The sequence below is a fragment of the Clavibacter sp. VKM Ac-2873 genome (assembly GCF_015351075.1).
GTDB lineage: Bacteria > Actinomycetota > Actinomycetes > Actinomycetales > Microbacteriaceae > Clavibacter.
The window spans coordinates 221,206-275,406 of record NZ_JADKRS010000002.1; the positions used below are offsets into that span (position 1 = coordinate 221,206).

Sequence of the window (54,201 nt, forward strand, 5' to 3'; positions counted from 1 at the left end):
ATGCAGGAGCTCGTCGAGGAGGGCCTCGTCCGCGCGTGGGGCGTCAGCAACCTCGACGCGGACGACCTCGACGAGCTGGCCGCGATCCCCGGCGGCGACGCCGCGCAGACCGACCAGGTGCTCTACAACCTCGCCCAGCGCGGGCCCGAGCACGACGTGATCCCGTGGGCGGCCTCCCGCCGCATGCCCGTCATGGCCTACTCGCCGCTCGACCAGGGCCGGCTCGCGACGGATCCGACGCTCGCCGCCCTCGCGCAGCCGCTCGGCGTGAGCGCGGGCCAGCTCGCGCTCGCGTGGGTCGTCCGCCAGGCGCCGCACGTCTTCGCGACCGCCAAGGCCGCGACGGCCGCGCACGTCGCCGAGAACCGCGCCGCGCTCGACCTCGCGATCCCGGACGAGACGCTCGCCGCGCTCGACCGCGCGTTCCCGGGGCCGCGCGGCGCGGGTCCGCTCGCGATGTACTGACGCGGGGCGCGATCTCCCTCCTCCCCAGGAAGTCCTGTTCCCGGCATCCCTCCTCCTCGACCTCGGACGTGACGACGCCGCTCCCGCGTGCAACAGTGCGCCGCCGGCGCGGGCTGAGGTGCGCCCGCTCGCGAGGAGACGAGGCGCCCGTGTTCCATCCCGAGGCGGTGACGGCTGCGGTCCAGGGCGCGGCCACGCTCTGGGCCGCGGTCATCGCCGGAGGGGCAGCGCTCCTCTCGGCCGCGCTGTCCGCGGTGGCCGCCCACCGCTCCGGTCGGTGGACGCAGCGCGAGCAGTGGTGGCAGCGCTTCACCTGGGCCTGCGAGAAGTGCATCAGTCGAGAACCGGGGGCATCGGAGGTGGGCGCTTCCGTGATGGACGCCCTCATCGCCGTGCCCTGGGCCTCGGCCGCCGATCACGAGATGGCACTGGCGATGAGCAACGTCATCGTCGATCATGTGCTGGAGCCCGCCGCTCGACCAGGAGCGGTGGGCAGGAGGAACCGGAGGAGATGGTGGCCCGCATGACGCCCTACAGCGCCGAGGCCCAGCGCAGGGCGCACCGGCTCGCAGCCCACGCCGCGGAGAACCTCCGCCGCTTCGGCAAGAGCGTCTACTTCGACCCGGGCGAAGGGCGGTATGTCGTCGTCGACGTCGACGGAGAGGTCGATGCTGGATGGATCCGTGTGGTCGACGCGCCCGGTGCGTGGGCCCTCCGTCGGGCCCGGCTGCGCCGTCGCCTCGGGCGCTGAGACGCCAGGCGAATCGGCCGACGGCCTCAGGCCCGCGCGATCCCCGTCACGATCCACCGGTCGCCGCGCGCCCGGAGCCCCAGCGTGAGCGCCCGCGCGCCGATGTAGACGAGGCCGAAGGCCGCCCACAGCGCGAGGAGGGCGGGGGTGCCGGCGACGCGGCCGGTCTCCGTGAGCCACGCCACGAGGATCAGCGCGGGGGCGTAGATCGCGAGGTTCACGAGGCCGGCGAGGGCGAGGTAGCGGGCGTCGCCCGCGCCGATGAGCACGCCGTCGAGCACGAACACGTAGCCCGCGACGGGCAGGCCGAGGGCGAGCACGAGCGTCACGGCGGTGAGCATGCGGTGGATGTCCGCGTCGCCCGTGAAGACCGGCCCGAGCAGCGGCGAGAGGGCCGCGAGCACGAGGCCGAGGATCGCGCCGAGGCCCACGCCCCACTGCACGAGGCGGCGGGAGACGGCGCGGACGCGCGGCACGTCGTCGGCGCCGAGGCCGTGCCCGACGAGGGCCTGGCCGGCGATCGCGAGCGCGTCGAGCACGAACGCCACGGTCGAGAAGAGGGTGAGCGCGATCTGCAGGGTCGCGAGTCCCGTGACCCCGAGGCCCGCGCCCACGGCGACCGTCGCGAGGATCGCCGCCCGGAGCGACGCCGTGCGCACCAGCAGCCAGCCGCCGGACGCCGCCGAGCGCGCGACCCCGCGGATCCCGGGGCGCAGCGTCGTGCCGGTCGCGCGGGCGGCGCGCACGGCGATCACGACGAACACCGCGGCCATGCCCCACTGCGCGGCGACGGTGCCCCATGCGGATCCCGCGATGCCGAGCCCGAGCCCGTAGATGAGGAACGCGTTGAGCGCCGCGTTCGCCGCGAAGCCGGAGACCGCGACGACGAGCGGGGTGCGCGTGTCCTGCAGGCCGCGGAGGAGGCCGGTCGCGGCGATGACGAGGAGCATCGCGGGGATCCCGGCGAGCGAGATGCCGAGGTAGGTGCGCGCGGCGTCGACCACGGCGGCGGTGGCCGCCGGATCCGCGTCGGCGCCGCCGGTGTCCGCGAGGGCGCGCACGAGCGGATCCGCGACCACGAGCCCCACGACCAGCACCACCGCGCCGAGCGCGAGCGCGAGCCACAGGCCGTCGATTCCCGCGCGGATCGCGCCCGGCCGGTCGCCCGCGCCGAGCCGCCGGGCGACCGTGGGCGTCGTCGCGTAGGCGAGGAAGACGAGGAGGCCGACGATCGTCTGCAGGATCACGCTCGCGATGCCGAGGCCCGCGAGCGGCGCGCTGCCGAGGTGGCCGACGAGCGCGGTGTCGGTGAGGAGGAACAGCGGCTCGGCCACGAGCGCGCCGAGCGCGGGCACGGCCAGCGCGAGGATCTCGCGGTCGAGCGGGCGGCGGATCCGCGGACCGCGGCCGGCAGACCCGCGCCCGGCAGACCCGCGACCGGCGGATCCGCGCCCGCCCGCGGCCGGCCCGGATCCGCCCTCGGACGCGCCCGTCAGCGGACCGCGTGCGCGAGCCGCTGCACGACCCCGGCCGTCGCGGCCGTGAACGCGCGCGCGACCACGGGGTCGAGCGAGGCGAGCGAGATCGGCCCGCGCTCCGCGATGTGCGCGTCGTACGGCACCGTGAAGATCTGCGCCGGGCGGGCGTCGCCGAGGATGCGGTCGATGCGCGCGACGACCGCGGGGTCCTCCGGGCGGCCGTCGTGCAGGCGGATGATGACGGCGTTGTCGGCGAGCATGGCCGCGTGGCCGCCGAGCTCGCGCAGGAAGTCGAGGAGCGCCACGGCCTCGAGCACCGCGTCGCCCGCGTTGAGCACGGGGACGACGAGCACGTCGGTGACCTCGATGGCGCCGCGGAACGCGGACGACGACGGCTGGTTGCCGGAGTCCATCACGCGCACCGCGTAGTACTCGTCGATGAGGCGCGCGACGCCGATCACGTCGTCGCCCGTGAGCTCGCGACGCGGCCCGACGGACGCGACGACCGACGCGAAGCTCGTCTGCGGCGCGGTGTAGCCGGCGAGCTGGCCGGCGCTGTGGATCTCGTCGCGGTCGCGCACGAGCTCGCCGAGCCCGCGCTGCGGCTGGCCCTCGGCGCGGTAGCCGAGCGCCCCGGGATCGTCGGTGACCTCGACCACCGCGACGGATCCGCCGCGGATGGAGCCGAGCACGCCGCCGAGGATGAGGGAGGTGGGCGTCTTGCCGACGCCGCCCTTGCGGTTGGCGACCAGCACGCTGACGGCACGCGACCAGGTGGCCTGGCGGATCACGCGCTCGTCGCCCTCGCGGCGGGCGACCTCCGCGTTCGCGGCGGCCTCCTCGGCGCCGGGGCCGATCTTGAAGACGCCGCCCGTGACGGTGTTCATGAAGCCGCGGAAGCCCGTGCGCGCGATCGCGGGGCCGCGCGGCGGGCGCTGGCCGGTCTGCTCGGGGAAGAGGGTGAGGGCGCTCGTGGCGGCGTCGGCGCGCGGGGTGCGCATGACGTAGCGCTGCGGATCCGCGTCGGGGAACGCCGTGAGGTCGGTGCCGGGGCGACGGTCGTCGGCGGGCTCCTCGATGTCGTCGGGGGCGGCGGGGAGCGAGGCGACCGGGGTCGGGGTCGGCTGGGGCTCGACCGGCGCAGCGGCGGTGCGGGCGGGCGGCGCGTCGTCGACGGGGGAGGACTCGACGGGGGCGGACCCGGCGGGCGCGGCCGGGGACCCGGACCAGGCGGGGACGGTGCTCGCGCCGTCGGCCGGCTCGGATGCCTCCGCGCTCGGGCGGAGCGGCATGCGGAAGGGGTGCGCGTTGACGACGTGCGGGGCGGGGACGGTCCACGCGGATCCGACCTCGGGGGAGACGACGGCGTCGAAGGGGGACGGCGCGGCGGCGGGGCGGGCGTCGTCCCCGGCGACGTCCTCGGCGGGAGCGGCGGTGTCGGGGACGCGGTCCTCGGGATCCACGTCGTCGTCGTCCGCGTCGTCGAAGAGCTCGTCGAAGGCGTGCGTGCCGACGACGACCTCCTCGTCGGGCTCCGTGCCCGACGCATCGTCGTCGTGCGCGTCGGCGTCCGCGTGGGGCGCGGCCTCGGCCTCGTCGCCGGGCGCCGCGGCCTCGACGGGAGCGGCACCGGGGCGCACGCGGTCCGGCCCGAACAGGCCGCCATCGGAGGTGCGGGGCACGGCGGGGAACGGATCCACCCAGCGGTGCGCGTCGCCCGACGGCTCGGCCGAGCTGCGCTCCATCTCCTGCTGGCGGCGACGCAGCTCCCGGCGGCTGAGGAGGGGAGGCTCGGTCGTTCCGCCGTCGCGGTGGCCGGTGTCGTGCGTGTCGTCGGTCATGTGGCTCGCCTTCGTCGTCCCCGCCTGCGCGGACGAGGCTACCAGGGGGCGGCCGGGCGCCCGGATCCACGGGCCCGCCGACCGCCCCGCGCCCCCGCCGCGCCCTCCGTCGTGCCCCCGCGTCTGGCCGCCGTCCGCGAGCGTGGCGGGCGCGCGGATCGCGGTCGGTTAGGGTCTCCTCCGTGATCCCCGGAACCGCCGACGTGCCCGCGCCCGCCGACGACCCCTCGGCCGCCGTCTCCTCCGGCGTCTCCGCCGTCGCGACCGAGCTCGGGGCCCTCCTCATGCAGATCCGCTCGCTGCGCGTCGAGGAGGCGGCCGCGTTCCACGCCGGCCTCCAGCCCGGCGCGTTCGCCGTGGCCCGGTGGATCCGCACCGAGGGGCCCGCATCCGCGGGCGCCGTCGCCGCCGGCCTCGTCATGGACAAGAGCTCGGTGAGCCGGCACCTCCGCGTGCTGCGCGAGGCCGGGTACGTGCAGGACGAGCCGGATCCCGCCGACCGCCGCTCCACGATCCTCACCCTCACGCCGCTCGCCGAGGAGCGTCTCGAGCAGGTGCGGAAGGGCACGCGCGAGCGCCTGCAGAACCGGCTGCACGCGTGGGACGCCGCCGACGTCGAGCAGTTCGCGGCGCTGCTGCACCGCTTCAACGTGTCGCCGCGCGACCGTCCCGCCGACGCCTGAGGGCAGCGGCGGCGGATCCGCCCGCTCAGCGGGGCCGGCTCCTCCGATCCTCCGTGCGGAGGTCCTTGGGGAGCCCGCGGGAGAGGCGGAGCTTCTGGGCCTTCCGCTCCACGCGGTAGAGGTGCCACCCGGCGAGCGGGGCGAGGAAGGACACGGCCACGAAGAACCACTCGACCGGAGTGAGCACCCTGTCCCCCGGGGTCTTCGCCAGGAGGCCCGCATCCTGCGCGATGAGGATCCCGATCATGACGAGCACGAAGACGGAGATCGCCGTCAACGCGAGGGAGAGCGCCAGGAGCCCGCTCGCCGAGGTGACCGTCAGCCTCCCCGGGTTCAGCACGAAGAGGTCGCCCTTGTAGACGCCGTACTCCTCGCGCGTCAGACCCCGACGCGCGGCGTCCGCGTCGGCGAGCCTCCCGAAGACGCCGGGGCGGCGCGGGTGCTTCCTCGCCCACAGCGCATTGACGATCGAGAGCACGATGGCGGCCACGGGACCGAGGAGGGCGATGCCGGTGGGGATCATCGCGAGCAGGTGCCAGACGCGCCCGTCCGCGTCCAGCATCGCGCCGCTGATGAGGATGGACACGACGAAGATCACCGGGGCGGCGAGCAGCGGCAGGATCCACGATCGATGCCAGCGCGGTCGGTCTGACGCGGATCCGGGAGCATCGGTCACCGGGGAAGTCTCTCAGCTCAGCGGGGATCGCGACGGTCCCGATCGGCCTCACCCCGCCTGGTGCACCGCGTAGCTCGCCACGAACCCGAGCACGGTCACGAGCCCGGTGAGCGCCTGCGCCTTGCGGAACGCCTCGGGGATCATCGTGTCGCAGATCATCGCGAGGATCGCGCCGGCCGCGAACGCCATCACGACCGACTGGCCGCTCTCCGGCAGGCCGCCGAGGAGCGCGTAGCCGCCGAGGGACGAGAGCGCGCAGATCACGGCGATGGAGGTCCAGAGCCCGAACACGTAGCGCGCGCTCCGGCCGGACTGCGTGAGGTCGGCCGTGCTCGACATGCCCTCGGGGAAGTTCGAGATCACCACGGCGACCAGCACGCCGATGCTCAGCGCCCCGCCGCCCGTGAGGCTGAGGCCCTGCACGGCCGTCTCGGGTACGCCGTCGAGGAGGGCGCCGAGCGCGATCCCCACCCCGGTGCCGCCCCGCCGCCCGACCTCCCGTGGTGCTTCCGGCGGAAGCCGCCGTGCTCGAGGATCTGGTCGAGCACCACGTACACGACCGCGCCCGCGACGAAGCCGCCGAGCGTGGGGATCACGCCGCCGCTCGCCGCCGCCTCGTCGACCAGGTCGAACGACAGCGCCGAGATGAGCACGCCCGCGCCGAACGCCATCACGAGCGCGACGACCTCGCGCGGCACCTTCACGAACCAGGCGACGAGGGATCCGACGACGAGCGACAGCCCGGAGAGCAGGCCGGCCAGACCGGCCAGGAGGAGAGGGGACATGGCTTCGAGGATGCTCCTCGACCGCGCCCCCGTCACGTCGACGCGGTTGCGGGAGGCGTCCGGAGCCGATCTGATGGGGTGGATGCGGAGTACCCGGGGGACCACGGCCATCCATCGACAGCGCGCGTTCGCGGTGGCGGCGCTCGCCGCGCTGCTGCTCGCCGGCTGCACCGCGGGGACGCCGCCCGAGCCGGGCGCCGCCCCCGCGCCGACGACGGCCTCTCCCTCAGCGGAAGCCGCGGATGGTGTGACCGACCCGCTCGCGATCGTGACCACGCCCGGCACGGGCGCGTTCATCGCCGAGGACGTGCAGGCGGCGCTGCACGAGGGCGGCACGGGACCGGCGACGTTCGAGGTGCCGCAACCGGAGTCCACGGTCGGATCCCTGCAGTTCTTCGTCACGTGCGCGACCGGCGAGTACCGGATCCTGGTGGGAGGCGTCTTCGTCTACGGCTCGGGCTGCTCGCCGACGACCGCGAACAGCGCCGCCATGCCGATCCCGCAGCGCGACACCCCGCTGACCGTCACCGTGGAGGTGCCGGAGGGCGTCGCGTTCCGGATCCTCGCGGTGCCGGTCTAGGGATGCGGAGCGGGGCGCCCGATCAGGTCGGGGACGCGTCAGCCGACGGCGAGGATCTCCAGGAACGTCTGCTCCGTCACTATCTCGATCGACTGGCCGGCAGCTGCCAGTTCCTTCGCCTTCATCACCTTCGAGCTGAGGGTGGCACCGGGGCGGAGGGTCGCCGGGTCGAAGCCGCCCATGACCACGAGGGTCGTCTTCTTCGTCACGTTGCTGGAGACGGTGGCGCCGAAGGACGAGACGACCTCCTGCCCGCGCGCTCTCGTGTACGAGTCCAGGTCCCCGGAGAAGCAGACGACCTCGCCGAAGAGCGGGTGGCTGGGATCTGCCGCCGCGCTGGGCTGGGGGAGGTCGGCCTTGCGCACGTAGTCACGAGGGGACCGCGTACGAGGCTTCGGTTCCTTTGCCCACAGCTCCTCGAGTGTGTCCAGACCCCTTTCCTCGGCGATGCGGAGGGCGACCAGCGCGCATGCACGGGAGTCCGCTCCCGCTTCGTGGTGATCGAAGGACGGCAGCCCGAGGTGCTCGACGACGAGCGGGAGACGATGGCTGGGCAGCTGGCAATGGCGTCGTGCGATGGCGAGTGCGTCCAGGAAGACGAATCCGGGATCCTCGACGCCGGAGGTCCGGTTGGCCGCGTTGTAGACGCCCTTGTCGAATGGGCTGTACGCCACCAGCGGCAGCCCGTCGGCGATCTCGGCTAGACGTCCGAGGGTCTCGAGCCACGTGGGGGCACCTACGACATGCTCCGGTCCGATCCCGTGCAGGTACGTGTTGGTGAACGAGGCATCTCCGGGCGGCTGGACGAACCAGGACCGTGTCGTGCCCACGCGGCCGTCGAGGACCTTTGTGACTCCGACTGCGCATGCGGAGTCGCGATTGAAGTTGGCTGTCTCGAAGTCGATGGAGACGAAGCTGAGCGGCATGATCGGAGTGTAAGTACGAGGCGGAGGCGAACCCACGCCATCCCGGCCATGCGCGGACCCCCAGTTCGCGGCGCTCTCTCCCCGGGATCACCGCCCCGCCGGCACCCCCGCGTCGCGCAGCGCCAGGTCGGCGAGCTGACGGACGACGCGCGGGTCGCCCGCGCGCCAGGCCGCGACCGGATCCGGGTGCGCCTTCAGGAGCGCCGCCGGCTTGCGCGACGACAGCGCCCGGAGCGCGAGCAGCTCGGTGCCGCCGGGAGTCGACGCGAGCACGCGGGCGGCCGCCGCGCGCCGCACGAACGAGATCCGGCGCAGCAGCCAGTGCCGCACGATGAAGGCGATCGGCACGAGCGCCACGAGGAGCCCCAGCAGGAGCGCGATGGTGCCGACGAGCGACTGCTGGTCGCGCCCCGCCTGCACGAGGCCGGATCCGATCCCGCTCGCGTCCTCGAACGGCCCGCGCGCGGCGTCGCCCACGAGGGGCAGGCGGCCGAGGGCGTCGGCGGCGTCGGTCATGGATCCGCTGAGCCGCGTGCCCGACTCCTCCATGCTGCGCCCGAGGTCGCCGAGCGGGCGGATGAGCGCGGCCACCGCGATCCCCACCAGCACCGACACGACGATGCCCGCGAGCGCCGCGGTGTCCGCCGCGATCTGCCGGGCGCGGACGAGGGGGAGCGCGGAGTAGAGCTGCATGCGTCCAGCCTGGCCCGCAGGCCGTCCCGGGTGCGCCGGGCGAGGGATCAGCCGGATGCGTCGAGCGCCTCCAGCGCCCGCAGCGCCTCCTGCGCCCGCTCGAGGCGCGCGTCCTCCGGCTCGTCCCACCAGCGCGGGCCGCGCTCGCCGAGGCCGTGCTTCGCGAGGCTCACCCGCTCCCGGGCCGTCGCGATCGCGGCGTCGTCGGCCGCGCGCTTCGCCGCGCGCACACCCGAGCGGCCGCGGCCGAGGTGCGACGTCAGCGCCTCGACCAGCTCGGCCGGCAGCGACGGATCCGTGCGGGGCCAGCGCCGCCCGTCCACGACCAGCCAGCGCTCCGCCTCGATCGCGGCGGCGGACGCCGCGTCGGCAGACGCGTCGGCGTCGGCGTCGGGATCCCGGGGACGCTCGGTCATGGTCCGACGCTAGCCCCGGCCGCGGCGGACGACCGACCGCGCTCGGCGATCGGCCACCCGCCGGCGCCCGCACGCGCACGAGGGCCGGGGCGCACGCACGCCCCGGCCCTCCGATCGGCCCCCCGATTAGCTCAGCGGGTCACCCCGCCGAGCAGCTCTCCGCGGATCAGCCGCGCCACACCTGGATCACCGACGGGCGCGGTCCGCGCCAGGCGCCCTTCGGCGGGGTGGCGCCGGCGGGCACGTAGTCGGGGAAGAACGAGTGCTGCTCGGCGAACGAGCCGTCCTCGCCCGGATGCTGCACCGCGACGAACACCATGCCCTCGGTGTCGTGCACGACCGGGCCGCAGGTCTCGGCCTCGGTGGGCACGGAGAGGAACTGCTGCACGTGGCCGCGCTCTTCGCCCTCCACCGGCACCTTGAACAGGCCGTCGTTGAGGCCGATGGTGCTCGGGGCGCCGTCGGTGGAGATCCAGAGGGCGCCCTCGGAGTCGAACGCGACGTTGTCCGGGCAGCTGATGGGCGAGACCTTGTCCTTCGGGAAGCCCGCGAAGTAGGTCGACTCGTTCTTCGCCGGGTCGCCCGCGACGAGCAGCAGGTTCCACGTGAAGGTGGTGGAGCGGGCGTCGCCGCCGTCCTCGGTGATCTCCACGATGTGGCCGTCGCGGTTGGTCGTCCGCGGGTTCATCTCCGTGGCGCCCTCCTTGCCGGCCTTGCCGCGGTCGGTGTTGTTGGTGCACGCGACGTAGATCTTGCCGGTGACGGGGCTGGGCTGGACGTCCTCGCAGCGGTCCATCTTCGTGGCGCCCGCGGCATCCGCGACGAGGCGCGTGTGCACGAGCGCCTCCTCGGTCGTGAAGCCGGGGATCTGGCAGACGCCGTCGACCACCAGCGGGATCCACTCGCCGATGCCGTCGAACGAGCCGTCGGACGGGAGCTGGCCGGTGCCGGTGATCTCCGCGACGGGCGAGTCGCCCGTGAAGCGCGCCACGTAGAGCGCGCCGCGGGTGAGCAGCTGCTTGTTCCGCTTGCGGTCCTGGCGGGTGGTGCCCGTGACCATCTGGTCGTGCGACACGAACTTGTAGAGGTAGTCGAAGCGCTCGTCGTCGCCCATGTACGCGGCGACGTGGCCGCTCGTCCCGAGGATGACGTTCGCGCCCTCGTGCTTGAACCGGCCGAGCGCGGTGTGCTTCACGGGCGCCTCGCCGGGCTCGAACGGGTCGACCTCGACGATCCAGCCGAAGCGGTTCGGCTCGTTCTCGTAGCCGGCGGTGCGGGCGTCGAAGCGGGGGTCGATGGCCTCCCAGCCGCGGGTCGTCGACTTGTCGGCGAGGCCGTAGCGCTTGTCGGCGGCGGAGGTGCCCGCGGTGCGGAAGTAGCCGTTGAAGTTCTCCTCGCCGGAGAGCACGGTGCCCCACGGGGTGGTGCCGCCGGAGCAGTTGCCGAGGGTGCCGAGGATCCGCGTGCCCTTCGGGTCGTCCTTGGTGCGCAGCGACGCCGATCCTGCGGCGGGGCCCGTGACGGTGAAGGGCGTGTCCGCGGTGATGCGGCGGTTGCGGTGGTGGCCGATCGTGTAGGTCCACGGCTGGCCGACCGTCTTCCGGCGGAGCGCGACGACGGACATGCCGTGGGACGCCTTCCCGATGCGGCGCTGCTCGGCGAGCTCGGCGTCGTCGGCCGCGGGCGGGAACATGATGTTCTCGTTCGTGTACTCGTGGTTGGCGACGAGGAGCGCCTCCTTGTTCCGCGAGTTGATCGGGATGATGTCGAGGTAGTCGTTGTTGTAGCCGAACTGGCGCGACGCGAGCTTGGCCGTCTGGTTGTCCGCGTCGAAGTCGTCGGCGTAGCTGAAGAGCGGGTCGCCCCAGCGGATGATCGGCTGCCAGCGGTACCCGGTCGGGACCGTGAACCGGTCGACGGCGGCGTCGACGGGCGTGATCGCCGTGAAGGGCAGGTTCGACGCGGCCTGCGCGGCGGCGGCCTCGGCGCCGGGGGCGGCCGCGTTCTGCGCCACGAGGATCGCGAGGGCACCGGCGCCCGCGCCGCCGAGCAGCGTGCGGCGCGAGAGGGCGCGGCCCGCGATGTCGCGGAAGTAGGAGTTGTCGGTGACGTTCGGCACGGGCTTGGTGCACGCGTCGTCGCACTTGAGGTGGCAGGTGACCGTGCTGCGCTTGCCGCGGGCGTGGGGGTCGCGGGACAGGATCGGCAGCAGCCGGTGGTGGGTCTCACGGGTGAGGGTCATGTGGGGTCTCCATCGATCTCGGGCGTCTCCACCCGGGGCGGCGGACGCATCACGCTCGAAAGGTATTGGCGCCCCCGGACGCGCCCCCGAAGCCAGGGTGGACGCCGGGTGAACCCCGGATGGACGGAACTCGCGGGCGTACCGTCGAGGGGCGGCGCGGATCCGCGCCGCCTCGACCCGAGGAGGATCCCCATGGCCAGGTTCGACACGAAGACCGCTCTCGTGACAGGCGGAGGCAGTGGCATCGGCGCCGCGATCTCCCGCGCGCTCGCCGCGGAGGGCGCGTCGGTCGTCGTCACCGACATCCAGCTGGAGGCGGCGGAGCGCGTCGTCGCCGAGATCGAGCAGGCGGGCGGCACCGCCACCGCGTTCCGCCAGGACACGGCGAAGGCGGAGGACTCGGAGGCCGCGGTCGCGCACGCCGTCGACGCCTACGGCGCGCTGCACCTCGCCGTGAACAACGCCGGCGTCAGTGCCCCGGCAGCCGACATCGGCGACTACGAGATCTCCGCCTGGGACCGCACGCGCGCCATCGACCTCGACGGCGTCTTCTACGGCCTCCGCTACCAGCTCCCCGCGATGGTGGCGGCGGGCGGCGGCGCGGTCGTCAACATGAGCTCGGTGCTCGGATCCGTCGGCTTCGCGCAGAACGCCGCCTACGTCGCGAGCAAGCACGCCCTCGTCGGCCTCACCAAGGTCGCCGCGCTCGAGTACACGGCCCGCGGCGTGCGCACCAACGCGGTCGGCCCCGGCTTCATCGACACCCCGCTCGTGCGCTCGTCCCTCTCGGCCGAGGCGCTCGCGTACCTCGAGAGCCAGCACGCGACCGGCCGGCTCGGCACGGATAAAGAGGTCGCGGCGCTCGTGCTGTTCCTCCTCAGCGACGACGCGTCCTTCATCTCGGGCAGCTACCACCTGGTGGACGGCGGCTACTCGGCGCGCTGACCCGCTGGCCGCGCGCGCACCCACGGCGCACGACCGCGCACGACCGCGGCCGCCCGGCGCGTCGAGACGCCGGGCGGCCGCGGGGCCGGTGCCGCGCCCGTCAGACGGGCGCGAGGAACGTGAGCTGGGATCCGTCCTCCACGATGAGCGGGCCGAGCGCCGCGTTGAACTCCGCCCCGTACGGCGCCCCGATGTGCGCCTGGAACGCGGCCTCGTCGCGGTACACCTCGTGCACCACGAAGCGCGCCGGATCCTCCACCCGCCGGTACGGCTCGAACACGACGTTGCCGGGCTCGGCCCGCACGAGCTCCGCGAGCCCGGCGATCATCCGCGCGACCTGCTCCTCCTGGCCCGGCAGCGCCGTGAACTCCGCGTACAGGACGGTGGCCGTCATGCCGTGGCCGCGCCCGTCATGATCGCGACCGCGTCGGTCATCGAGTGCGACTGCGGCGTGATGGTCGCGGCCTTCTTGCCCAGGCGCTGGATGTGGATCCGGTCGGCGACCTCGAACACCTGCGGCATGTTGTGGCTGATGAGGATCACCGGGATGCCCCGGTCGCGCAGGTTCCGCACGAGCTCCAGCACCTGGTTCGACTCGCGCACGCCGAGCGCCGCGGTCGGCTCGTCGAGCACCACGACCTTCGACCCGAACGCCGCGGCGCGCGCCACGGCGACCGCCTGCCGCTGCCCGCCGGACAGGTTCTCGACGGGCACGGTCACGTCCTGCAGCGTCGAGATCCCGAGCTCGGTCAGCTCCGCCTTGGCGTCGCGGCGCATGCCGGCCGTGTCGAGCATGCGGAACACGGATCCGAGGATCCCCTTCTTCCGCTTCTCCCGCCCGAGGTAGAGGTTCGACGCCACGTCGAGCGCGGGCGAGACGGCGAGGTTCTGGTACACCGTCTCGATCCCCGCGGCCCGGGCGTCCTGCGGACGCTTGAACGACACCGGCTTGCCGTCGAGGAACAGCTCGCCCTCGTCGGGCGTCTCCGCTCCCGTGAGGCACTTGATGAGCGTCGACTTGCCGGCGCCGTTGTCGCCGATGATCGCGAGCACCTCGCCGGGGAAGAGCTCGAGGCTCACGCCGTCGAGTCCGACGACCCGGCCGAAGGTCTTCACGAGCCGCTTCGCCTCGAGGACGGGCGTGCGGGTCGGGGCGGGGGCGCTCCCCGCGGGGTCGGTGAGGGTCACTTGCGCACCTTTCGGATCCACTGGTCGACGGAGACCGCCACGATGATCAGGACGCCCACGGCGAGGGTCTGGTACAGCACGTCCAGCCCGGCGAGCGAGAGCCCGTTGCGGAAGACGCCGACGATGAGCGCGCCGAGGAGCGTGCCCCACACCGTGCCGCGACCGCCGAAGAGGCTCGTGCCGCCGATGACCACCGCGGTGATGGAGTCGAGGTTGAGGTCGGCCCCGGCGTTGGGGCTGGCGGCGTTGCTGCGGCCGATCGCGATCCACGCGCCGACGGCGAGGATCGCCCCGGCCGCGAGGTACACGCTCATGAGCACCCGGTTGACGCTGATGCCGGCGAGGCGGGCGGCCTCCTTGTCGTCGCCGACCGCGTAGACGTGCCGGCCCCACGCGGTCTTCCCGAGGATGAAGGCGACCACGACGTAGAGCACGAGCATGAGGACCACGCCGAAGCTGATCTTCACCCCGGCCAGGTCGAACGTGCGCCCCGTCCAGGAGAGCGCGGCCGGCATGTCCACGCCGCGGATGGTCGCGCCGTTGGAGTAGAGGAGCGTGAGCGCCACGAAGATGTTCAGCGTCCCGAGCGTGACGATGAACGGGGGGAGCCGCAGCCGCGTCACGAGCAGGCCGTTGAACGCGCCGGCCGCGAGGCCCACGACGAGCCCGGCGACCAGGGCGGCGGGTGCCGGCAGTCCGTTCTGGCTGGCCGTCTGCGCGATCACCATCGACGTGAGCACCATGACCGCGCCCACCGACAGGTCGATGCCCGCGGTGAGGATGATCAGCGTCTGCGCCACCGCGAGCGTGCCGACCACGGCGACCTGCTGCGTGACGAGCGACAGGTTGGCGGGATCGAGGAAGCGGTCGTTGAGCAGGCCGAACACGACGATCGCGAGCACCAGCACGACGGCGGGGCTGACGGCGGGGTAGCGGTGGAGCACCCCGCGGATGCGGTCGACGGGGGAGCGGCGGTCGAGGAACTCGTTGGCGAGGTCGAGCGCCGAGGTGGGCGGGTTCGGGTCGGTGGTCCGGCTCACGGTCACTCGCCCCAGCACTTCGTCGCGGCGTCGTCGGCCGTGATGCTGTCGAGGCCGTCGACGGGGGTGTCGGTGACGAGCGCGGATCCGGTGTCGAAGAAGTCGAGCCCGGCGCTGGTGGCGGGCTTCGTGCCGTCCTTCGCGAGCTGCGCGATGGCCTCGACGCCGAGCTGCGCCATCTTCACCGGGTACTGCTGGGCGGTGGCGCCGATGACGCCCTCCTTGACGTTCTTCACGCCCGCGCAGCCGCCGTCGACCGAGACGAGGACGACGTCCTTCTCCTTGCCGGCCGCCTGGAGCGCCTGGTACGCGCCGAACGCGGCCGGCTCGTTGATCGTGTAGACGACGTTGATGTCGGGGTCCTTCGACAGCAGCGTCTCCATCGCCGTGCGGCCGCCGTCCTCGGCGCCCTGCGTGGCCTCGTTGCCGACGATCTCGTAGGAGCCGCCGCTGTAGTCGCCGGTCTTCGCCTCGTCGCCGTTCTTCGCCTTGTCGGCCACGTCGATGCCCATGCCCGTGAGGAAGCCCTGGTCGCGGTTGTAGTCGACCGAGATGGCCTTGTCGTCGTACAGGTCGAGGAGGGCGATGGTGGCCTTCTTGCCGCCGAGCTGCGCGGCCGCCCACTTGCCGATGGACTCGCCCGCGGCGAAGTTGTCGGTGGCGAAGGTGATGTCGACCGAGTCGGCCGGGTCGGGCGCCGTGTCGAGCGCGATGACGAAGAGGCCGGCGTCGCGGGCCTTCTGGATCGCGTCGAGGACCGACGGGCCGTTGATCGTGATGAGGATGCCCTTGTCGCCCTTCGAGATGGCGTTCTCGATGGCCTGGATCTGGCTGTCCTCGTCGCCGTCCGCCTTGCCGGCGGCGAGCGTGAGGTCGATGCCGTCCTTCGCCGCGGCGTCCTTCGCGCCGTCCTCCATCGCGACGAAGAAGGGGTTCGTGGTCGTCTTCACGATGAGGGAGACGCCGACGTCGCCGGAGCCGCCGGATCCGGAGCCGCCGCTCGAGCTGGAGCAGCCGGCGAGCCCGCCCGCGGCGATGAGGGCCGCCGAGCCGAGGGCGATGGTGCGCACGAGACGCGGGGATCGGTTCGTCATTGATGGATCCTGTCCTTCGGGTGGGAGCGCACTCCCGACAACGTTGTCAAGGAGAGGTCTATCGGGTGCGACCCGCTATGGTCAACCCATTGCGCAGAGAGCGAGACTCATTCGTGACACCGTTGTCATCCCCGCCCGGATCGTCGTCGGGCGCGCGCCGCCCCACGATGAAGCACGTGGCCCGGCTGGCAGGCGTGGGCCTCAAGACCGTGTCGCGGGTCGTCAACGGCGAGGCGAACGTCTCCGCGGAGCTCACCGCGCGGGTGCGGGCGGCGGTCGAGCAGCTGCAGTACCAGCCGGATCTGCACGCCGGGAACCTGCGCCGCGCCGACCGGCGCACCAACACGCTCGGCCTCCTCGTCGGCAGCGTGGCCAACCCGTTCTCCGGCGCCGTGCACCGGGCGGTCGAGGAGGTGGCGAAGGAGCGCCGCGTCGCCGTGTTCGCCTCGAGCCTCGACGACGACCCCGAGCGGGAGCGCTCCTCCGTCGACGCCTTCCTCGCCCGCCGGGTCGACGGCCTCATCCTCACCACCATCGCGCCCAGCCAGGCCTACCTCGGCGTCGCGGCGTCGCGCGGCACGCCGCTCGTGTTCGTCGACCGCGTGCCCGCGGGGCTGGAGGCGGACGCGATCATCGTCGACAACGCGGCCGGCGTCTCCCGCGCCGTGGCGCACCTCGCCGACCAGGGCCACCGCCGCATCGCCTTCCTCGGCGACCGGCCGGAGATCTTCACGGCCCGGGAGCGCGAGCGCGGCTTCGTCGAGGAGATGCAGCGCCGCGGGCTGCCCGTGCCGCCCGGGCTCGTGCTCGACGGCGCGTACGACGAGCGCGTGGCCGAGGCGCTCGCCGAGCGCCTGCTCGCCCTGCCCGAGCCGCCGACGGCGATCGTCAGCGGGCAGAACCTCATCACCATCGGCGTCATCACGGCGCTCCGGCGGCACGGCGCCCACCGCCGCATCGCGCTCGTCGGGTTCGACGACCTGCCGATGGCCGAGCTGCTGGATCCGGCGGTCACGGTGATCGCGCAGGACCCGTCGGGCATCGGCCACGCCGCCGCCGCGCGCGTCTTCGCCCGGCTCGACGGCGACGTCGGCCCCGCGCAGACCGTCGTCGTCCCCACCACGCTCATCGTCCGAGGCTCAGGAGAGGTCCCCCACCATGCATGACCAGCCCATCGTCGTCGTCGGCGACGCCCTGATCGACCTCATCCGCGAGGACGGCGAGGAGACCGCGTTCGTCGGCGGCGCGGCCCTCAACGTCGCCGTCGGGCTCGCCATCCTCGGGCACCGCGTGCAGCTCGTCGCGATGGTCGGCGACGACGCCCACGGCGACCGCATCCGGGCCGATCTCGACGGGCACGGGGTCGAGCTCCTCGCCACCGCGGGCCCGTCGGGCACCTCCGTCGCGGTCAGCGAGAGGGAGGACGGCGAGCCGCGGTACTCCTTCAACGAGGCCGCGTGGAACCGGCGCGTGCGCATCGGCCAGGCGGAGCGGGCGGCGCTCGACGCGGCGTCGCTCGTGGTCGTCAGCTGCTTCCCCTACGACGACCACGCGCAGGCCGACGAGCTGCTGGCCGCCGTGCGGGATCCGCGCGAGCGCCTCCTCGTCGACCCGAACCCCCGCGCCGGCATGCTCCACGACGCCGCCCGGTTCCGCGCCGGCTTCGCGCGCGCGGCCGCCGGGTCGCTGCTCGTGAAGATCGGCGACGACGACACGGAGCTGCTCGGTCTGGGCGCGCTCGCCGACGCCCGCGCGCAGCTGCACGACGCGGGGAGCCGCCTCGTGCTCGCCACCGAGGGCGCGCGCGGCGCGTCCGTGCAGCTCGAGGGCGGCGAGGTCGTGGCGGCGGGCATCGCGCCGGATCCGCGTCCCATCGTCGACACCATGGGCGCCGGGGACGCGTGCCTCGCCGCCGCGGCCGACGCCATCGCGCGGCGGGGTGCGCCCGCCACGCCCGCGGAGGGCGAGGCGATGCTGCGCACCTGCATGGCGATCGCCGCGGCCACCTGCCGCGAGCACGGCGCGCTGCTGCGCCTGCCGACCGCCTGAGGGGGGGGCGCAGGGCGGAGGGTACCGCCGCGCGGCGCTGTCCGATCCGGCTCCCGCGTGCGGCGTAGCCTTCTATGCGTACGAATCGAACCAGCCGCCGCACGGCCCTGCCCTCGGCGGCCGTGCCTGAGCAGGCCGACGCCGTCGTCCGTGACGGATCCTCCCCCGACGAGCCTCCATCGCGGACGGCGGATGGGCCCTGCCGGGCACGACGAGACAGACGAGGAGATCCATCGTGAGCGAAGCACGAACCCTGATCATCGGCGGCACCGGCACGGTCGGCTCGGCCGTCATCGCCGAGGCCCTCCGCCGCGGCATGACCGGACTGCGGGTCCTCAGCCGCGACGCGACGCGGCTCGCCGACCTCCCCGACGGCGTCGAAGGGGTGGTCGGCGATCTCGGCGACCCCTACGACGCGGAGCCGGCGTTCGACGGCGTCGAGCAGGTCTTCCTGGCCCTGACCGGGACGCGCACCGAGCTGTACGAGACGACCGTGGCCGTGAACCACGCCGTGGCTGCGGGGGTGCGCCGGATCGTCTACCTGTCGGTCCAGGACCTCGAGCGGGCGCCGCAGGTGCCGCACAACTCCGCGAAGCTCGCGGTGGAGTCCCTCCTCGAGCACAGCGGCGTCGAGGCCTGCTTCCTGCGGGTCAACAACTTCTTCCAGAACGACGCCTGGTACCTCGACGCGATCCGCGCCGGCGTGTACCCGCAGCCCCTCGGCGTGACGGGCGTCTCCCGGGTTGACGTCCGCGACATCGCGGAGGTCGCGGTGAGCGCGCTGACCCCCGCGACGGAGCTCGCCGGACCGATCGACGTGGCCGGCCCGGCCGCGTGGACCGGGGAGGCGACGGCCGCGGCCCTGTCCGAGGCCCTGGGCACGACGGTGACGTACGGGGGAGACGACCTGGTGGCCTGGCGCGACGCGTCCTCGGCCACCATGCCGTCCTGGCTCGTGTACGACTACGAGCGCATGTACTCCGGCTTCCAGCGGGACGGCCTCGTCGCCGGTCCCGAGGTCATCGCGCGTCTCACCGCGATCCTCGGGCACGCGCCGCGCTCCTATGAGGACTTCGTGCGCGAGGTGCTGGTGCCCGCGCTGTAGGGCGGTGGCGCCCGATCCGCCGCCGCCGCCGGCTCAGCGGGCGAGCGCGAGGGCCAGCGCGGCCACGCCCGCGCACGCGGTGAGCGCCGCCACGAGCGCGGGGAGCGCGCCGCCGGGGAGCGCGGTGGTGCCGGGGCCCGCGGATGCCGACGTGAGGATCCGGTGCACCTGCCGGTAGCGGAGGTGCGCGGCCACGAGCACCCCGAGCGCGAGCACCACCCCGGCCGCGGCGACGACCAGGCCGGCCGCGCCGAGGAGCGCCGGGAGCACGCGCAGCCCGAGGAGGGATCCGACGACGAGCGCCAGCGCCGTGCGCCGCCACGCGAGGGCCGTGCGCTCGGGCTGGAGGCCGGGGTCGGAGGGGCGGCCGGTCGGATCCGGGGCGCTCACGCCGTCAGCACGCCCAGCAGCACGAGCAGCCCCGCCGCGACCACGGCGATCCCGAGCGGCAGCGACAGCGCCGCCGACGGCAGCGGGCGGTCCATCCGCAGGGCGCGCTCGGTGCGCATCCAGCCGATCCACGCCTGGGCCGGCGCGGCGATGCCGGTGACGATCAGCACGATCGAGGCCGCCAGCCGGAACCCCGGCTGCAGCCCGAGCCCCAGTGCCTCGAGCGCGACGCCGCCCGCGATGAGGGCGAGCGAGGTGCGGATCCACGCGAGGAACGTGCGTTCGTTCGCGAGCGTGAAGCGCACGTCGGGCTCGGCGCCCTCGCGGTAGACGCTCCGCGGGAAGCGGCGGTCGCTCGGCGGGAAGCGGCGGTCGGGGTCGGTCATGCGGCGGGGGTCGCGGAGCGAGGGGCCGGGGCGCGCGAGGGCATGCCGCCATTCTGCCGATCCGCGACGACGGCCGCGCCGATCCGCGCCCGGTGCCGCCGCTCGATCGCCTGGCCCGCGTACGACGCGGCGACGATGAGCGCCGCGCCGCCCGCGCCGATCGGCCCGATCGCCTCGCCCGCGACCACCACGCCCACCAGCAGCGCCCACACCGGTTCGGTGCCCATGAGGATGCTCGCGCGCGACGCCGACGTGCGCCGCACGGCCCAGAGCTGCACCGCGAACGCGAACAGCGAGCACAGCACCCCGAGGAAGAGGACGCCCGCCCAGCCCCGGGCGTCGAGCGCCGTGGCCGCCGCGGGCAGGTCGCCACCCGCCATCGCGGAGAAGAGGGCCGCGCACACGGCCATCTGCACGAGGACCACGCCGAGGGATCCCTCGCTGCGCCCGCGCGTGAGGTGCCCGCTCGCGGTGACGTGCACGGCCCGCACGACCGCCGCGGCGATCACCAGCCCGTCGCCCGGCGTCGGCGCGCGGAGGCCGCCCTCGGAGACGAGCAGCGCGACGCCGACCACGGCCGCGACGGCCGCCACGAAGTACGACCGCGGGAGCCACGACCGCGACGCGACGCCCTCGAGCACGGGCGTCATCACGAGCGCCAGGCTGATGAGGAGGCCCGCGTTGGTCGCGCTCGTCAGGTGCACGCCCCACGTCTCCAGCCCGATGACCGCGGCCTGCGAGCAGCCGAGCGCCGCCGCGATGAGGAGGCCGCGGCCCCGCGGCAGCCGCTCGCGCCGGGCCAGGCAGACCATCCCGGTCGCGACGGCGGCGACGAGGAAGCGCAGCGCGACGGCCGCCGGCACGCCCGTCTCCGCCGCGAGGTCCTTGGCCGCGAGGAAGCTCGCGCCCCACACCGCCGCGACGGCCAGGAGCAGCAGGTCGACGACGGGCTCGGGGCGGGTGCGGGGTGCCATGCCCCCACTGTCCGGCAGACGACCCGGAAGATCGACGGGCATCGTCTTCATCGATGCGTTAGCGCGCGCTGATGCGTTAGACAGGGCTCATGGATCCCGCCCGCCTCCGCCTCCTGCGGGAGCTCGGCGACCGGGGCAGCGTCGCGGCCGTCGCGGTCGCGATGCACGTGAGCGCATCCGCCGTCTCGCAGCAGCTCGCCGCGCTGCAGGCCGGCGTCGCGGTGCCGCTGACCACCCGGCGCGGACGGCGGCTCGTGCTCACCGAGGCCGGGGAGGCGCTCGCCGCGGCGTCGGTCCGCGTGGACGAGGCGCTCGCCGCCGCCCGGGACGCCGTCGGGTCGTTCCTCGCGCACGATGCCCGCGCCGTCCGCGTGTCCGCGTTCCACAGCGCCGGGCTCGCGTTCTTCGGGCCGCTGCTCGCGGAGCTGGCGGGGTCGGAGGCCGGCTCGGGGGGATCCGGCACGAGCGTCGCGCTCGCCGACGCCGACGTGGCGCAGGGCGACTTCGCCGGCCTCACCGCGGATCACGACCTCGTCGTCGCGCACCGCCTCCCGCACGATGCGCCGTGGCCGACCGCCCGGCTCGTGGTCGTGCCGCTCCTGGTGGAGCCGCTCGACGTCGCGCTGCACGCCGGGCACCCGCTCGCGTCGTCCGCGGGCATCACGCCGGACCAGCTCCGCGACGAGCGCTGGATCTCCACCCACGCCGGGTTCCCGCTCGCGGGCGTGCTCGACCACCTCGGCGCGCTCATCGGGCAGGCGCCGCGCATCGTCCACCGCGTCAACGAGTTCTCGGTGGCGGCGCAGATCGTGCGGGCCGGCGACGCGATCGCGGTGATGCCCCGCACGACCGGTGCCCCGCTCGCGGTCGACGGGATGGTGCTGCGGCCGGTCGTCGGCGCGCGGCTCGTGCGGCACGTCGACGTGCTCGCCCGGCCGGACGCGCTCGCGCAGGCGCCCGTCCGCGTGGTGCTGGCGGCGCTGCGGCGGGTGGCGGATGCCGCGGCCGACGCCGCCGAGCGGGCCGCCGCGAGCTGACGCGGCCCGCCGCTCGTCAGCCCCCGATCCCCTCCAGCTCCGCGAGCGCATCCTCGGGCAACCGGATCCGCGCCCCCGCCACGTTCTCGCGCAGGTGCTCCACCGACGACGTGCCCGCGATGACCAGCACGTTCGGCGACCGCTGCAGGAGCCAGGCGAGCGCGACGGGCAGCGGCGCGGATCCGAGGTCGGCGGCCACGCGCGCCAGCGTCTCCGACTGCAGCGGCGAGAACCCGCCGAGCGGGAAGTACGGCACGTACGCGATGCCGTCGGCGGCCAGCTCGTCGATCAGCGCGTCGTCGTCGCGGCGCGCGAGGTTGTAGTGGTTCTGCACGCTCACGATCGGCGCGATCCCGCGGGCCTCGGCGACCTGCGCGGGCGTCACGTTGCTCACGCCGAGGTGCCGGATCAGCCCCTCCCGCTGCAGCTCGGCCAGGGCCGTGAACGGCTCCTCGAGGGATCCGTCTGTCGGGCTGTCGAACGCGCCGACGCGGAGGTTCACGACGTCGAGCACGTCGAGCGTCAGGTGCGTGAGGTTGTCGTAGACGGCCTGGCGGAGCTCGGCCGCGGAGAGCGCCTGCGGCCAGCGGCCCTTCTCGTCGCGCAGGGATCCGACCTTGGTCACGATGTGCAGGCGCTCCGGATACGGGAAGAGCGCCTCCTCGATGAGCGCGTTCGTGTGGCCGGGGCCGTAGAAGTCGGCCGTGTCGATGTGCGTGATCCCGAGCGCGACGGCCTCGCGCAGCACGGCGCGGGCGGCCTCCGGATCCGCGGGCGGCCCGAACACGCGCGGCCCCGCGAGCTGCATGGCGCCGTAGCCGAAGCGCGTGACGGTGAGGTCGTGGGCGAGCGGGAACAGCCCTCCGGGCAGGTCGGTGGACATGGCGATCCTCTCGGGTGGCGCGGCGGGCGGCGTGCGCCCACTCTCCCGCGGCGACGGCGTGCGCGACGGCACTCGCAGGAGCCCGTGAGCGGATCCGCCCGCGCTCGCCCTAGGAGCCGGCGGCCGATCCCGCCCCCGGCGCCGCCTGCGCCGGCGGGTGCGCGCGCCTGGTCGCCAGCACGCGCGAGAACACGAGCACGAGGAGACCGGCCGCCGGGATGAAGATCAGGCCGAACCGCAGCGACGACGCGTCCGCGATGGCGCCGACCACGGGCGGCGAGACGAGGAAGCCGAGCCGAAGCAGCCAGCCGACGATCGTGAGGCCAGTGCCGGGCTTGAACCCGGGGAGCTCGTCGGCGGCCTGCATCGCGGCCGGGATGAGGGTCGCGACGCCGAAGCCCGCGACGCCGAAGCCGATGATGGTGCCGACCACGCCCGGGAACGCGAGCGCCCCGCCCATGCCGACGAGCACGAGGACGCCGCCGAGGCGGGCGACGGCGCGCTGGCCGAAGCGGTCGACCATGCGGTCGCCGAGCATCCGGCCGATGAACTGCATGCCCTGCAGGGAGATGAAGCCGAGGCCGGCGACGAAGGCCGACGCGCCGAGGTCGCGCGAGAGGTAGATGGCCGACCAGGTGCTGCCCGCGTCCTCGACGATGGCGCCGCCGGACGCGATGATCACGAGCGCGAGCAGTACGCCGTACTTCGCGACGAGGCCGAGCGCGCGCGGGGAGGCGCCGCGCGCGACGCCGCCCTCGGGATCCGGCGCGTGCGCGTGGGCGGCGCCTCCCTCGCCGGGCTCCGGCTCCGGACCCGTCAGGAGCCACAGCAGCGACAGCAGGGCCAGCGCGCTGAACAGCACGGCCGAGATGGAGAGGTGCACGATGAGCGGCAGCCCGATCTGCGCGGCGGCCGCGCCCATCAGCCCGCCGGCGACCGCGCCGATCGACCAGACCGCGTGGAACGAGTTGATGATCGACCGCCCGTACAGCCGCTGCACCCGGAGCGCGTGCGAGTTCTGCGCGACGTCGGTGATCGAGTCCATGGCGCCCGCGAGGAACAGCGCCATCGCGAGCACGAGCCAGCCGGGCGCGAGGCCGGCCAGCAGGATCCCGATGGAGGCCACCACGGTCGCGGCGACCGCCACGCGCGCCGACCGGTACCGGCGGATGAGCACGCCCGCGGCGAGCCCGGCGATGAGCGCGCCGAGCGGGGAGGCGGCGACCGCGGCGCCGAACTCGACGTTGGTCAGCCCGAGCTCCGCCTTGATGGACGGGTAGCGCGGCAGCAGGTTCGCGAAGATCGCGCCGTTCGTGAAGAAGAGGATGCCGACCGCGACGCGCGCGCGGCGCACCTCGCGGGTCGGGGCGGACGTGCGCGACAGCGTCGGCGCGGACGGGGAGGGCATCGTCGGTCTCTCTCTGGCCGGGTGGCGCGGGCGGCGGTGGCGCCGTGGCGCGGGCGGGCGGCGCCGATTCCCCGGCTGCCGGATCCAGCCTAGGGTCGGCGCGACGCCAGCGGCGACGTGTCCTCGGTGATGTCCATCACGAGGTCCATCAGCGGCACGAGCCGGGCGCTCACCTCGTGGCCGAGCTCGGTGAGCCGGTAGTCGACCCGCGGCGGGATCGTGGGCTGCGCCTCGCGGATCACGAGCCCGTCGTCGGCGAGCGTGCGCAGCGTGGAGGCGAGCATCTTCTCGCTGATGCCCTCGACCTCGCGTCGCAGCTCGCCCCAGCGGCGCGACCGCTCGCCGAGCGCGAGGAGCACGAGCACGCCCCACTTGCTCGTGATGTGGTCGAGCAGCGTGCGCGACGGGCAGTTCGCGGGGTAGCGGCCCTCGGTCACGCCGGGTCGGTCGCGGCTCACCCGGAAGCTCATCTGCGTCACATCCCACAACTTACCAGAAGGTGGGTACCCCTCTGTGGGAAGGTACTCGGCGACGGAGTCGTTGACCCCGGCGTACCGCTCCTCTCGACTCGAAAGGCACCCCCATGACCATCGTCGTCACCGCCGCCACCGGCCGCCTCGGATCGCGCATCGTCGCGTCCCTCCTCGCCCGCGGCGCCGCCGCCTCCGACGTGCTCGCCACCGCGCGCCGCCCCGAGGCCCTCGCCGACCTCGCCGCGCAGGGCGTCCGCACCGCGCGCCTCGAGTACACGGACGCCGAGAGCGTCGCCGCCGCCATCCAGCCCGGCGACACCCTCGTGCTCGTCTCCGGCAGCGAGGTCGGCCAGCGCGTGCCGCAGCACACCACCGTCATCGAGGCCGCGAAGGCCGCGGGCGTCGGCCGGATCCTCTACACGAGCGTCCTCCGGGCCTCCACCACCGAGCTCTTCATCGCGGGCGAGCACAAGGCCACGGAGGAGGTGCTCGCCGCCTCGGGCGTGCCCGTCACGCTGCTCCGCAACGGCTGGTACACCGAGAACTACGCGGGCACGGTCGACACCGTGAAGCAGACGGGCGCGCTCCTCACCAGCGCGGGCGACGGCCGCGTCGCCAGCGCCACCATCGCCGACTTCGCCGAGGCCACCGCGGTCGCGGCCCTCGACGACTCGCTCGCCGGGCAGACCCTCGAGCTCGCGGGCGACGAGCGCTGGACCCAGGACGACCTCGCCCAGGCGATCTCCGGCATCCTCGGCCAGCCCGTCCCCGTGTCGCAGGTCTCGAGCGAGGAGCACGCGCGGATCCTCGGCGGCGCCGGCCTCGACGAGGGCACCGTCGGCTTCGTCGTGGGCCTCGACGCCGCCACCGCCGCCGGCCAGCTCGACGACGAGACGGGCGACCTCGCGCGCCTGCTCGGGCGTCCCACCACGTCGCTCGCCGACGGCCTCCGCCAGGCGGTCGCGGGCGCCTGACCCGCCCGGATCCGCACCCGACGCGGATCCGCACGCCACGACGGCCCGTCCCCTCGCGGGGGCGGGCCGTCGTCGTGTCGCGCTGTCGTGGGGAGCCGGATCAGCCCACCGCGTAGTCGACCCAGGTCGCGCCCTGGACGGTGCCGGACACGGTCTGCGGGGTGCCGAGCTGGCCGTCGTTCATGCACGTCGTCGTCGTGCCCGACCACGAGATGTCCTCGAATCCGTACGTGGCGGTGAGCGTCCCTCCGGCGGGCACGTCGACCGGTCCGAGCGTGGAGCCGGCGGACCATGAGGCGGACTCGGTCGCGGTCGCGCTGACCTGCAACGTGATGGCGCCCATCAGAGGCCCGATCGATGCGCCGGCCGACACCGTGGACCCGCGCGTCACGTCGGCGGACACGGTCGCGGAGAGCGGGCCGCCGGTGGTGGCGGTGGAGGTCTGCGACCCGGCGACCACGCGGTTCGACGAGTCCTTGGTGAGCGTGGTCGAGACGGTACCCGGCTCGCATTCGGTCGGGGCGGCGTTCGCGGCGGTCGGGACGGCGAGGCCCACGGCGATGAGTGCGGCGGTGGCCCCGACGGATCCGAGGCGGCGAGCGGTGCTGCGGGTGATGGTCATGCGGATCGTCCTCCTGTAGGGGCTCCAGCGGGGCCCGGTCATCGGTTCGATGTGCTGGACCCATCCCGCTCCGGGTCCCTGGGTGCCCGGTGGGAAGCCTCCGCATCCGCTGGGAGGACGCGCGGACGCCGATGGAGTCGATCCGCGCGGTGCCGCGCGTCGACGCCGGGTCGGCGCACGACGATTGGGGCGCTGCCGGTTGCGCGATCCGGATCGACGCGCCAGGGTGCGCCCACGATCGTGCCGGCGGTCAGCCCAGCGCGTCCCGCATGCGCCGGATCTCGTCAGGGCCGACCCGGCAGCACCCGCCCACGAGGCTCGCGCCCGCCCGGATCCACGCGTCGACGGCCGGCAGCGCCGGGTCACCGCCCCAGGCGCGCGCGACCGCGTCCCAGCGCTCGCCGGAGTTCGGGTAGACGACGACCGGCCGGTCGGTGGCGTTCCGGGCGGCGGCGATCGCGGCCGGCACCTCCTCGGGGTGCGCGCAGTTGATCCCCACGGCCACGACCTCGTCGGCCTCATCCGCGAGCCGGAACCCCTCGGCCATCGGCTCGCCCGAGCGCAGCCGCCCGCCCGCGACCGTGAACGCGAGCCAGGCGGACGCGCCCGAGCCGCGCGCGAGATCCACCAGCGCGCGGCCCTCGTCGAGGCTCGGGATGGTCTCGCAGGCGAGGAGGTCGGCGCCGGCGTCGGCGAGCACGGCGAAGCGCGGGGCGTGCCAGCGGCGGAGCTCGCCGCGCGTCAGGCCGGTGGATCCCGCGTACTCGGAGCCGTCGCCGAGCGTCGCGCCGTACGGGCCGACGGACGCGGCGATCCACCGGTCGCGGCCCGCGCCGGGGGCGTCCGCCCGCGCGACCTCGTCCCTCGCCTCGGCCGCGAGCCGCACGCTCGCCCGCAGCAGCGCCTCCGTCTCCGCCGTTCCCAGCCCCCGCGCCGCGAAGGCCGCGAACCCCACCTGGTACGACGCCGTGATCGCGACGTCCGCGCCCGCGCGGAAGAACTCGGCGTGCGCCGCCCGCACCGCGTCGGGCTCGTCGGCCAGCACGCGCGCGCTCCACAGCGGATCCGAGAGGTCGTGCCCGCGCGCCTCCAGCAGCGTGCCGAGGCCGCCGTCGAGCACCAGCGGGCGGTCGGGGAGGGGGAGCGGCCGGGTCATGCGCACATCCTGCCGGAGCGGGCGGCCGGATCCGCGGTCCGCGACGCCCCGCGACATCCGCCGTCCGTCGCGCCCGCGGCGGCTCGCCGAGCCCGCCGGTCCCGGTACCGTGGACGCGACGGTGGGAGTCCCGATGAAGGATGACGACGACGTCGACCTGGTGATCGACGCGTGGGGCGCGGCCATGCCCGACGTCGACTTCGCGCCGCTCGACGTGGTGTCGAGGCTGCGGCGCCTGCTGCCGCAGATGCAGCGGATCCGCGAGGGCGCGTTCGCCGCCGAGGGCCTCACCACGAGCGAGTTCGAGTTCCTCTCCGTCCTCCGCCAGCAGGGCGACGCGGGCCTCACGCGCGCCGGGCTCGCCGAGCGCCTCGGCACCGACACGGGCAGCCTCGTGCACCGGGTCAACCGGCTTACCGCGCGCTCCTTCATCACGCGCGAGGAGGATCCGGCCGGCGGCCGCAGCCGGCTCGTGGTGCTCACGCCGTTCGGCATCGAGCGCGTCGACCGGGCCATGCGCCGCCTCGTCGCCGACGAGGACGAGGTGCTCGCCGACCTCAGCCGCGCGCAGATCGCGACGCTCATCGACAGCCTGCGCGTCATCGCGCGCACCACCGAGCGGGTCCGCGCGCGCCGCTCGTCCTGATCCGGTCCCGCGGTTGGGCGCGTCGCGCCGCCCGGAGCACGATGGAGGGATGGCCGACACCGATCGCACCCCGCCCGCCGTCCTCTTCGACATCGACGAGACCCTCATCCACACGGGCGGGTCCGGCGCCCGCAGCTGGGCGATGGCGTTCCGCGACCTGCACGACGTGGAGGCCGACATCGGCGAGCACTCGTCGGCGGGGGAGACGGATCCGCAGGTCGGCGCCGCGACCTTCCGCGGCGTGATGGGCCGGGATCCGCAGCCCGCCGAGCTCGCCCGCCTCTACGCCTCCTACCTCCGCCATCTCGCCGACGACATCCGCGTCTCCGATGGCTACCGCGTGCTCGACGGCGCCGAGGCGCTGCTCGACCGGCTCGCCGACGCGGGCGTGATCCTCGGCGTCGTCTCCGGCGCGATGGAGGGCGCGGCCCGCACGAAGATGGAACCCGCGCGGCTCGGCCGGTTCTTCGTGTTCGGCGCGTACGGATCCGACTCGCCCGACCGCGTCGACGTCGTGCGCCGGGCGATCGCGACGGCCGGCACCCTGCGCGGTGCCGCGCCCGCGCGCGACGAGGTGCTCGTCGTCGGCGACACCCCGAACGACATCACCTCGGCGCACGACGCGGGCGCGACCGCGGTCGGCGTCGCGAGCGGCCACTATTCCGCGGATGAGCTGCGCGGCGCGGGCGCGGATCTCGTGCTGGAGTCCCTCGAGGATCCGGCGCTGGAGCGGCTGCTCGGGCTCTGAGTCGCGTATCCCCAAGAGGATTGCGTGATTCACGACCACAACTGCGGTAGGGTTATGCGCAACCGAAGGAGATCTCATGGCTGACGCGCTGATCAAGGAGCCCACGCCCGATCCGAACGTGGAGTCGCGTCTCGCACGACTCGGCCTCTCCATCGCACTCATCCACGATGCCTTGCGGCCTGCCCTCGATCACGCGCGAAATCGATCCGCGTTGGCCACCAAGTCGGCAAAGGGCAGTGACCTCTACCAAGATTCGTTCGAGAACTTGGCACAACGTTTGGTCCTCCTGGGCTGGAGCCCCCATGAGGTCGACGGGCAACCGCGGCTCGTCCATTCCGACGGTCGCCTGGCCCTCACCGTGTCTTCGGCCACCAACGTCGCGAGCGCCGACCCGCGGGTGCAGCCACGTACGAGGAAGAAGGGGCCAGCGACTGCGCGTGCGGTTGGCGCTCCTGCTCCCCAGTCGGCGTTGGACCTTCCAGAGTTCCGTTCGGAAGCTGGAGCGAGGGGTGACGCGGCGGACGCTCCCTTGTGGTTCGTCCTCCATGAGCTAGTCGATCAGGGGCTGAACATCGCGGTCGCCAAGCCCTCGGGGCTGGACTCCTCCGGTGCCGTGGTGGCCTGGGAGGAGCGGATCCCGCTGCCCTCGTTGATGGACGATGAGGACTTCTCCGTCTTCCCGCTCGACGACGGCGACGGGGATGCGGCTGCATTCGATGTACCCGTCACGCCTCGCTCCTGAAACCGGACCCGATCCCGTCTTGTTCGATTCATCACGCCTTAAGCTCGCCCGCCAGCGGTTGGGATGGACACTCACGCAGCTGTCCATGGAGAGCGGCGTTTCGCCAAGGTCACTCTCCAACTACGAGAACGACAAGGGGCAGGAGCCGTCCCCCGAGACGGTGGGCAAGCTGGCGAGCGCCTTGATGCTTCCCGCCTCGTTCCTCACCCGAGAGCCGGTCGACGTCCTCCGTGTGGAAGCGGTCAGCTTCAGGAAGCTGAGCAGGACGAGTGCTGCGAAACGTGACGCGGTGCTGGCCTCAGCGACTATCGCACTCGACTTCTTCTCATTCGTCGAAGAGACCCTGACCTTGCCGGCCCCAGATCTGCCCACGTACGACAAGCACGAACCCGAGCAGGCTGCGGAGCTCCTTCGCCGCAGATGGGCTCTCGGGGACAAGCCGATCTCGAACATTCTGCATCTCCTCGAGGCGAAGGGCGTGCGCGTGGTCGGGCTCTCGCATGATCTCGTCGAGATCGACGCGTTCTCGTTCGTTCGCGACGGTGTTCCCGTGGCCGTCGTGAACACCTTCAAGTCCGGCGAGCGCCAGCGGTTCGACCTCGCTCATGAGCTGGGACATCTCGTGTTGCACGATGAGCGGGAGATGACCCCTGCGGATTCGAAGGAGCGCGAGGCGGAGGCCAACCGCTTTGCAGCGGCCTTCCTGATGCCCAGATCAGGAATCCTGGCCCAGGACATGCGCGGCGCGAGCGTCAACCGCATCCTCCGTGCTCGAGCGTCGTGGAAGGTCTCGGCGATGGCGATGACTCATCGTCTCCGCGATCTCGATCTGATCGGAGATTGGCAGTACCGCTCCACGTGCATTGCGCTGTCCGACGCGGGATACCGCTCAGGCGAGCCCGACGGGATGATCCCCGAGACCTCCCTGTTGCTCCGCAAGGTCCTATTCGGGGACAACAAGGTCCAGGTGTCGAAGGCGGCGGAGCGCATCGGTGTCACGTCCCGCGACATCAATCAGTTCCTCCGAGGTTTGGTTCCGACCGTCGCCTGAGGGCACCGAGTTCATCTGGAATGTCATCGAGCGAGTCGTCCCGGTAGGCGAACCAAGTCGGCGTCGGCCTCCGGGCGCAGGATTTCCTCGAGCGCCGCGCACGCGTCGACGCGCGTCGCCTCGATGTGCCGGCGCGCCAGATCCGCCGCCCGCTCGCCCTCGCGCCGCTCCACCAGCGCCAGCAGCTCGCGGTGGTCGGCGAGCGAGTCGGGCCGGCGGGCGCTCGCCGCGGGCAGGTAGTGGAAGCGCACGCGCTTCGACATCGACTCGACGACCTGCGCCAGCGTGCTGTTGTGCGCGGCGGACGCGAGCGCCACGTGGAAGTCGTAGTTGAGGCGCGCGAGGTCGGCCGGGTCCTGGGTGCGCTCCTGCAGGCGGATCACCCGGTCGAGCTCGCGGAGGTCGTCGGCGGTGCGGCGCCCCGCGGCGAGCTCCACCGCGCGCGGCTCGACGAGGGCGCGTGCCTCGAAGAGGTCCACCAGCTCGGACAGCTCGCGCGGCCGCACCGACATGCCCTCGTGCGCGCGGTGCACGACCCAGCCGTCGGCCTCGAGCGCCCGCAGCGCCTCGCGCACGGGGATGTGGCTCGTGCCCATGCGCTGGGCGACCTCGTCGGCCTTCACGCGGGATCCGGGGGCGATGACGCCGCCGAGGATCTCCTCCTCGAGCAGCACCCGCACGCGCTCCGCGGCGCCGAGACGGGCGGGGACCAGGGCGGGGGTGGGCATGATCCCGATTATAGGATCCGCCACCAGGCCATCACCCAGACGTGTTTCACATCCCCGAAACACCGCAGAAACGCTCGCGAGCGACGCGGATGTTCCTATAGGGCGCAGCCGGATCCCCCGCCGGCGTCACCCGACTCCTCAGGAGATCCCATGTCGCACCCCGCCGCCCCGCCGGTCGCGCGCCACGCCGACCCCGCCGCCCCGGATCCCGCCGACCGCCCCGCGTTCTCCGAGTACGAGTCGGAGCCCGTTCCCCCGCACGCGCGCCGTCGCACCGCGTCGGTCGCGGCCGTCTGGCTCGGCTTCCCGATGATCCTCACCTGCGCCGTGTTCGGCGGCCTGGTCGTCCACTCGCTCGGCTTCTGGCCGGGCATGGGCGCCATCGCGGTCGGCACGCTCGTCCTCATGGTCTACGTCGGGGCGCTCAGCTACCTGGCCGGCCGCAGCGGCGAGAGCTTCGCGCTCATGGCCATGCGCACGTTCGGGGCGAAGGGGTACGTCGTGCCGGCGGGCTTCCTCGCGACCGTGGTCATCGGCTGGTTCGCGTTCCAGACCGGGCTCACCGGATCCACGCTGCACGGCAGCCTCGGCTGGGACCAGACGGGCACCACGCTCGTGGCGGGCCTCCTCTTCGTCGCGGTCACGCTGCTCGGCATCCGCGCGCTCTCCTGGATCGGCGTGGTCGCCGCGCCCCTCTACCTCGTGCTCGGGGCGGTCGCCGTCGTGATCGTGGCCACTCGGCCGGGTGGCGCGGAGCTGCAGACCGCGCCCGCGGCGGGAGCCGGCGCGTTGAGCTTCGGCGCCGCCGTGACGCTGGTCGTCGCGCTCTTCGCCGACTCCGGCACCATGACCGCCGACTTCACGCGCTGGGCGCGCTCGGGCCGGCAGGCCGTGCTCGCGACGCTCGCGGCGTTCCCGTTCGGCAACGCGATCGCGCTCGTGGTCGGCGGCCTCGTCGTCGCGCTGGGCGGCGCGACCGACCCGGGGACCGCGGGCGGCGACTTCCTCGGGATCCTCGTCGCGCAGGGCGGCGCCCTCGTGCCGCTCGCCGTGCTGTTCGTGGTGGTGAACCTCGGATCCGTGTGCGCCCACTGCCTCTACAACGGCGCCGTCGGCTGGAGCCAGCTCACCGTCATGCGCATGCGCCGCACGACCCTCGTGCTCGGCGCGGTGGGCGTCGTCCTCGCGGCCGCCGGCATCTGGTCGTACTTCGAGACCTGGCTGAACCTGCTGGGGGTGATCGTGCCGCCCATCGGCGCCGTGCTCATCGTCGACCAGCTGCTGCTCGCGCCGCGACGCGCGGCGGCCGGATCCGTCGTCGCCCGCAGCGCCTGGCGGGCCCCCGCCTTCGTCGGCTGGGCGGTCGGCGCCGTCGTCGCGCTGGTGGCCCACGCGTACGCCGACTTCCTCTCGACCGCGGTCGTGGGCATGGTCGTCGGCGCGGTCGTGATCGTCGTCGCGGACGCCGCAGGACGTGCGCGTGCCCCGCTGGCCGCGGCCGTCGACGCGGCGGAGGCCCGCTCGTGAGCGCCGCCGCCGCGGCCGCGGTCGTCGCCGGCACCACGCCCGTCGCGGCGGATCCCTACGCCTGGCCCTACGACGGCGCCGTCGACGTCGCCCGCACGGCGGTGGTCTGCATCGACTGGCAGGTCGACTTCTGCGGCGTCGGCGGCTACGTCGACCGCATGGGCTACGACCTCGCCCTCACCCGCGCCGGCCTCGCGCCGACCGCGCGGCTGCTCGAGCGGGTGCGCGCGCTCGGCATGACGGTGATCCACACGCGCGAGGGCCACCGCCCCGACCTCTCCGACCTGCCCGCGAACAAGCGGTGGCGCTCGGAGCGCGCGGGCGCCGAGATCGGCAGCGTGGGTCCGTGCGGACGGATCCTCGTGCGCGGCGAGCCCGGCTGGGAGATCGTCCCCGAGGTGGCCCCGCTCCCCGGCGAGCCCGTGATCGACAAGCCCGGCAAGGGCGCCTTCTACGCCACCGACCTCGACCTCGTGCTCCGGGCGCGCGGCATCGACCGGCTGATCCTCACGGGCATCACCACCGACGTCTGCGTCTCCACGACCATGCGCGAGGCGAACGACCGCGGCTACGAGTGCCTGGTGCTGTCGGACTGCACGGGCGCCACGGATCCGGCGAACCACGACGCGGCGCTCCGGATGGTCACGATGCAGGGCGGCGTGTTCGGCGCGGTCGCCACGTCCGAGTCCGTGCTCGCCGCCCTCGCTCAGGCGGTGCCGCGCTCCTGACGGACGGGCGCCGCGGCCCGCGCGTCGAGCACGCGCGCGCCGAGCGCGGGGCGCACCGGCCGCGGCGTGGCCCGCCGGGTGCGGCGGATCCCGGCCCGCGGGATCCGGTCGACCTCCACGGCGCCCAGCCGGACCAGCTGCACCACGGCGACCGCCAGCAGCGCGATCTCCGCGAGGTCGCGCAGGGTGATGACCGCGACCATGACGGGCACCGCGGAGGTGAGCAGCGTGTAGGCGTAGGGGAAGACGAGCTGCGTGAGCGCGGCCACGACGAGCCCGAGGCGCGCCACGAGCTCCGTGCCGGTGGCGCGCCGGTCGTGCACGAGCATCACGATGATCGGCACGGCGAACCACGACACGTACTGCGGCGAGCCGACCTTGTTCGTCACGATGAGGGCGGCGACGAGCGCGAGCGACAGCGGCCCCATCAGCGCGGCGGGGGAGGCGCCGCGGAGGTGCGCCCGGATCCCGAGCAGCGTCACGACGAGCACGACGCCCACCATGATCGGCGTGAGCGCGGCCGCGACCGCGTCCACCCCCGGGCCCGACACCTGGAACGTGATGATGCGCAGGTCGTCGTACACGCGGTACCGGTCGTCGCCCGCGACGATCCGCCACAGGTGGTACAGCGCGGCGGTCGACTCGACCTGGAGCCCGCGGCCGGTCTGCTGGCCCACGAAGCCCAGGACGTTCGCGCCGCTGCCGATGGCGAGGGATCCGGCCACGACCACGGCCGTCGTGCCCAGCGCGGTGACGACGACCGTGCCGCGCGCGAGCCCGCGGCGGGCGATCACCGCCGTGAGCAGCAGGGCTGCCGGCCAGACCTTCACCCAGGCGCCGACGGTGAGGAGCGCGGAGGCGAGGGCGGGCCGGCTCGCGAGCACGAGCAGGCCGGCGAGGGCGAGCGGCACGGTGACCGCGTCGATCCGGCCGAGCGAGACCGGCCCGAGCGCCACGAGGAAGCCGAGCCACCACGCGGCGGGCCCGAGGCCGCGTCCGCGCCGGATGCGGAGGAGCAGCGCGAACGCGCCGGCGTCGAGCAGCGTGACCAGCGCGAGCCACACCGTGCCGTAGAGCACGGTGCCGCCGACGAGGGAGATGAGCATGGGCACGGCCGCGAGGATCGGGTACACCCACGGCAGGTCGATGCCCACCCAGCCGCCGCCGGCCATGCCCTCCTGCATCCACAGGCGGTAGGTGTCCGTCACGTCGGTGAGCGCGGAGGTGGGGCCGATCAGGTTGAGCGTGATGAGCCAGAGGTGGCAGAGCGCGAAGGCCAGCCACGGGCGCGCCATGATCCCGCGGGCCGGCGGGCGGGCGGCATGCGCGGCGAGCGACTCGTCCGCGGTCACCGGGCGGCGCCGGCTCGGCGCGCAGGCGTGTGCATGGCGGGTGGTTCTCCTGCGGTCGGTGCGGACGGGGACGAGCCCGCGATGGCGGGGCCCGGCTCGCGGACGCCCGGCCGACGGGCGGCGCTCCCGCGATGCTAGGCCACGCGGACGGCGCCTGGCCGTGAGCGGATCCTCGTTCCGCGGCAGGCCGTCGGGTCGGTCGGGTCAGTCGGTCCCGCGGAGCCGCGCGACCGTGTGCATCACGTGGTAGATCACGATGGCCGCGATGGTGCCGAGCGCGATGCCGTTGAACGAGACGGTGCCGAGCGTGAAGGTGAACGGCGCGATCGCGACGATGAGCGCGGTCGCCGCCGTGAGCTGGTTGACGGGCTTCGAGAAGTCCACCCTGTTGTCCAGCCAGATCTTCACGCCGATGATCCCGATGAGGCCGTAGAGCGCGGTCGTCACGCCGCCGAGCACGCCGGCCGGGATCGTGTTGATCACGGCGCCGACCTTGGGCGAGAGGCCGAGCAGCACGGCGAACGCGCCGGCGACCCAGTACGCGGCGGTCGAGTAGACGCGCGTGGCGGCCATCACGCCGATGTTCTCGCCGTAGGTCGTGGTGCCGGATCCACCGCCGAGGCCGGCGAGCACGGTCGCGAGGCCGTCGGCGAGCAGCGCGCGGCCGGTCAGCCTGTTCACCGATCCGTCGGTCATCTGCGCGACGCCGCGGATGTGCCCCACGTTCTCCGCGACCAGCACGAGCACCACGGGCAGGAACGCGGGCAGCAGCGCCCAGAACTGCGGCGTGATCTCGGGCGCGTGGAACTCGGGCAGCCCGATCCAGGCGGCGGACCCGATCGGGTCGAACACGATCTCGCCGCGGATCGCGGCCACGACGTAGCCGACGACCACGCCGAGCACGATGGACAGCCGGCCGAGGATCCCGCGGAACAGCACCGTGGAGAGGATCACGGCGGCGAGCGTGATGGTCGCCGTCACGGGCGCCAGCGCGAAGTTGTCGCGCGCGGCGGAGGCGAGGTTGAAGCCGATGAGCGCGACGATCGCGCCGGCGACCACGGGCGGGAGCAGCGCGTCGATCCAGCCGGTGCCCGTGAGCTGCACGATGCCGCCGATGACCGCCAGCATCACGCCGACCGCGACGATGCCCGCGAGCGCCGCCCCGATGCCGCCGCCGCCGGACGCCGTCGCCGCGTTCGCCGCCGTGATCGGCGCGATGAACGCGAACGACGAGCCGAGGTAGCTCGGCAGCCGGTTCTTCGTGATCAGGAGGAACAGGATCGTCCCGAGCCCCGAGAAGAACAGCGTGGTCGTGGGCGGGAAGCCCGTGAGCGCGGGCACGAGGAAGGTCGCGCCGAACATCGCGACGACGTGCTGCATCCCGAGCCCGATGGTGCGGGGCCAGGTGAGGCGCTCGCCGGGGCCGACGACCGCGGAGGTGGCGACCGCCTTGCCGTCGCCGTGGAGGGTCCAGATCTGTCGGGCCATGCTCGCCTGCTCTCGCGCGGGTGTGTGGGGAGACGCCCCGATCGGCGAGCGTAGCGACGCCGTGTTGCGGTGGCGTTTCGCGGGGCGGAACCGGCGCGCGCTCCCGGGGGCCCTCTCCGCTCGCCCGTCCTCGCCGCACGCTCCCGGGACGCGCGCGGGAGACGCCCCTAGGCTCGTGCCCATGAGCGCCGAGACACCTCCGACCGGGATCCGCACCGACGAGCTGGACCAGGGGGTGCGCCCGCAGGACGACCTCTACCTCCACGTGAACGGGCGCTGGCTCGACCGCACCGAGATCCCCGACGACAAGGCCCGATGGGGCTCGTTCCACCAGCTCGCCGAGGCGGCCGAGGAGGCGGTGCGGGTGATCATCGAGGAGGCCGTCGACGCCGAGCCCGGCACCGAGGAGCGCCGCTTCGGCGACCTCTTCACGAGCTTCATGGACGAGGAGAGGGTGGAGGCGCTCGGCATCGAGCCGATCCGCGACCACCTCGATGCGGCCGCCGCGGTCGCCGACGTCCCGTCCTTCCTCCGCACGCTCGGCGCGCTCGAGCAGACCAACGTCAGCGGCCTGCTCGGCCTCTTCGTCGACAACGACCCGGGGGATCCCGAGCGCTACGTCGTGCAGATCGAGCAGGGCGGCATCGGCCTCCCCGACGAGAGCTACTACCGCGAGGAGGGCCACGCCGCCGTCCGCGACGCCTACCGCGCGTTCGTCGAGCGCATGCTCGACCTCGCCCGGCTCGACGACCCCGCGGGCCGCGCCGACCGGATCCTCGACCTCGAGACCCGCATCGCCGCCGCCCACTGGGACAACGTCCGCACCCGCGACAGCCAGGCCACCTACAACCTCGTCACCTGGGCGGAGCTCCGCGACCGCGTGGCGCGGGCCGCCGGCGCCGACCTCGACGTCTGGCGCGACGCCCTCGACGCCCCCGCCGCCGCGCTCGACGAGGTCGTGCTCCGCGAGCCGAGCTTCGCGGAGGGCCTCGGCGCCCTGCTGACCGACGCCGAGGTGCCCGCGCTCCGCGACTGGCTCACCTGGCAGGTCGTCCGCTCGAACGCGGCGCTGCTGCCGAAGGCCTTCTCGGAGGCGTCCTTCGACTTCTACGGCCGCACGCTCACGGGCGCGCCCGAGCAGCGCGTGCGCTGGAAGCGCGGCGTCTCGCTGGTGGAGGGATCCATGGGGGAGGCCATCGGCCGCATCTACGTCGAGCGCCACTTCTCGCCCACCGCGAAGGCCGAGATGGACGTGCTCGTCGGCCACCTCGTGGAGGCGTACCGGCAGTCCATCTCCGGGCTCGACTGGATGACCGCGGAGACGCGCGCGCGGGCGCTCGAGAAGCTCGAGAAGTTCACCCCGAAGATCGGCTTCCCCGACAGGTGGCGCGACTACTCGGCGCTCGAGATCGACTCGACCGACCTCGTGGGCAACGTGCGCGCGACCGCCCGCTTCGAGACGCGCCGCGAGCTCGCCAAGATCGGCGCGCCGCTCGACCGCGACGAGTGGTTCATGACGCCGCAGACCATCAACGCGTACTACAACCCCGGCTTCAACGAGATCGTCTTCCCGGCCGCGATCCTGCAGTTCCCGTTCTTCGACGAGGCGCGGGATCCGGCCGCGGACTACGGCGCGATCGGCGCGGTCATCGGGCACGAGATCGGCCACGGCTTCGACGACCAGGGCTCGCGCTACGACGGCGACGGCCGCCTCACCGACTGGTGGACCCCGGCCGACCGCGCCGCGTTCGAGGAGCGCACGGCGTCGCTCATCGAGCAGTACGACGCGCTCGTGCCGGCGCAGCTCACGTCCGACGACGCTCCGCACGTGAACGGCGCGCTCACGATCGGCGAGAACATCGGCGACCTGGGCGGCCTCTCCATCGCGTGGAAGGCGTACCTCCTCTCGCTCGAGGGCGCCGAGCCGCCCGTCATCGACGGCCTCACGGGCGCGGAGCGCTTCTTCCTCTCCTGGGCGCAGGCCTGGCAGCAGAAGGGACGCGACGCCGAGGTGACGCGCCTGCTCGCCATCGACCCGCACGCGCCGAACGAGTTCCGCTGCAACCAGATCGTCCGCAACATCGACGCGTTCTACGACACGTTCGACGTGCAGCCGGGCGACGGCCTCTGGCTCGACGAGGAGGCCCGCGTCACCATCTGGTGACGCGCCGCGCGATGGCCGCCGCCGGCGAGGATCCGCGACGCCGCTCCCGGCACACCGGGGGCGGTGCCGCGCGCCACGCGGGGCAGGAATCGACCGACGGCTTCCGCTCCGCCTTCCGCGCGCTCGGCGGCCTCGCCCTCGACGGGATGCGGGTCGCGGCCCGTGCCACCGACCTCGACTCGGGCGACGTCGTGCTCGCGGTCGACGACCACGTCGCCCTGCCCGCGGCCGGCCTCGGGCGCGTGCTCCTCCTCGTCGAGCTGTCCGCGCGCATGACCGGGGGCGACCTCTCGCCGCTGCACCTCGTGGATCGCCGGCCGGACGACGAGGGCGGCACCGCGGGCCTGTGGCGCCACCTCGTGGTGCCGTCGCTTCCCGTCACGGATCTGGCCTCGCTCGTCGGCGCGACGGGCGATGCGGCCGCGACCAACGCGCTCCTCGGGCTCGTCGGCCTCGACGCCGTGCGCACGCGCGCCGAGTCGCTCGGCCTCCGTCGCACGGCGCTCCTCGACGTGGCGCGCGGCACCCGCGGGCCGGACGACGCCCCGCAGCTCTCCGTGGGATCCGCCCGCGAGCTCGCCTCCCTCTTCGCGTCGCTCGTGCACGGCGAGGTGGTCGACGAGGAGACGAGCACGCGCGTGGTCGGCTGGCTCGCGCTCAACACCGATCGCTCGATGGTCGCGGCGTCCTTCGGGCTCGACGCGCCCGTGGGCCGCGGCGGCGAGCACGGCATGGCGCTCGTCGACTGCACGGGCGTCGACGCGGGCGTCCGCGCCGAGGCCGGCGTGCTCCGCGGGCCGCGCGGCGCGGTCGCGTACGCCGTCATGGTCCACTTCGACGACGCCGACCTCCGCGCCCGCCTCGCCGTCCGCGACGCCCTGGGCGTGGTCGGGCTCGACCTGCTGGAGCACGTGCACTGAGCCGCGCGGATCCCGCCGCCCACCGGTCGTGGATCCGCCCGGGCGTAGAGTCGGATGTCGCCCGCCACCCCTCCCGGGCGACGGAGGAGACCCCCACGATGACCGGCATGAACCCCGCCACCGCCAAGCGCCTCGCCCGCGACGACGTCGCGCCGATGTACGCGGAGGTGGATGCGGCCATCGCGCGCGCCGAGATCCCCGGCACCCCGGAGTGGCAGGAGAAGGTCCGCGGCCGCATCGTCATGGTGCGCCACGGGCAGACCGAGTGGAGCGTCAACGGGCGCCACACCGGCACGACCGACATCCCCCTCACCGCGACCGGTGAGGAGCAGGCCCGCGCGGTCGGCGGCGTGCTCGCGGGCACCGAGTTCGGCCTCGTGCTCGCCAGCCCCCGCTCCCGTGCGCAGCGCACGGCCGAGCTCATCGGCTACGGCGACCAGGCCGAGGTCGACGACCGCCTGGTCGAGTTCGACTACGGCGCGTACGAGGGCCGCACCACCGCCGACATCCAGTCCGAGCGCGGCCACTGGGACCTCTGGACCGACGGCGTCCCCGCGGGCGATACCCCCGGCGAGACGTCCGGCCAGGTCCGCGCGCGCGTGCTCGAGGTGCTCGCGCGCGTGCTGCCCGTGCTCGAGTCCGGCCAGGACGTGCTCCTCGTCGCGCACGCGCATGTGATCCGCGCGCTGGCCGTCGCCTGGGTCGGCCTGCCCGCGGAGGCGGGCGGGATCCTCACGCTCTCGACCTCCACGCTCAGCGAGCTCGGCTTCGAGCACGGCCGCCACGCGATCATGCGCTGGAACTGCCCGGCGGACGGCTGGGCGCCGTCGCCGGTGGGCGGCAGCCGCTAGCGCCGCGGTCGCCGCGCGCGCCCCGCCGCGGTCGCGCGGGCCCGCGCCGCGTAGGATCGCCCCTCGTGGCACAGAAGAAGAAGCGCACCCGGCAGGCCCCCTCGTCCGCAGCCCGCACCCGCCCGGGATCCCCGGCGAAGGCCCGCTCCGGCAACCCGGCGAAGGTGCGCAAGGCCACCGCGCGCGACTGGATCTCCGGCGCGCGCATCCGCACCCTCCCGCTCGCCGTCGCCCCCGTCGCGATCGGCGCGGGAGCGGCCCGCGCGCTCGGCCCCGACGAGGGCGTCTCCGTCGGCCTCGCGCTCCTCTGCCTCGCCGTCGCGGTGCTGCTGCAGATCGGCGTGAACTACGCCAACGACTACTCCGACGGCGTCCGCGGCACCGACGACGTGCGCGTCGGCCCCGCCCGCCTCACCGGATCCGGCGCCGCGAAGCCCCGCACCGTGCTCACCGTGGCGCTCACGTTCTTCGGCCTCGCCGCGGTCGCGGGCCTCGCGATCGTGCTCATCACCGGCCACTGGTGGCTGCTCGCGGTCGGCGCCGTCGCCATCGTCGCGGCCTACTTCTACACGGGCGGGAAGCGCCCCTACGGCTACGCCGGCCTCGGCGACGTGGTCGTCTTCGTGTTCTTCGGGCTCGTCGCGACGGCGGGCACGCAGTTCATCCTCATCGGCATGATCACGGGCGAGGGCTGGCTGGGCGGCGTCGCGGCCGGCGGCTTCGCGGCCGCGGTGCTCATGGTCAACAACATCCGCGACATCGAGCAGGACGGCAAGGTCGGCAAGCGCACCCTCGCTGTGCGGCTCGGCCCGCGCGGCTCCCGCATCGTCTACTGCATCGAGATCGCCATCGCCTACGGCGTCGTGGTCTTCTTCTTCCTCTTCTACCCGAAGGCGCTGCTGGTGCTGTTCACGCTCGTGCTGGCGCTGCCGGCCGCGATCATCGCGTGCACCGGCCGCACCCCCAAGGAGCTGATCCTGTCGCTCCAGCTCACGAGCATGGCCGCGCTGACGTTCGGCCTGGGCCTCGGGGCGGCGTTCGCGTTCTGAGCGCGATGGATCCCGCCCTCGTCCGCGCGCTCGAGGTCGACCACCACACGTGGCCGACCGGCGACCCGCGGCTGCTCGCCCTCCGGGAGCGGGCGGGCCGCGGGAGGCTCGCGGTCCTCGTGGTCGACGGTGGGCGCCTCGCGCCGTCCACGCGCAGGACCCCGCCCGCGGTGCGCGACACGCCCCCGACGACGGGCGGCCGGTGGGTCGCCTACGTGCCGGTGGAACGCGACGGATCCGCGGACCCGGCCTGAGGCGCGCGGATCAGACGCGCGCGGATCAGCTGCGCTCGGCCTCGCCGTCGGCGCGCGGGGCGGCCGCCGCGGTGTCCGGGGTGCCGGCGCTCGGAGTGCCCGCGACGCCGGTCGCGACGTCGGCGGCACCGGCCGCGCGCGCACGGCGCTCGGCCGCGTCGATGGCGGCGTCCTCGGTGTCGTCGTCCTCGACGGGCGCCTTGCGGCCGGCCGCGATGGCCGCGAGATCCGCCGCCATGGCCTCGCGCTGCTTCCGCAGGAAGATGTAGGACCCGCAGAACGACACCACCGCGCCGATGACCGCGGCCAGCGGCCAGAAGTCCGGGCTCACGGCGACCACCAGCCCGAACGGGACGGCGAACAGGAGGATGCGGACGACGGTGTAGACGAGCCAGTAGCGACGGGAACTCACCGGGTCAGCATAGGTCGATCGCCTGGACGGGCCCGTCGCCTGCACAGGCCGTCGTCGCCCAGCCGGGGCCCGGCCAGCGCCCCCTTCCCGCTCGCTGGACGCCCGGCGTCCTCCCCGGTTGCGGAGCTACCATCGGGAGATGCCCCGCCTGTTGATCGGTCTCGCCGTCGTGATCGTGTTCTTCACGGTCTTCGTCATCGTGGACACCTCCCTGACGCCGCGGACCCGCATGCGCGGCCTCCCGAAGCCCGTGTGGATCGCGGTGGTCGTCCTGGTGCCCGTCATCGGCGGGATCCTCTGGCTCGCGATCGGCAAGGACCGCACCGACCTGGCCCGCGCATCCGGACGCCGCCTCGGCCCGGACGACGACCCCGACTTCCTCTCCGGCCTCGGCCGCACCCGCTCCGAGGAGGAGCGGATCCGCCGCCTGGAGCAGGAGCTCGCCGACCTCGACGGCGACGGCACGGGACCGGACGCCCCGAAGGGGCCGGGCGCCACGGGCGGCCCCGCGCGCCCGAACCGCGACGACGACGACCGCGCGCCCGGCCGCCGGGACGCCTGACCGCCGGTGACCGCGACCGACCCCGTCCCCGCCCACCCGTCCTCCACCTCGCCCCGCACGGGTGACCCGTCCACGGGCAACCCGTCCACGGATCGCGCGCTCGCGATGCTGCTGGCGCTCGTCGCCGAGGGCGTCACCGACGTCGTGCTCTGCCCCGGATCCCGCTCCCAGTCCCTCGCTCTCGTCGCCGCCGAGCTGGAGCGCGTGGACGGCGTGCGCCTGCACGTGCGCATCGACGAGCGCGCCGCCGCGTTCCTCGCGCTCGGCCTCGGCGTCGAGTCCGGCCGCCCGGCGCCCGTCATCACGACGTCCGGCACGGCCGTCGCCAACCTCCACCCCGCCGTGCTCGAGGGCTGGCACTCGGGCGTCCCGATGCTGCTGCTCACGGGCGACCGCCCGGCGGAGCTCCGCGGCATCGCCAGCAACCAGACCACGCGGCAGCCCGGGATGCTCGGCGACCGCGTCGTCGTCGTCGACGTGCCGGCGCCCGAGGAGACCGACGACGACCTGGCGCGGAACGCCGCGATCGCGCGCGACGCGTACCGCCGGGCCCGCGACGAGCGGACGCCCGTGCACGTGAACGTGGCGTTCCGGGATCCGCTCTCGGTCGCGGTCCCGGACCTGACGGACGCCGTCGCGGAGGCACGCGCCGCCGCTGTCGCTGCCACCGCGGACGCGCCTGCCGCCGCGCCCGCCGACGTCCTCGACCTCCCGCACGGCCCGCGCACCCTCGTGGTCGCCGGGCATGCCGCGGGCGAGGCCGCGGAGGAGCTCGCGCGCGCCGGCGGCTGGCCGCTCGCCGCCGAGATCTCCAGCGGATCCCACTTCGGCCCGAACCTCGTCGTCTCCTTCCGCGAGCTGCTCGCCCGCCCCGGCTTCGGCGACCGCGTCGAGCGCGTGATCGTGTTCGGCCACCCCACGCTCACCCGCGAGGTGCCGCTGCTCGTCGGGCGCGACGACGTGGAGGCGATCGTCGTGGGATCCACCGGCGGCGAGGACTACGACCCGCGCCACCGCGTCACCGCCCACCCGGCGGCCGTGCGCGTGGTCGGCGAGCCCGCAGACGCCGCCGACGCGCGCCGCTGGCTCGGCACCTGGGTGCAGGCGAGCCGCGCGATCCTCGACGAGGCCTCCGCCGCGGAGTCCGCGCCGCTCCTCCCCTCCGGCACCACGCCCGCGGAGCGCCGCGAATTCGCGCGCGCCGAGCTCGCGGCCGTGCGGGCCGACGTCACCCGCCGCCACCTCGTGCGCGCCCTCTGGCAGGCGACCTGGCCGCACGACCGCCTCGTGCTCGGGGCGTCGCGGCTCATCCGCGAGGCCGACCGGGCGCTCCCGGGCAAGCGCGTGCGCGTGCACGCCAACCGCGGGCTCGCCGGCATCGACGGCACGATCTCCACCGGGCTCGGCATCGCGCTGGCATCGCAGTCCGGATCCGGGAGCGCGGCCGCGGGGATCACGCGCGTGCTCGTCGGCGACCTCACGCTCCTGCACGACGTCGGCTCGCTGCTCCTCGGCACGGGCGAGCGCGTCCCGCGGATCCAGGTCGTCGTCGGCAACGACGGCGGCGGCACCATCTTCGACGGCCTCGAGGTGTCGCGCACCGCCGCGCCCGCCGCCATCGACCGCGTCATGTTCACGCCCCAGCGGGTGGATCTCGAGGCCCTCGCGCGGGCCTACGGCTGGGCGTACCTGCGCGCCGCCACGCACGGCGAGCTGGAGGCGGCGCTCACGACGGCGTCCGAGGCGCCGCTCCTCATCGAGGTGCCGCTGGTCCGGTAGCGGATCCGGATCGGCGGCGTGCGGGCGTGTGGGCGTGCCGGGTCAGGCGGGGATGGCGCCGCGCCACGTCCGCAGGATCTCGCGCTCCGAGCCGGTGAGGCCCGCCGCGTCGCCGAGCGCCTCGAGGTCGATCCCCGCCATCGCCTCCCGGAACGCCGCCTCGCTCGTGGTGCCGCGCTCGGCGAGGCAGTCCGCGATCGCCGGCTCCAGGTCGGGCTGGCCCTGGTTCGCCGACCGCTCCGGGCCGCGGCGGATGCTCTCCAGGTAGTCGTCGACGATGTCGTCCGGCTCGGCGTCCACCGCGAGGAGCAGGACCAGGGCGATGAGGCCCGTGCGATCGCGTCCGGCGCCGCAGTGGAAGAGGACGCCGCCCGCGGGGGCGTGGGCGATCGTCCGCAGCGCGGATCCGGCGCGCTCCGGCAGCGCGGCGAGGTGCGGGAGGTAGTAGAGGGGCGTGCCGACGAGGCCGGTGTCCCAGTACGGCACCCAGAAGTCCGGGTGGTCGTCGTGGCCGTCGAGGTCGACGTGGGCGACGTGGACCCACGCGGGCCGCGGGCGCGTGTCGCGGGCGCGCTCGGCGGGCTGGCGGAGGTCGAGCACCGTGCGGTAGCCGAGCTCGCGCAGGCGCTCCCACCCGGCGTCGGTGATGAGGTCGGCGTCCTCGCAGCGGGCGAGGACGCCGGTCGGGGTCGTGCCGCCGGAGCGGAGGCGGATGCCGCCGAGGTCGCGGGCGTTGACGAGGCCGTCGATCGGGAGGGTGCGGTCGGATGCGGTCATCGCCCGAGTCGACCATGCCGGCGAGCGGCCCGCATCATCCTCCCGACCCCCAAACGGATGTTTGACAGTTGGGTGCGGGGCGTGGTCGGATGGCCGCGTGCCCGCCGACGAGACCGACCTCCGCGACCTCCGCGTCATCGCCCACCCGCTGCGCCTGCGCCTCCTCTCGCTCTGCACGAGGTCGCCCGTGAGCGCCTCGGAGGCCGCGCGCGAGCTCGGGGAGACGCAGGCGAACGTGAGCTACCACCTGCGCCGCCTGCGCGAGTCCGGGCTCCTCGAGGAGGCGGGCGTCGAGCGGATCCGCGGGGGAGCGGCCAAGCGCTACCGGCACGTGCCCGCGAGCGGCGAGCGGCTCGACGCGCTGACCGGGGGCGCCATGCCCACGCTGGCCGCCGCGCTCACGGCGGAGCTGACCCGCCGCGCGGCGCGGCACGCGGAGGGCACGCGGCCGGTGATCACGGACGCCGAGCTCACGGTCTCCGCCGGCACGTGGATCCGCGTGCAGGAGCTCGCCCGCGAGCTCGGCACCGTGCTCCACGACGACTCCGCCCGCCGCCCGGGGGACGACGACGTGCGGGTCAGCGCGACGCTGGCGCTGTTCGCGCTGGCGGCCGACGCCGCCGCACCGCCGGCGCCGGGTGCGCCCGAGGATGCGGTGACCGCGTGACCGCGAACGGGACCCCGCCCGCCGCCCGCCCCGGCTACCTCGCCGTCCTGGCGCTGCCCGGCGCGCTCCGGGTGTTCCTCCCCGCGATGCTCGGCCGGCTCTCGTTCGCGATGGTCTCCCTCGCGCTGCTGCTCCTCATCCAGTCGCGCACCGGCTCCTTCGCCGCCGCCGGCCTCGCGACCGGAGCGTTCGGCCTCGCCAACGTGCTCGCCTCCCCCGCGCGGGCCCGGCTCGTGGACGCCCGCGGCCAGCGCACGGTGCTCGTGGCGCTCGCCGTCGTCCACGCGCTCGGGCTCGTCGGCGTGCTCGCGGTGGTGCGGATCGGCGCGCCCGTCGGGCTCGTCGTCGTCGCGGCCGTGCTCGCCGGCCTCGCGATGCCGCCGCTCGGCGCCGCCATGCGCGTCGTGTGGGCGGCGCTCGTGCCCGATCCGCGGATGCGGACGCGCGCCTACAGCCTCGACGCCGTGGGGGAGGAGGTCGTCTTCACGGTCGGCCCGCTCCTCGTGGCGGCGCTCGTCGCGGTCTCAGATCCCGAGGTCGCCGTCCTCGCGTCGGCCGCCGCGAGCGTGCTGGGCACGCTCGGCATGACGTCGTCGCGGCTGTCCCGGGCGCAGGGCGCGCGACCGGCGTCGACCGTGGACGCGCCGGTGGAGGGCGGGCGCACGGCCGGCGGGCGCGCGCGTCGCCGGTCCGCGGATCCGCTCCGCCAGCCGCTCGTGCTCCCCCTGCTCGTGACGCTGCTCGGGGTGGGCGCGGTGCTCGGATCCGTGGAGGTCGCCGTCGCCGCGCTGGCCGAGGGCGCCGGCAGCACGGCGCTCGCGGGCCCGCTGCTCGCCGCGTTCGCCGCGGGCAGCGCGGTCGGCGGCCTCGCGTACGGGTCGCGCGCGTGGCGGTCGCCGACGCGGATCCGCCTGGTCGTCCTCGTCGCCGCGATGCTCGCGGCGACGGCCGTGCTCGCCGCGGTGGCGGCCCGGATCTCCGCCGCGCCGGATGCGCTCGCCCTCCTCCTGCTCGGAGTCGCGCTCGTCCCCGTCGGCCTGTTCCTCGCCCCCGCGATGGTCACGGGCTACCTCCTCGCCGACGCGCAGACCGCGCCGTCGGTCCGCACCGAGGCCTCCGCGTGGGTCAACACGGCCGTCAACACGGGGGTCGCGCTGGCGGCGGCCGTGGTCGGCGCGGTGGTGGACGCGGCGGGACCGGTGCCCGGCATCGTGGTCGGCGCGGTCGCGGCGCTCCTCGCGGGCGGCATCGCCGCGCCGGCGCTCCTGCGGCGCCGCGCGACACCGGTGGAGGCCCGGCCGAGCGCCTCCTAGCCGAGCGCTTCCACGACCGGCCGGAACTTCATCGCCGTCTCGGCGCGCTCGCGCTCGGGGTCGGACCCCGCGACGATGCCGGCGCCCGCGTGCGCGACGATGGCGCCCGACGGATCCACCTGGGCGCCGCGGAGCGCGATGGCCCACTCGCCGTCGCCGTCGGCCGCCACCCAGCCGACCGGCCCGGCGTACCGTCCGCGGTCGGCCGGCTCGAGCGCGGCGATGAGCTCCAGGGCGGCGGCCGTCGGGTGCCCGGCGACCGCGGCCGTCGGGTGCAGCGCGCCCACGAGGTCGAGCGACGAGGATCCGTCGCCCAGCGTGCCCGTGACGTCGCTCGCCAGGTGCCACAGGTTCGGCAGCTTGAGCGTGAAGGGCGCGTCGGTCGTGGAGAGGTCGCGGCTGTGCGGGCGGAGGGCGTCGAGCACGCTGTCGCGCGCGAAGGCGTGCTCCTGGTTGTCCTTGGGGCTCGCGACGAGGCCCGCGGCCGCGGCGGCGTCGGCCCGCGCGTCCGCGCCGCGCGAGACGGTGCCGGCGAGCACGCGCGCGCCGACCGTGCCGCCGCCGACGCGCACGAGCGTCTCGGGGCTGGCGCCGATGAGGCCGTCGACGGCGTAGGTCCAGCAGTCCGGGTAGCCGAGCGCGAAGCGGCTGAGGGCGAGCCGGAGGTCGCCGCCGAGGGGGAGCCGGCCGACGAGGTCGCGCGCGAGCACGACCTTCTCGACCTCGCCGGCCGCGATCGCGGCGACGGCGCGCGCGACGGCGGCCTCGTAGTCGTCGGGGCCCATGGATCCGGGGCGCAGGTGCAGGCGGTACTCGGCGCCGGAGCGCTCGGGCACCGGGATCGAGCCCGCGGCCAGGGCGTCGAGCGGGGAGGCGACGTCGCCGTCCTCCCGGTCGGCCAGGCGGATCCGGGTGACCCACGAGACGCCGTCCCGCCGACCGACCACGACGCGCGGCACGATCAGGACGCTCGCCGCCGCGGAGTCGTCGGCGAAGGCGAAGGCGCCGAACGCGATGAGGCCGGTGCCGGGGATCCCGAGCGGATCCGTCACGGTCGCCGCGGCGGCCACCTCGCGCCAGGCGGCGGCGGCGTCGCGCACGCGGTCGGGCCCGCGGAACTCGAGCCGGAGGGCCTCGCCGATGCCGCCCATCCCGGATCCGTGCCGCAGCCACAGGAGCGGGTGCCGGGCGTCGAGGAGGGGGACGAGCCGGGCGATGGAGTCGACGGGGGTGGTGTCGACGAGGAGCGCTCGGACGCGGGATGCGGTCACGGATGCCAGCCTACCGCCGGGGATCCGGGCCTCCCCGGGCGCCGGCCGGGCGCCGGCCGACCGCGGGCCGACCGTGGGCCGCGGCCCCGTCCGCTCCCGTCGCCCCCGTCCTCTGATGGGCCCCTGGGCATCCGGCCGCCGCCCACCGCGTGCCCAGCGCGCCCGAATAGACTGACCGCGTGATGCGAGCAGACCTCAGCAAGAAGCCCGGCCAGGTGTCGGCCATGTTCGACGAGGTCTCGAGCGCCTACGACCGCACGAACACCCTCCTGTCGGTAGGGAACGACCAGCTGTGGCGCGTCGCCACCACGCGGGCCGTCGCGCCCGTCGCCGGGGAGCGGATCCTCGACCTGGCCGCGGGCACGGGCACCTCGAGCGCCGCGCTCGCCGCGTCCGGCGCGCACGTGGTCGCCGCCGACTTCTCGGAGGGCATGCTCGAGGTCGGCCGCCGCCGCCTCGCCGGCAACGGCCGGGTCGAGTTCGTGCACGCGGACGCCACCGACCTCCCCTTCGACGACGACTCCTTCGACGCCGTCACCATCTCCTTCGGCCTGCGCAACGTGGTCGAGCCGCGGAAGGGCCTCGACGAGCTGCTCCGCGTCCTCAAGCCCGGCGGCCGCATCGTCATCTGCGAGTTCAGCACCCCGCCCGTGCCGCTGGTGCGCCGTGGCTACGACCTCTACATGAAGGCCGTCGCGCCGTCGCTCGTGAAGCTCGTGAGCTCGAACGCCAGCGCGTACGAGTACCTCAACGAGTCGATCCAGGCCTGGCCCGACCAGGAGACGCTGGCCTCGTGGCTGCGCGAGGCGGGATTCGCCTCGGTCGAGCACCGCAACCTCACCGCGGGGATCGTGGCGCTGCACCGCGGCGTCAAGCCCGCCGGCCGTCACGCCGCTCCCCGTCCCGCCGCGTCCTGACCGCGCGAGAACCCCACAGACAAGGACGCCGAACATGAGTCCGAGCATCCCGCTCGCCCGGCGCGGCAGCTCCGTCGCCTCGCACGCCAGCCTCACCGAGCGCCTCTTCGCGTCCTCCGACGACCGGCGGATGGCGCGCAGCATCGACGACGGGCTCGCGCTCGTCGAGGAGCAGCTGCTGCGCGAGGTCCGGTTCGCCGACGACGTGGCCGACGTCACCACGCGCTACCTCCTCGACGCGGGCGGCAAGCGCGTGCGCCCGATGCTCGCCCTCCTCATCGCGCAGCTCGGCGAGGGCAACACCCAGCAGGTCGTGGACGCGGCGGTCGCCATCGAGATCACGCACCTCGCGTCGCTGTACCACGACGACGTCATGGACGAGGCGGACATGCGCCGCGGCGTCCCGAGCGCGCAGGCCGTGTGGGGCAACTCCGTCGCCATCCTCGCGGGCGACCTCCTCTTCGCCCGCGCCAGCAGGATCGTCGCCGACCTCGGCCCGCGCGCCATCCGCCTCCAGGCCGCGACCTTCGAGCGCCTCGTGCTCGGCCAGCTGCACGAGACCATCGGCCCGCGCGAGAGCCAGGACCCGATCGAGCACTACCTCGACGTCCTCGCCGACAAGACCGGCTCCCTCATCGCGTGCGCCGCGCAGATGGGCGTCATCTACTCCGGCGCGGATCCCGAGCTCGAGTCGGCCGTGCTGGCCTTCGGCGAGCGCACGGGCGTGGCCTTCCAGCTCGTCGACGACGTGCTCGACCTCGCCGACCAGCCCGAGGAGACCGGCAAGCTCGCCGGCACCGACCTCCGTGCGGGCGTCGCCACCCTCCCCCTCCTGTACCTGCGTCGGCTCGCGGAGACGGACGCCGCCGCGGCGTCGCTGCTCGCGCGGATCCAGCGCGACGTGGAGCACGACGAGACGCCGGAGTCCGAGGCCGACCTCACGGCGGCCATCGCCGAGCTCCGCGACCACGAGGTCACGGCCCGCACCATCGCCGAGGCCCACCGCTGGGCCGCCGAGGCGGTCGACGCGCTCGCGCCCCTCCCCGAGGGCCCGGTCAAGAAGGCGCTCACGCGCTTCGCCGACACCATCGTCGAGCGCACGCGCTAGCCGACGCTCGTCCCCGCCGGCTCTCGCGGGGATCCGCACCACCACGCCCCCGCACGGCCGGCACGGGGACGACGACGAACCGGAGACACCAGTGACCAAGCTCAGGCTGGCCATCGTGGGCGCAGGGCCCGCGGGCATCTACGCGGCCGACATCATCCTGAAGGCCGAGAAGCAGTTCGACGTCTCCATCGACCTGTTCGAGCGCCTCCCCGCGCCGTACGGCCTCGTCCGCTACGGCGTCGCGCCCGACCACCCGCGCATCAAGGGCATCATCGGCGCGCTGCGCGACGTGCTCGACCGCGGCGACATCCGCATCTTCGGCAACGTCGACTACGGCCGCGACATCACGCTGGAGGACCTGCAGAAGCACTACAACGCGGTCATCTTCTCCACGGGCGCGATCCGCGACGCCGACCTCGACATCCCCGGCATCGACCTGCCGGGCTCCTACGGCGCGGCCGACTTCGTCAACTGGTTCGACGGCCACCCGGACTTCCCGCGCGACTGGCCGCTCGACGCGCGCGAGGTCGCGGTCATCGGCAACGGCAACGTGGCGCTCGACGTGGCGCGCATGCTCGCGAAGCACGCGGACGACCTGCTGCCCACCGAGATCCCGGACAACGTCTACACGGGCCTCAAGCACTCGCCCGTCACCGACGTCCACGTCTTCGGCCGCCGCGGGCCCGCGCAGGTGAAGTTCACGCCCCTCGAGCTGCGCGAGCTGGGCGAGGTGCCGGACGTCGACGTCATCGTCCACGACGAGGACTTCGGCGTGGATCCCGCCGCCGAGGAGGCCGCGAAGACCAACAAGCAGGTCATGGTCATCAGCCGCGTGCTGGAGAAGTGGCGCACGCGCGAGACCGGATCCGCGTCGCGTCGCCTGCACCTGCACTTCTACTCGCGCCCCGCCGAGGTGCTCGCGTCCGACGACGCCGAGCCGCGCGTCGCGGGCCTGCGCATCGAGCGCACCCGCCCGGACGGCCTCGGCGGCGTGGAGGGCACCGGCGAGTACCGCGACGTGCCCGTCCAGGCGGTCTACCGCGCGGTCGGCTACTTCGGCTCGCCCGTCGACGGGATCCCGTTCGACGAGCGCCGCGGCGTCATCCCGAACCACGAGGGCCAGGTCCTCGGCGAGGACAACGCCAGGATCCCCGGCGTCTACGCCACGGGCTGGATCAAGCGCGGGCCCGTCGGCCTCATCGGGCACACCAAGTCCGACGCCATGGAGACCGTCTCGCACGTGCTCAACGACCAGGGCGACTGGTGGACGCCCGAGGCGCCCGAGGAGCAGGCGATCGTCGACCTCCTCGCCGAGCGCGGCATCGAGTACACGGACCTCGCCGGCTGGCACGCGCTGGACGAGCACGAGATCGCCCTGGGCCAGCCGCACGGTCGCGCGCGCATCAAGGTGGTCGAGCGCGAGGAGATGCTCGAGGCGTCGCGGCGGCGGCAGTCCGTCTGATCCGCACCACCTGATCGACGCCGACGGGCGCCCGGGGTCCTCCCGCGGGCGCCCGTCCGCCGTCCGTCCCCAGCCGACGCCGCCTCCGCCCGGCGCGCAGGCCGCAGCCCCTAGGGTCGCCGCGTGATCCCCGCCGCCCCGCCCGCCCTCGTCCTCGCGGCCGGGCTCGTCGCGGCCGGGCTCGCGGGAGCCGCGCTCGGTGCCGCGTCCCCGGCGCTCGCGCGGGCCGCCCTCGCCGGCGGTCGCCGCCCCCACGGCCTCGACGCCCGGCCGCTGGCTCCGCTCCCCGGCCTCGGCCGCGCCGCCGCGGTCGTCGCCGCCCTGGTCACGGGCGCCCTCGCGGCCGTGATCGTGGCCGAGACGCCGCCCGCGCGGATCCCCGTGGCGCTCCTCCTCGGGGCCGTCGGGCCGGTGCTCGTGCTCGCCGACCTCGCGGCGCACCGCCTGCCCGACCGCGCGACCGCTCCTGCCGCCGTCGCGGCGGCGGCCCTCGCGCTGGCCACCGGCGGATCCGGCCTCCTGCTCCAGGCGGCGTCCTGCGGCGCGGGCGCGGTCATCGTCCTCGCGCTCCTCCAGGCCGCGACCGGCGGCGGCATCGGCACGGGCGACGTGAAGCTCGCCGGCGTCATCGGGCTGGCGCTCGGGCAGCTCGGATCCGCGGAGGTCGCGCTGGGCCTCGCCGCGGGCACGCTCCTCGGCGGCGTCGCGGCCACCGCCCTCCTGGTCGGCGGCCGGGCGCGGGCGGCGACCGCGGTCCCCTTCGGCCCGTGGCTGCTGCTGGGCGCGCTCCTCGTGGCCGCCGCTCCCAGTACGCTCGCGTGAGCGTGCGGACGACCCCGGCCGATGGTTGCCTGTGCGCGCAGCGTCCCCGCGGTCGTGCAGGCGTACGGTGGAGGAAGTGTCCAAGACCCCGGCATCGACGTACGGACGAGCCAGAGGAAAAGAAATGGCACACAGATCGCTCACACTGCTGCAGGACGAGACCGGCGTGCTCCTGGCCGCGGCCTCGCGCGCGGTGGTCTCGCTCTACCGGCCGCTGCTGCAGCCGCTCAACCTGACGCATCCGCAGTACCTGGTGCTGCTGGCCCTCGACGAGGAGGAGCCGCAGGCGGTCGTCGACCTCGCGGAGAAGCTGCACCTCACCCCGGGCACGCTCTCCCCGCTGCTGAAGCGCCTGGAGGTGTTCGGCTACGTCACGCGCTTCCGCGACACCACGGACGAGCGCCGCCTCTCGGTCGGCCTCACCGACGCCGGGCGCGACATGCTCCCCGTCATCTGGCGCGTGGGCGACCAGGTCCGCCGCGACATCGCCGGGGAGGGCGCGGGCGACTCGCCGCTCCGCGACCTGCTGCAGGACGTCCTCGACCGCGCGACCGCCCAGGAGCAGGAGCTCGTCCCGGACGACGACCTCCCTGACGCACCCGCCGCCGACCGTGACTGATCCGCGTCCCATCCGCGGGCGCCCCGCTCCCGGGCGCCCCGCCACCGGGCGTCCCGCCCTTCGGCCTCGCGGCTACTGCACGCCCGAGGTCAGGCGCGCGAGGTTGTCGAGCACCGTGCTGAAGCGCGTGCGCCGGCTCCACTCGTCGAGGGTGAGCTCGCGGCTGCGCTCCCGGTAGCCGTCCTCGATGCGCCGCATCTCGCGCACGAAGCCCGGGCCGCGCACCATCAGCGAGACCTCCATGTTGAGGCTGAACGAGCGCATGTCCATGTTGCTCGAGCCGATGACGGCCACGTCGTCGTCGATCGTGAAGTGCTTGCTGTGCAGGATGTACGGGGCCCGGTACATCCAGATCCGCACGCCCGCGTTCAGGAGCTCCTCGTAGTAGGAGCGCTGCGCGTGGTAGACCACGGGCTGGTCGCCGATCTCGCTCACGAACAGCTCCACCGAGAGCCCGCGCTGCACGGCCGTGGTGATCGCGTACCGCATCGAGTCGTCGGGCACGAAGTACGGCGACGTGATGACGATCCGCTCCTGCGCGTAGTACAGCAGCGCGTTGAACAGCCGGAGGTTGTTCTCGCCGGGGAACCCGGGGCCGGACGGCACGACCTGGCAGTCGAGCTCCTCGTCGTCGTCCGAGGCCGCGATCTCGATGGGCTCGGTCTCGCGCACGAGCAGCTGGTCGGTCTCCGCGTACCAGTCGGTGATGAAGATCGCGTTGAGGCCGCTCACGATGGGGCCCTCGAGGCGGGTCATGAGGTCCTGCCACTTGAGGCCGCGCTTGCGGTTGACGACCTTGTTGTAGCTGCGGTGCACCATGTTCTGGGACCCCATGAAGCCCACGCGGCCGTCGACCACGAGCACCTTGCGGTGGTTCCGGAGATCCGGCCGCTGGTAGCGCCCGCGCAGCGGCTGCACCGGGAGCATGAGGTGCCAGTCCGCGCCGATCGCCGTGAGCTTGCGCGTCGTCCGCCGGTAGCCGGG

At 74.4% G+C, this 54,201-nt stretch carries 57 protein-coding genes and 1 pseudogene (2 of these 58 cut by a window edge); 31 read left to right on the forward strand and 27 right to left on the reverse strand.

What is annotated here, in order from left to right; all coding sequences use genetic code 11:
• The 3 genes from ITJ44_RS08255 to ITJ44_RS08265 form a co-directional block, all read left to right on the forward strand.
• Positions 1-465, forward strand: the 3' portion of a protein-coding gene (locus ITJ44_RS08255) for an aldo/keto reductase (RefSeq protein WP_370551653.1). Its footprint begins 396 nt before the window's first position; 465 of the gene's 861 nt are visible here — the last part of the coding sequence; its start codon lies off the left edge, out of view; it ends in the stop codon at positions 463-465.
• A gap of 149 nt (positions 466-614) precedes the next feature.
• A complete protein-coding gene (locus ITJ44_RS08260) occupies positions 615-992 on the forward strand; it encodes a hypothetical protein (RefSeq protein ID WP_194634487.1) in 378 nt (125 codons plus the stop codon).
• Complete coding sequence (locus ITJ44_RS08265; protein WP_194634489.1) at positions 989-1,216, forward strand: hypothetical protein; 228 nt, start codon at positions 989-991, stop codon at positions 1,214-1,216. The genes ITJ44_RS08260 and ITJ44_RS08265 overlap by 4 nt, the downstream gene beginning before the upstream one ends.
• Positions 1,217-1,242: 26 nt before the next feature.
• Here ITJ44_RS08265 and ITJ44_RS08270 read toward each other — a convergent pair whose 3' ends face one another.
• Together ITJ44_RS08270 and ITJ44_RS08275 are read right to left on the reverse strand one after the other, a co-directional pair.
• A complete protein-coding gene (locus ITJ44_RS08270) occupies positions 1,243-2,577 on the reverse strand; it encodes an MATE family efflux transporter (protein WP_228494904.1) in 1,335 nt (444 codons plus the stop codon).
• A 131-nt stretch (positions 2,578-2,708) separates the two neighbouring features.
• A complete protein-coding gene (locus tag ITJ44_RS08275) occupies positions 2,709-4,535 on the reverse strand; it encodes an ATPase (RefSeq protein ID WP_194634490.1) in 1,827 nt (608 codons plus the stop codon).
• Positions 4,536-4,717: 182 nt separating this feature from the next.
• Here ITJ44_RS08275 and ITJ44_RS08280 point away from each other — a divergent pair, with 182 nt between their 5' ends.
• A complete protein-coding gene (locus ITJ44_RS08280) occupies positions 4,718-5,218 on the forward strand; it encodes a MarR family winged helix-turn-helix transcriptional regulator (RefSeq protein WP_194634492.1) in 501 nt (166 codons plus the stop codon).
• 25 nt (positions 5,219-5,243) lie between these two features.
• Here ITJ44_RS08280 and ITJ44_RS08285 read toward each other — a convergent pair whose 3' ends face one another.
• Both ITJ44_RS08285 and ITJ44_RS08290 read right to left on the reverse strand, forming a co-directional pair.
• The gene (locus tag ITJ44_RS08285) at positions 5,244-5,894 is read right to left on the reverse strand and encodes a hypothetical protein (RefSeq protein WP_194634495.1); all 651 of its coding nucleotides are present in this window, start codon (positions 5,892-5,894) and stop codon (positions 5,244-5,246) included.
• Positions 5,895-5,942: 48 nt separating this feature from the next.
• A pseudogene (locus ITJ44_RS08290) lies at positions 5,943-6,679 on the reverse strand (ZIP family metal transporter).
• On the opposite strand from ITJ44_RS08290, the gene ITJ44_RS08295 reads away from it, so the two are divergent.
• Positions 6,678-7,259 (forward strand): hypothetical protein, encoded by a 582-nt coding sequence (locus ITJ44_RS08295; RefSeq protein ID WP_194634497.1) that lies wholly within the window; start codon positions 6,678-6,680, stop codon positions 7,257-7,259. The pseudogene ITJ44_RS08290 and the gene ITJ44_RS08295 overlap by 2 nt on opposite strands.
• 38 nt (positions 7,260-7,297) lie before the next feature.
• Here the strand turns inward: ITJ44_RS08295 and ITJ44_RS08300 are convergent, their stop codons facing one another.
• From ITJ44_RS08300 to ITJ44_RS08315, 4 genes are all read right to left on the reverse strand, one after another.
• Complete coding sequence (locus ITJ44_RS08300) at positions 7,298-8,185, reverse strand: exonuclease domain-containing protein (protein ID WP_194634499.1); 888 nt, start codon at positions 8,183-8,185, stop codon at positions 7,298-7,300.
• An 87-nt stretch (positions 8,186-8,272) separates the two neighbouring features.
• Entirely contained in the window at positions 8,273-8,878 is a 606-nt protein-coding gene (locus tag ITJ44_RS08305; RefSeq protein ID WP_194634501.1) for a hypothetical protein, read from the reverse strand.
• A 47-nt stretch (positions 8,879-8,925) separates the two neighbouring features.
• Positions 8,926-9,294 (reverse strand): biopolymer transporter Tol, encoded by a 369-nt coding sequence (locus ITJ44_RS08310; protein WP_194634504.1) that lies wholly within the window; start codon positions 9,292-9,294, stop codon positions 8,926-8,928.
• Between the two features lie 166 nt (positions 9,295-9,460).
• Complete coding sequence (locus tag ITJ44_RS08315) at positions 9,461-11,536, reverse strand: PhoX family phosphatase (RefSeq protein WP_194634506.1); 2,076 nt, start codon at positions 11,534-11,536, stop codon at positions 9,461-9,463.
• Positions 11,537-11,728: 192 nt separating this feature from the next.
• Here ITJ44_RS08315 and ITJ44_RS08320 point away from each other — a divergent pair, with 192 nt between their 5' ends.
• On the forward strand, positions 11,729-12,481 hold the full coding sequence (locus tag ITJ44_RS08320; protein WP_194634508.1) for an SDR family NAD(P)-dependent oxidoreductase: 753 nt from the start codon (positions 11,729-11,731) through the stop codon (positions 12,479-12,481).
• A gap of 100 nt (positions 12,482-12,581) precedes the next feature.
• On the opposite strand, the gene ITJ44_RS08325 is transcribed toward ITJ44_RS08320, so the two are convergent.
• From ITJ44_RS08325 to ITJ44_RS08340, 4 genes are read right to left on the reverse strand one after another with little or no spacing between them, the layout of a single operon-like run.
• Entirely contained in the window at positions 12,582-12,875 is a 294-nt protein-coding gene (locus ITJ44_RS08325; protein ID WP_194634510.1) for a putative quinol monooxygenase, read from the reverse strand.
• A complete protein-coding gene (locus tag ITJ44_RS08330; RefSeq protein ID WP_015491402.1) occupies positions 12,872-13,669 on the reverse strand; it encodes an ATP-binding cassette domain-containing protein in 798 nt (265 codons plus the stop codon). Before ITJ44_RS08330 ends, ITJ44_RS08325 begins: the two co-directional genes overlap by 4 nt.
• Positions 13,666-14,709 carry an ABC transporter permease gene (locus ITJ44_RS08335; RefSeq protein WP_194634512.1) on the reverse strand — a complete coding sequence of 348 codons (1,044 nt, stop codon included), beginning with the start codon at positions 14,707-14,709 and terminating at the stop codon, positions 13,666-13,668. Before ITJ44_RS08335 ends, ITJ44_RS08330 begins: the two co-directional genes overlap by 4 nt.
• A 2-nt stretch (positions 14,710-14,711) precedes the next feature.
• Entirely contained in the window at positions 14,712-15,803 is a 1,092-nt protein-coding gene (locus ITJ44_RS08340; RefSeq protein ID WP_194634514.1) for a substrate-binding domain-containing protein, read from the reverse strand.
• Positions 15,804-15,916: 113 nt separating this feature from the next.
• Between ITJ44_RS08340 and ITJ44_RS08345 the strand changes: the two genes are divergently transcribed.
• The 3 genes from ITJ44_RS08345 to ITJ44_RS08355 all read left to right on the forward strand — a co-directional run bounded on the left by ITJ44_RS08345 (position 15,917) and on the right by ITJ44_RS08355 (position 18,957).
• Positions 15,917-16,969: a LacI family DNA-binding transcriptional regulator gene (locus ITJ44_RS08345; protein ID WP_194634516.1), complete on the forward strand. Its 1,053-nt coding sequence runs from the start codon at positions 15,917-15,919 to the stop codon at positions 16,967-16,969.
• Positions 16,962-17,852 carry a carbohydrate kinase family protein gene (locus ITJ44_RS08350; protein WP_194634518.1) on the forward strand — a complete coding sequence of 297 codons (891 nt, stop codon included), beginning with the start codon at positions 16,962-16,964 and terminating at the stop codon, positions 17,850-17,852. Before ITJ44_RS08345 ends, ITJ44_RS08350 begins: the two co-directional genes overlap by 8 nt.
• Positions 17,853-18,087: 235 nt before the next feature.
• Positions 18,088-18,957, forward strand: coding sequence for an NAD(P)H-binding protein (locus ITJ44_RS08355; RefSeq protein WP_194634520.1), 870 nt, complete (start codon positions 18,088-18,090; stop codon positions 18,955-18,957).
• Positions 18,958-18,990: 33 nt separating this feature from the next.
• On the opposite strand, the gene ITJ44_RS08360 is transcribed toward ITJ44_RS08355, so the two are convergent.
• The 3 genes from ITJ44_RS08360 to ITJ44_RS08370 are packed head-to-tail and all read right to left on the reverse strand — an operon-like array spanning position 18,991 to position 20,707.
• Complete coding sequence (locus ITJ44_RS08360; protein ID WP_194634522.1) at positions 18,991-19,347, reverse strand: DUF202 domain-containing protein; 357 nt, start codon at positions 19,345-19,347, stop codon at positions 18,991-18,993.
• Entirely contained in the window at positions 19,344-19,733 is a 390-nt protein-coding gene (locus tag ITJ44_RS08365; RefSeq protein WP_194634524.1) for a YidH family protein, read from the reverse strand. The genes ITJ44_RS08360 and ITJ44_RS08365 overlap by 4 nt, the downstream gene beginning before the upstream one ends.
• On the reverse strand, positions 19,730-20,707 hold the full coding sequence (locus ITJ44_RS08370; protein WP_194634526.1) for a DMT family transporter: 978 nt from the start codon (positions 20,705-20,707) through the stop codon (positions 19,730-19,732). Before ITJ44_RS08370 ends, ITJ44_RS08365 begins: the two co-directional genes overlap by 4 nt.
• Positions 20,708-20,796: 89 nt before the next feature.
• On the opposite strand from ITJ44_RS08370, the gene ITJ44_RS08375 reads away from it, so the two are divergent.
• Positions 20,797-21,744, forward strand: a complete 948-nt coding sequence (locus ITJ44_RS08375) for a LysR family transcriptional regulator (protein ID WP_194634528.1) — start codon at positions 20,797-20,799, stop codon at positions 21,742-21,744.
• A gap of 16 nt (positions 21,745-21,760) precedes the next feature.
• Here ITJ44_RS08375 and ITJ44_RS08380 read toward each other — a convergent pair whose 3' ends face one another.
• The 3 genes from ITJ44_RS08380 to ITJ44_RS08390 form a co-directional block, all read right to left on the reverse strand.
• Positions 21,761-22,627 (reverse strand): aldo/keto reductase family oxidoreductase, encoded by an 867-nt coding sequence (locus tag ITJ44_RS08380; protein ID WP_194634530.1) that lies wholly within the window; start codon positions 22,625-22,627, stop codon positions 21,761-21,763.
• Positions 22,628-22,736: 109 nt separating this feature from the next.
• Positions 22,737-24,035 (reverse strand): MFS transporter, encoded by a 1,299-nt coding sequence (locus ITJ44_RS08385; RefSeq protein WP_194634532.1) that lies wholly within the window; start codon positions 24,033-24,035, stop codon positions 22,737-22,739.
• Positions 24,036-24,124: 89 nt separating this feature from the next.
• The gene (locus tag ITJ44_RS08390) at positions 24,125-24,505 is read right to left on the reverse strand and encodes a helix-turn-helix domain-containing protein (protein WP_194635036.1); all 381 of its coding nucleotides are present in this window, start codon (positions 24,503-24,505) and stop codon (positions 24,125-24,127) included.
• Between the two features lie 113 nt (positions 24,506-24,618).
• Between ITJ44_RS08390 and ITJ44_RS08395 the strand changes: the two genes are divergently transcribed.
• Positions 24,619-25,482 carry an SDR family oxidoreductase gene (locus tag ITJ44_RS08395; RefSeq protein WP_194634534.1) on the forward strand — a complete coding sequence of 288 codons (864 nt, stop codon included), beginning with the start codon at positions 24,619-24,621 and terminating at the stop codon, positions 25,480-25,482.
• Positions 25,483-25,582: 100 nt separating this feature from the next.
• On the opposite strand, the gene ITJ44_RS08400 is transcribed toward ITJ44_RS08395, so the two are convergent.
• Together ITJ44_RS08400 and mmuM are read right to left on the reverse strand one after the other, a co-directional pair.
• Positions 25,583-26,104: a hypothetical protein gene (locus ITJ44_RS08400; RefSeq protein WP_194634536.1), complete on the reverse strand. Its 522-nt coding sequence runs from the start codon at positions 26,102-26,104 to the stop codon at positions 25,583-25,585.
• Between the two features lie 250 nt (positions 26,105-26,354).
• Entirely contained in the window at positions 26,355-27,260 is a 906-nt protein-coding gene (mmuM, locus tag ITJ44_RS08405; protein WP_194634538.1) for a homocysteine S-methyltransferase, read from the reverse strand.
• Positions 27,261-27,393: 133 nt separating this feature from the next.
• On the opposite strand from mmuM, the gene ITJ44_RS08410 reads away from it, so the two are divergent.
• The 4 genes from ITJ44_RS08410 to ITJ44_RS08425 all read left to right on the forward strand — a co-directional run bounded on the left by ITJ44_RS08410 (position 27,394) and on the right by ITJ44_RS08425 (position 30,447).
• A complete protein-coding gene (locus tag ITJ44_RS08410) occupies positions 27,394-27,906 on the forward strand; it encodes a MarR family winged helix-turn-helix transcriptional regulator (RefSeq protein ID WP_194634540.1) in 513 nt (170 codons plus the stop codon).
• 49 nt (positions 27,907-27,955) lie between these two features.
• On the forward strand, positions 27,956-28,654 hold the full coding sequence (locus ITJ44_RS08415; protein ID WP_194634542.1) for an HAD family hydrolase: 699 nt from the start codon (positions 27,956-27,958) through the stop codon (positions 28,652-28,654).
• Positions 28,655-28,730: 76 nt separating this feature from the next.
• Positions 28,731-29,396 (forward strand): hypothetical protein, encoded by a 666-nt coding sequence (locus tag ITJ44_RS08420; RefSeq protein WP_194634544.1) that lies wholly within the window; start codon positions 28,731-28,733, stop codon positions 29,394-29,396.
• A 19-nt stretch (positions 29,397-29,415) separates the two neighbouring features.
• Positions 29,416-30,447, forward strand: coding sequence for an ImmA/IrrE family metallo-endopeptidase (locus ITJ44_RS08425; RefSeq protein ID WP_194634546.1), 1,032 nt, complete (start codon positions 29,416-29,418; stop codon positions 30,445-30,447).
• Between the two features lie 23 nt (positions 30,448-30,470).
• Here ITJ44_RS08425 and ITJ44_RS08430 read toward each other — a convergent pair whose 3' ends face one another.
• Positions 30,471-31,175, reverse strand: coding sequence for a GntR family transcriptional regulator (locus ITJ44_RS08430; RefSeq protein ID WP_194634547.1), 705 nt, complete (start codon positions 31,173-31,175; stop codon positions 30,471-30,473).
• Positions 31,176-31,325: 150 nt separating this feature from the next.
• On the opposite strand from ITJ44_RS08430, the gene ITJ44_RS08435 reads away from it, so the two are divergent.
• Both ITJ44_RS08435 and ITJ44_RS08440 read left to right on the forward strand, forming a co-directional pair.
• Complete coding sequence (locus ITJ44_RS08435; protein ID WP_194634549.1) at positions 31,326-32,702, forward strand: cytosine permease; 1,377 nt, start codon at positions 31,326-31,328, stop codon at positions 32,700-32,702.
• Positions 32,699-33,430, forward strand: a complete 732-nt coding sequence (locus ITJ44_RS08440) for an isochorismatase family cysteine hydrolase (RefSeq protein ID WP_194634551.1) — start codon at positions 32,699-32,701, stop codon at positions 33,428-33,430. The genes ITJ44_RS08435 and ITJ44_RS08440 overlap by 4 nt, the downstream gene beginning before the upstream one ends.
• On the opposite strand, the gene ITJ44_RS08445 is transcribed toward ITJ44_RS08440, so the two are convergent.
• Together ITJ44_RS08445 and ITJ44_RS08450 are read right to left on the reverse strand one after the other, a co-directional pair.
• Positions 33,409-34,782, reverse strand: coding sequence for a glycosyltransferase 87 family protein (locus ITJ44_RS08445; RefSeq protein ID WP_194634553.1), 1,374 nt, complete (start codon positions 34,780-34,782; stop codon positions 33,409-33,411). The two genes, ITJ44_RS08440 and ITJ44_RS08445, sit on opposite strands and share 22 nt — an antisense overlap.
• A gap of 204 nt (positions 34,783-34,986) precedes the next feature.
• The gene (locus tag ITJ44_RS08450; protein WP_194634555.1) at positions 34,987-36,270 is read right to left on the reverse strand and encodes a uracil-xanthine permease family protein; all 1,284 of its coding nucleotides are present in this window, start codon (positions 36,268-36,270) and stop codon (positions 34,987-34,989) included.
• A gap of 181 nt (positions 36,271-36,451) precedes the next feature.
• On the opposite strand from ITJ44_RS08450, the gene ITJ44_RS08455 reads away from it, so the two are divergent.
• The 5 genes from ITJ44_RS08455 to ITJ44_RS08475 all read left to right on the forward strand — a co-directional run bounded on the left by ITJ44_RS08455 (position 36,452) and on the right by ITJ44_RS08475 (position 41,508).
• Positions 36,452-38,434: a M13 family metallopeptidase gene (locus ITJ44_RS08455; RefSeq protein ID WP_194634557.1), complete on the forward strand. Its 1,983-nt coding sequence runs from the start codon at positions 36,452-36,454 to the stop codon at positions 38,432-38,434.
• 11 nt (positions 38,435-38,445) lie between these two features.
• Positions 38,446-39,354: a serine hydrolase gene (locus ITJ44_RS08460; RefSeq protein WP_194635038.1), complete on the forward strand. Its 909-nt coding sequence runs from the start codon at positions 38,446-38,448 to the stop codon at positions 39,352-39,354.
• A gap of 98 nt (positions 39,355-39,452) precedes the next feature.
• A complete protein-coding gene (locus ITJ44_RS08465; protein ID WP_194634559.1) occupies positions 39,453-40,205 on the forward strand; it encodes a histidine phosphatase family protein in 753 nt (250 codons plus the stop codon).
• A 65-nt stretch (positions 40,206-40,270) separates the two neighbouring features.
• Positions 40,271-41,254: a 1,4-dihydroxy-2-naphthoate polyprenyltransferase gene (locus ITJ44_RS08470; RefSeq protein WP_370551654.1), complete on the forward strand. Its 984-nt coding sequence runs from the start codon at positions 40,271-40,273 to the stop codon at positions 41,252-41,254.
• Positions 41,255-41,259: 5 nt separating this feature from the next.
• Positions 41,260-41,508 (forward strand): hypothetical protein, encoded by a 249-nt coding sequence (locus ITJ44_RS08475; RefSeq protein ID WP_194634560.1) that lies wholly within the window; start codon positions 41,260-41,262, stop codon positions 41,506-41,508.
• Positions 41,509-41,533: 25 nt separating this feature from the next.
• Here ITJ44_RS08475 and ITJ44_RS08480 read toward each other — a convergent pair whose 3' ends face one another.
• The gene (locus tag ITJ44_RS08480; protein WP_194634562.1) at positions 41,534-41,920 is read right to left on the reverse strand and encodes a DUF4229 domain-containing protein; all 387 of its coding nucleotides are present in this window, start codon (positions 41,918-41,920) and stop codon (positions 41,534-41,536) included.
• Between the two features lie 139 nt (positions 41,921-42,059).
• Between ITJ44_RS08480 and ITJ44_RS08485 the strand changes: the two genes are divergently transcribed.
• On the forward strand, positions 42,060-42,482 hold the full coding sequence (locus ITJ44_RS08485; RefSeq protein WP_194634564.1) for a PLD nuclease N-terminal domain-containing protein: 423 nt from the start codon (positions 42,060-42,062) through the stop codon (positions 42,480-42,482).
• Positions 42,483-42,488: 6 nt separating this feature from the next.
• The gene (gene menD, locus ITJ44_RS08490; protein WP_194634566.1) at positions 42,489-44,261 is read left to right on the forward strand and encodes a 2-succinyl-5-enolpyruvyl-6-hydroxy-3-cyclohexene-1-carboxylic-acid synthase; all 1,773 of its coding nucleotides are present in this window, start codon (positions 42,489-42,491) and stop codon (positions 44,259-44,261) included.
• A 42-nt stretch (positions 44,262-44,303) separates the two neighbouring features.
• Here the strand turns inward: menD and ITJ44_RS08495 are convergent, their stop codons facing one another.
• Positions 44,304-45,038 (reverse strand): tyrosine-protein phosphatase, encoded by a 735-nt coding sequence (locus ITJ44_RS08495; protein WP_194634568.1) that lies wholly within the window; start codon positions 45,036-45,038, stop codon positions 44,304-44,306.
• A gap of 97 nt (positions 45,039-45,135) precedes the next feature.
• Between ITJ44_RS08495 and ITJ44_RS08500 the strand changes: the two genes are divergently transcribed.
• Positions 45,136-45,705 carry a winged helix-turn-helix domain-containing protein gene (locus ITJ44_RS08500; protein WP_194634570.1) on the forward strand — a complete coding sequence of 190 codons (570 nt, stop codon included), beginning with the start codon at positions 45,136-45,138 and terminating at the stop codon, positions 45,703-45,705.
• The gene (locus ITJ44_RS08505; protein ID WP_194634572.1) at positions 45,702-47,018 is read left to right on the forward strand and encodes an MFS transporter; all 1,317 of its coding nucleotides are present in this window, start codon (positions 45,702-45,704) and stop codon (positions 47,016-47,018) included. Before ITJ44_RS08500 ends, ITJ44_RS08505 begins: the two co-directional genes overlap by 4 nt.
• On the opposite strand, the gene ITJ44_RS08510 is transcribed toward ITJ44_RS08505, so the two are convergent.
• Positions 47,015-48,289, reverse strand: coding sequence for a chorismate-binding protein (locus ITJ44_RS08510; RefSeq protein WP_194634574.1), 1,275 nt, complete (start codon positions 48,287-48,289; stop codon positions 47,015-47,017). The two genes, ITJ44_RS08505 and ITJ44_RS08510, sit on opposite strands and share 4 nt — an antisense overlap.
• A gap of 182 nt (positions 48,290-48,471) precedes the next feature.
• On the opposite strand from ITJ44_RS08510, the gene ubiE reads away from it, so the two are divergent.
• The 5 genes from ubiE to ITJ44_RS08535 all read left to right on the forward strand — a co-directional run bounded on the left by ubiE (position 48,472) and on the right by ITJ44_RS08535 (position 53,217).
• Positions 48,472-49,206 (forward strand): bifunctional demethylmenaquinone methyltransferase/2-methoxy-6-polyprenyl-1,4-benzoquinol methylase UbiE, encoded by a 735-nt coding sequence (gene ubiE, locus ITJ44_RS08515; RefSeq protein WP_194635040.1) that lies wholly within the window; start codon positions 48,472-48,474, stop codon positions 49,204-49,206.
• A 34-nt stretch (positions 49,207-49,240) separates the two neighbouring features.
• Positions 49,241-50,314, forward strand: coding sequence for a polyprenyl synthetase family protein (locus tag ITJ44_RS08520; protein ID WP_194634576.1), 1,074 nt, complete (start codon positions 49,241-49,243; stop codon positions 50,312-50,314).
• Between the two features lie 91 nt (positions 50,315-50,405).
• Complete coding sequence (locus ITJ44_RS08525; RefSeq protein ID WP_194634578.1) at positions 50,406-51,776, forward strand: FAD-dependent oxidoreductase; 1,371 nt, start codon at positions 50,406-50,408, stop codon at positions 51,774-51,776.
• A gap of 123 nt (positions 51,777-51,899) precedes the next feature.
• Positions 51,900-52,598, forward strand: a complete 699-nt coding sequence (locus ITJ44_RS08530) for a prepilin peptidase (protein ID WP_194634580.1) — start codon at positions 51,900-51,902, stop codon at positions 52,596-52,598.
• Between the two features lie 124 nt (positions 52,599-52,722).
• Positions 52,723-53,217: a MarR family winged helix-turn-helix transcriptional regulator gene (locus ITJ44_RS08535; RefSeq protein ID WP_194634582.1), complete on the forward strand. Its 495-nt coding sequence runs from the start codon at positions 52,723-52,725 to the stop codon at positions 53,215-53,217.
• Between the two features lie 72 nt (positions 53,218-53,289).
• Here the strand turns inward: ITJ44_RS08535 and cls are convergent, their stop codons facing one another.
• Positions 53,290-54,201 carry the 3' portion of a cardiolipin synthase gene (gene cls / locus ITJ44_RS08540; protein WP_194634584.1) on the reverse strand. 558 nt of this gene lie beyond the right edge of the window, so the window shows 912 of its 1,470 coding nt (coding positions 559-1,470); its start codon lies beyond the right edge, outside the window; it ends in the stop codon at positions 53,290-53,292.

What these genes read in the sequence shown, in the direction of transcription:
- ubiE (WP_194635040.1), top strand. Translation starts at nt 48,472, where the DNA reads ATGCGAGCAGACCTCAGCAAGAAGCCCGGCCAGGTGTCGGCCATGTTC.
- ITJ44_RS08485 (WP_194634564.1), top strand. Translation starts at nt 42,060, where the DNA reads ATGCCCCGCCTGTTGATCGGTCTCGCCGTCGTGATCGTGTTCTTCACG.
- ITJ44_RS08275 (WP_194634490.1), bottom strand. Translation starts at nt 4,535, where the DNA reads ATGACCGACGACACGCACGACACCGGCCACCGCGACGGCGGAACGACC.
- ITJ44_RS08325 (WP_194634510.1), bottom strand. Translation starts at nt 12,875, where the DNA reads ATGACGGCCACCGTCCTGTACGCGGAGTTCACGGCGCTGCCGGGCCAG.
- ITJ44_RS08375 (WP_194634528.1), top strand. Translation starts at nt 20,797, where the DNA reads ATGGATCCCGCCCGCCTCCGCCTCCTGCGGGAGCTCGGCGACCGGGGC.
- ITJ44_RS08265 (WP_194634489.1), top strand. Translation starts at nt 989, where the DNA reads ATGACGCCCTACAGCGCCGAGGCCCAGCGCAGGGCGCACCGGCTCGCA.
- ITJ44_RS08395 (WP_194634534.1), top strand. Translation starts at nt 24,619, where the DNA reads ATGACCATCGTCGTCACCGCCGCCACCGGCCGCCTCGGATCGCGCATC.
- mmuM (WP_194634538.1), bottom strand. Translation starts at nt 27,260, where the DNA reads ATGACCCGGCCGCTCCCCCTCCCCGACCGCCCGCTGGTGCTCGACGGC.
- ITJ44_RS08300 (WP_194634499.1), bottom strand. Translation starts at nt 8,185, where the DNA reads ATGCCGCTCAGCTTCGTCTCCATCGACTTCGAGACAGCCAACTTCAAT.
- ITJ44_RS08385 (WP_194634532.1), bottom strand. Translation starts at nt 24,035, where the DNA reads ATGCCCTCCCCGTCCGCGCCGACGCTGTCGCGCACGTCCGCCCCGACC.
- ITJ44_RS08320 (WP_194634508.1), top strand. Translation starts at nt 11,729, where the DNA reads ATGGCCAGGTTCGACACGAAGACCGCTCTCGTGACAGGCGGAGGCAGT.
- ITJ44_RS08535 (WP_194634582.1), top strand. Translation starts at nt 52,723, where the DNA reads ATGGCACACAGATCGCTCACACTGCTGCAGGACGAGACCGGCGTGCTC.
- ITJ44_RS08460 (WP_194635038.1), top strand. Translation starts at nt 38,446, where the DNA reads ATGGCCGCCGCCGGCGAGGATCCGCGACGCCGCTCCCGGCACACCGGG.
- ITJ44_RS08400 (WP_194634536.1), bottom strand. Translation starts at nt 26,104, where the DNA reads ATGACCATCACCCGCAGCACCGCTCGCCGCCTCGGATCCGTCGGGGCC.
- ITJ44_RS08390 (WP_194635036.1), bottom strand. Translation starts at nt 24,505, where the DNA reads ATGAGCTTCCGGGTGAGCCGCGACCGACCCGGCGTGACCGAGGGCCGC.
- ITJ44_RS08370 (WP_194634526.1), bottom strand. Translation starts at nt 20,707, where the DNA reads ATGGCACCCCGCACCCGCCCCGAGCCCGTCGTCGACCTGCTGCTCCTG.
- ITJ44_RS08465 (WP_194634559.1), top strand. Translation starts at nt 39,453, where the DNA reads ATGACCGGCATGAACCCCGCCACCGCCAAGCGCCTCGCCCGCGACGAC.
- ITJ44_RS08295 (WP_194634497.1), top strand. Translation starts at nt 6,678, where the DNA reads ATGGCTTCGAGGATGCTCCTCGACCGCGCCCCCGTCACGTCGACGCGG.
- ITJ44_RS08365 (WP_194634524.1), bottom strand. Translation starts at nt 19,733, where the DNA reads ATGACCGACCCCGACCGCCGCTTCCCGCCGAGCGACCGCCGCTTCCCG.
- ITJ44_RS08350 (WP_194634518.1), top strand. Translation starts at nt 16,962, where the DNA reads ATGCATGACCAGCCCATCGTCGTCGTCGGCGACGCCCTGATCGACCTC.
- ITJ44_RS08455 (WP_194634557.1), top strand. Translation starts at nt 36,452, where the DNA reads ATGAGCGCCGAGACACCTCCGACCGGGATCCGCACCGACGAGCTGGAC.
- ITJ44_RS08475 (WP_194634560.1), top strand. Translation starts at nt 41,260, where the DNA reads ATGGATCCCGCCCTCGTCCGCGCGCTCGAGGTCGACCACCACACGTGG.
- ITJ44_RS08315 (WP_194634506.1), bottom strand. Translation starts at nt 11,536, where the DNA reads ATGACCCTCACCCGTGAGACCCACCACCGGCTGCTGCCGATCCTGTCC.
- ITJ44_RS08450 (WP_194634555.1), bottom strand. Translation starts at nt 36,270, where the DNA reads ATGGCCCGACAGATCTGGACCCTCCACGGCGACGGCAAGGCGGTCGCC.
- ITJ44_RS08435 (WP_194634549.1), top strand. Translation starts at nt 31,326, where the DNA reads ATGTCGCACCCCGCCGCCCCGCCGGTCGCGCGCCACGCCGACCCCGCC.
- ITJ44_RS08305 (WP_194634501.1), bottom strand. Translation starts at nt 8,878, where the DNA reads ATGCAGCTCTACTCCGCGCTCCCCCTCGTCCGCGCCCGGCAGATCGCG.
- ITJ44_RS08340 (WP_194634514.1), bottom strand. Translation starts at nt 15,803, where the DNA reads ATGACGAACCGATCCCCGCGTCTCGTGCGCACCATCGCCCTCGGCTCG.
- ITJ44_RS08410 (WP_194634540.1), top strand. Translation starts at nt 27,394, where the DNA reads ATGAAGGATGACGACGACGTCGACCTGGTGATCGACGCGTGGGGCGCG.
- ITJ44_RS08420 (WP_194634544.1), top strand. Translation starts at nt 28,731, where the DNA reads ATGGCTGACGCGCTGATCAAGGAGCCCACGCCCGATCCGAACGTGGAG.
- ITJ44_RS08380 (WP_194634530.1), bottom strand. Translation starts at nt 22,627, where the DNA reads ATGTCCACCGACCTGCCCGGAGGGCTGTTCCCGCTCGCCCACGACCTC.
- ITJ44_RS08520 (WP_194634576.1), top strand. Translation starts at nt 49,241, where the DNA reads ATGAGTCCGAGCATCCCGCTCGCCCGGCGCGGCAGCTCCGTCGCCTCG.
- ITJ44_RS08310 (WP_194634504.1), bottom strand. Translation starts at nt 9,294, where the DNA reads ATGACCGAGCGTCCCCGGGATCCCGACGCCGACGCCGACGCGTCTGCC.
- ITJ44_RS08495 (WP_194634568.1), bottom strand. Translation starts at nt 45,038, where the DNA reads ATGACCGCATCCGACCGCACCCTCCCGATCGACGGCCTCGTCAACGCC.
- ITJ44_RS08430 (WP_194634547.1), bottom strand. Translation starts at nt 31,175, where the DNA reads ATGCCCACCCCCGCCCTGGTCCCCGCCCGTCTCGGCGCCGCGGAGCGC.
- ITJ44_RS08415 (WP_194634542.1), top strand. Translation starts at nt 27,956, where the DNA reads ATGGCCGACACCGATCGCACCCCGCCCGCCGTCCTCTTCGACATCGAC.